The sequence below is a fragment of the Sphingobacterium sp. SGG-5 genome, assembly GCF_011043525.1.
Taxonomy (GTDB): Bacteria; Bacteroidota; Bacteroidia; order Sphingobacteriales; family Sphingobacteriaceae; genus Sphingobacterium.
Map to the genome: position 1 here is coordinate 57,672 of NZ_JAAKGO010000009.1, position 57,671 is coordinate 115,342.

The 57,671-nt window shown below is 43.9% G+C and carries 43 protein-coding genes and 2 tRNA genes (2 of these 45 cut by a window edge); 27 read left to right on the top strand and 18 right to left on the bottom strand.

Going from position 1 to position 57,671, the window contains the following annotated elements:
* The 11 genes from G5B30_RS14220 to G5B30_RS14270 form a co-directional block, all read right to left on the bottom strand.
* A protein-coding gene (locus G5B30_RS14220) for a type II toxin-antitoxin system VapC family toxin (RefSeq protein WP_165320666.1) crosses the window boundary here: on the bottom strand, nt 1-297 show its 5' portion. It extends 144 nt beyond the left edge of the window; only the first 297 of its 441 coding nucleotides appear in the window; its start codon is at nt 295-297; its stop codon lies off the left edge, out of view.
* 2 nt (nt 298-299) lie between these two features.
* Nucleotides 300-518 carry a hypothetical protein gene (locus G5B30_RS14225; RefSeq protein WP_165320667.1) on the bottom strand — a complete coding sequence of 73 codons (219 nt, stop codon included), beginning with the start codon at nt 516-518 and terminating at the stop codon, nt 300-302.
* Between the two features lie 161 nt (nt 519-679).
* Nucleotides 680-1,009: a metal-sulfur cluster assembly factor gene (locus tag G5B30_RS14230; RefSeq protein WP_165320668.1), complete on the bottom strand. Its 330-nt coding sequence runs from the start codon at nt 1,007-1,009 to the stop codon at nt 680-682.
* 262 nt (nt 1,010-1,271) lie between these two features.
* Nucleotides 1,272-2,195: an iron-sulfur cluster repair di-iron protein gene (gene ric, locus G5B30_RS14235; protein ID WP_165320669.1), complete on the bottom strand. Its 924-nt coding sequence runs from the start codon at nt 2,193-2,195 to the stop codon at nt 1,272-1,274.
* Between the two features lie 131 nt (nt 2,196-2,326).
* Nucleotides 2,327-3,097, bottom strand: a complete 771-nt coding sequence (locus tag G5B30_RS14240) for an ABC transporter permease subunit (RefSeq protein ID WP_165320670.1) — start codon at nt 3,095-3,097, stop codon at nt 2,327-2,329.
* Nucleotides 3,090-3,827 (bottom strand): ABC transporter ATP-binding protein, encoded by a 738-nt coding sequence (locus tag G5B30_RS14245; RefSeq protein WP_165320671.1) that lies wholly within the window; start codon nt 3,825-3,827, stop codon nt 3,090-3,092. The genes G5B30_RS14240 and G5B30_RS14245 overlap by 8 nt, the downstream gene beginning before the upstream one ends.
* On the bottom strand, nt 3,824-5,074 hold the full coding sequence (locus tag G5B30_RS14250) for a nitrous oxide reductase family maturation protein NosD (RefSeq protein WP_165320672.1): 1,251 nt from the start codon (nt 5,072-5,074) through the stop codon (nt 3,824-3,826). The genes G5B30_RS14245 and G5B30_RS14250 overlap by 4 nt, the downstream gene beginning before the upstream one ends.
* 11 nt (nt 5,075-5,085) lie before the next feature.
* A complete protein-coding gene (locus tag G5B30_RS14255; RefSeq protein ID WP_165320673.1) occupies nt 5,086-5,529 on the bottom strand; it encodes a nitrous oxide reductase accessory protein NosL in 444 nt (147 codons plus the stop codon).
* On the bottom strand, nt 5,526-6,128 hold the full coding sequence (locus tag G5B30_RS14260) for a hypothetical protein (protein WP_165320674.1): 603 nt from the start codon (nt 6,126-6,128) through the stop codon (nt 5,526-5,528). Before G5B30_RS14260 ends, G5B30_RS14255 begins: the two co-directional genes overlap by 4 nt.
* A gap of 22 nt (nt 6,129-6,150) precedes the next feature.
* Nucleotides 6,151-8,133 (bottom strand): Sec-dependent nitrous-oxide reductase, encoded by a 1,983-nt coding sequence (nosZ, locus tag G5B30_RS14265; protein ID WP_165320675.1) that lies wholly within the window; start codon nt 8,131-8,133, stop codon nt 6,151-6,153.
* Nucleotides 8,134-8,168: 35 nt separating this feature from the next.
* Nucleotides 8,169-8,636, bottom strand: a complete 468-nt coding sequence (locus tag G5B30_RS14270; RefSeq protein ID WP_165320676.1) for a c-type cytochrome — start codon at nt 8,634-8,636, stop codon at nt 8,169-8,171.
* A gap of 265 nt (nt 8,637-8,901) precedes the next feature.
* Between G5B30_RS14270 and G5B30_RS14275 the strand changes: the two genes are divergently transcribed.
* Both G5B30_RS14275 and G5B30_RS14280 read left to right on the top strand, forming a co-directional pair.
* The gene (locus tag G5B30_RS14275; RefSeq protein WP_165320677.1) at nt 8,902-9,522 is read left to right on the top strand and encodes a Crp/Fnr family transcriptional regulator; all 621 of its coding nucleotides are present in this window, start codon (nt 8,902-8,904) and stop codon (nt 9,520-9,522) included.
* 9 nt (nt 9,523-9,531) lie between these two features.
* Nucleotides 9,532-10,782, top strand: coding sequence for a hypothetical protein (locus G5B30_RS14280; protein ID WP_165320678.1), 1,251 nt, complete (start codon nt 9,532-9,534; stop codon nt 10,780-10,782).
* Nucleotides 10,783-10,820: 38 nt separating this feature from the next.
* Here the strand turns inward: G5B30_RS14280 and G5B30_RS14285 are convergent, their stop codons facing one another.
* Nucleotides 10,821-11,000 carry a spore protein gene (locus G5B30_RS14285; protein WP_165320679.1) on the bottom strand — a complete coding sequence of 60 codons (180 nt, stop codon included), beginning with the start codon at nt 10,998-11,000 and terminating at the stop codon, nt 10,821-10,823.
* A gap of 42 nt (nt 11,001-11,042) precedes the next feature.
* Nucleotides 11,043-11,113: transfer RNA gene (locus tag G5B30_RS14290), tRNA-Cys, on the bottom strand.
* Nucleotides 11,114-11,537: 424 nt separating this feature from the next.
* On the opposite strand from G5B30_RS14290, the gene G5B30_RS14300 reads away from it, so the two are divergent.
* The 3 genes from G5B30_RS14300 (at nt 11,538) to lipA (ending at nt 14,965) form a co-directional block, all read left to right on the top strand.
* Nucleotides 11,538-12,173, top strand: coding sequence for a porin family protein (locus G5B30_RS14300; RefSeq protein ID WP_165320681.1), 636 nt, complete (start codon nt 11,538-11,540; stop codon nt 12,171-12,173).
* An 83-nt stretch (nt 12,174-12,256) separates the two neighbouring features.
* Nucleotides 12,257-12,916: a porin family protein gene (locus tag G5B30_RS14305; RefSeq protein WP_165320682.1), complete on the top strand. Its 660-nt coding sequence runs from the start codon at nt 12,257-12,259 to the stop codon at nt 12,914-12,916.
* 1,167 nt (nt 12,917-14,083) lie between these two features.
* A complete protein-coding gene (gene lipA, locus G5B30_RS14310; RefSeq protein WP_165320683.1) occupies nt 14,084-14,965 on the top strand; it encodes a lipoyl synthase in 882 nt (293 codons plus the stop codon).
* 9 nt (nt 14,966-14,974) lie between these two features.
* On the opposite strand, the gene G5B30_RS14315 is transcribed toward lipA, so the two are convergent.
* The gene (locus G5B30_RS14315; RefSeq protein WP_165320684.1) at nt 14,975-15,676 is read right to left on the bottom strand and encodes a YjjG family noncanonical pyrimidine nucleotidase; all 702 of its coding nucleotides are present in this window, start codon (nt 15,674-15,676) and stop codon (nt 14,975-14,977) included.
* Between the two features lie 116 nt (nt 15,677-15,792).
* Here G5B30_RS14315 and G5B30_RS14320 point away from each other — a divergent pair, with 116 nt between their 5' ends.
* The 5 genes from G5B30_RS14320 (at nt 15,793) to hemJ (ending at nt 19,598) form a co-directional block, all read left to right on the top strand.
* Nucleotides 15,793-16,668: a sensor histidine kinase gene (locus tag G5B30_RS14320; protein WP_165320685.1), complete on the top strand. Its 876-nt coding sequence runs from the start codon at nt 15,793-15,795 to the stop codon at nt 16,666-16,668.
* Nucleotides 16,658-17,380: a response regulator transcription factor gene (locus G5B30_RS14325; RefSeq protein WP_165320686.1), complete on the top strand. Its 723-nt coding sequence runs from the start codon at nt 16,658-16,660 to the stop codon at nt 17,378-17,380. The genes G5B30_RS14320 and G5B30_RS14325 overlap by 11 nt, the downstream gene beginning before the upstream one ends.
* A 2-nt stretch (nt 17,381-17,382) precedes the next feature.
* On the top strand, nt 17,383-17,886 hold the full coding sequence (locus G5B30_RS14330; RefSeq protein WP_165320687.1) for a hypothetical protein: 504 nt from the start codon (nt 17,383-17,385) through the stop codon (nt 17,884-17,886).
* Nucleotides 17,887-17,915: 29 nt separating this feature from the next.
* Nucleotides 17,916-18,947: a uroporphyrinogen decarboxylase gene (gene hemE, locus G5B30_RS14335; protein ID WP_165320688.1), complete on the top strand. Its 1,032-nt coding sequence runs from the start codon at nt 17,916-17,918 to the stop codon at nt 18,945-18,947.
* 99 nt (nt 18,948-19,046) lie between these two features.
* Nucleotides 19,047-19,598 carry a protoporphyrinogen oxidase HemJ gene (gene hemJ, locus G5B30_RS14340; RefSeq protein ID WP_165320689.1) on the top strand — a complete coding sequence of 184 codons (552 nt, stop codon included), beginning with the start codon at nt 19,047-19,049 and terminating at the stop codon, nt 19,596-19,598.
* A 9-nt stretch (nt 19,599-19,607) separates the two neighbouring features.
* Here hemJ and G5B30_RS14345 read toward each other — a convergent pair whose 3' ends face one another.
* From G5B30_RS14345 to G5B30_RS14360, 4 genes are all read right to left on the bottom strand, one after another.
* Nucleotides 19,608-21,038: an NAD-dependent succinate-semialdehyde dehydrogenase gene (locus G5B30_RS14345; RefSeq protein ID WP_165320690.1), complete on the bottom strand. Its 1,431-nt coding sequence runs from the start codon at nt 21,036-21,038 to the stop codon at nt 19,608-19,610.
* A gap of 36 nt (nt 21,039-21,074) precedes the next feature.
* The gene (locus G5B30_RS14350) at nt 21,075-22,289 is read right to left on the bottom strand and encodes a bifunctional 3,4-dihydroxy-2-butanone-4-phosphate synthase/GTP cyclohydrolase II (protein ID WP_165320752.1); all 1,215 of its coding nucleotides are present in this window, start codon (nt 22,287-22,289) and stop codon (nt 21,075-21,077) included.
* Between the two features lie 80 nt (nt 22,290-22,369).
* Nucleotides 22,370-23,827, bottom strand: a complete 1,458-nt coding sequence (locus G5B30_RS14355; protein WP_165320691.1) for an LptF/LptG family permease — start codon at nt 23,825-23,827, stop codon at nt 22,370-22,372.
* An 87-nt stretch (nt 23,828-23,914) separates the two neighbouring features.
* Nucleotides 23,915-24,292: an START-like domain-containing protein gene (locus G5B30_RS14360; protein ID WP_165320692.1), complete on the bottom strand. Its 378-nt coding sequence runs from the start codon at nt 24,290-24,292 to the stop codon at nt 23,915-23,917.
* A gap of 245 nt (nt 24,293-24,537) precedes the next feature.
* On the opposite strand from G5B30_RS14360, the gene G5B30_RS14365 reads away from it, so the two are divergent.
* From G5B30_RS14365 to G5B30_RS14445, 17 genes are all read left to right on the top strand, one after another.
* Nucleotides 24,538-24,611, top strand: a tRNA-Met gene (locus G5B30_RS14365).
* 121 nt (nt 24,612-24,732) lie between these two features.
* A complete protein-coding gene (locus G5B30_RS14370; protein ID WP_165320693.1) occupies nt 24,733-26,034 on the top strand; it encodes a chloride channel protein in 1,302 nt (433 codons plus the stop codon).
* A 219-nt stretch (nt 26,035-26,253) separates the two neighbouring features.
* Nucleotides 26,254-29,391, top strand: a complete 3,138-nt coding sequence (locus tag G5B30_RS14375; RefSeq protein ID WP_165320694.1) for a SusC/RagA family TonB-linked outer membrane protein — start codon at nt 26,254-26,256, stop codon at nt 29,389-29,391.
* Between the two features lie 49 nt (nt 29,392-29,440).
* Entirely contained in the window at nt 29,441-30,991 is a 1,551-nt protein-coding gene (locus tag G5B30_RS14380; protein WP_165320695.1) for a RagB/SusD family nutrient uptake outer membrane protein, read from the top strand.
* 41 nt (nt 30,992-31,032) lie between these two features.
* Nucleotides 31,033-36,207, top strand: a complete 5,175-nt coding sequence (locus G5B30_RS14385) for a choice-of-anchor Q domain-containing protein (protein WP_165320696.1) — start codon at nt 31,033-31,035, stop codon at nt 36,205-36,207.
* A 15-nt stretch (nt 36,208-36,222) separates the two neighbouring features.
* Nucleotides 36,223-37,116, top strand: a complete 894-nt coding sequence (locus G5B30_RS14390) for a PorP/SprF family type IX secretion system membrane protein (protein ID WP_165320697.1) — start codon at nt 36,223-36,225, stop codon at nt 37,114-37,116.
* A 49-nt stretch (nt 37,117-37,165) separates the two neighbouring features.
* The gene (locus tag G5B30_RS14395) at nt 37,166-39,223 is read left to right on the top strand and encodes an FAD-dependent oxidoreductase (RefSeq protein WP_240903226.1); all 2,058 of its coding nucleotides are present in this window, start codon (nt 37,166-37,168) and stop codon (nt 39,221-39,223) included.
* A gap of 14 nt (nt 39,224-39,237) precedes the next feature.
* Nucleotides 39,238-41,121, top strand: coding sequence for a sulfatase (locus G5B30_RS14400; protein ID WP_165320698.1), 1,884 nt, complete (start codon nt 39,238-39,240; stop codon nt 41,119-41,121).
* Between the two features lie 76 nt (nt 41,122-41,197).
* Entirely contained in the window at nt 41,198-42,907 is a 1,710-nt protein-coding gene (locus tag G5B30_RS14405; RefSeq protein ID WP_165320699.1) for an FAD-dependent oxidoreductase, read from the top strand.
* A 131-nt stretch (nt 42,908-43,038) separates the two neighbouring features.
* Nucleotides 43,039-44,469, top strand: a complete 1,431-nt coding sequence (locus tag G5B30_RS14410; protein WP_206367139.1) for a Gfo/Idh/MocA family protein — start codon at nt 43,039-43,041, stop codon at nt 44,467-44,469.
* 41 nt (nt 44,470-44,510) lie between these two features.
* The gene (locus tag G5B30_RS14415) at nt 44,511-45,875 is read left to right on the top strand and encodes a sulfatase (RefSeq protein ID WP_165320700.1); all 1,365 of its coding nucleotides are present in this window, start codon (nt 44,511-44,513) and stop codon (nt 45,873-45,875) included.
* A 51-nt stretch (nt 45,876-45,926) separates the two neighbouring features.
* Nucleotides 45,927-47,393 (top strand): sulfatase, encoded by a 1,467-nt coding sequence (locus G5B30_RS14420; RefSeq protein ID WP_165320701.1) that lies wholly within the window; start codon nt 45,927-45,929, stop codon nt 47,391-47,393.
* Nucleotides 47,390-48,958, top strand: a complete 1,569-nt coding sequence (locus tag G5B30_RS14425) for a sulfatase (protein WP_165320702.1) — start codon at nt 47,390-47,392, stop codon at nt 48,956-48,958. The genes G5B30_RS14420 and G5B30_RS14425 overlap by 4 nt, the downstream gene beginning before the upstream one ends.
* A gap of 33 nt (nt 48,959-48,991) precedes the next feature.
* The gene (locus G5B30_RS14430; RefSeq protein ID WP_165320703.1) at nt 48,992-53,059 is read left to right on the top strand and encodes a hybrid sensor histidine kinase/response regulator transcription factor; all 4,068 of its coding nucleotides are present in this window, start codon (nt 48,992-48,994) and stop codon (nt 53,057-53,059) included.
* A 178-nt stretch (nt 53,060-53,237) separates the two neighbouring features.
* Complete coding sequence (locus G5B30_RS14435; protein WP_206367140.1) at nt 53,238-54,815, top strand: sulfatase; 1,578 nt, start codon at nt 53,238-53,240, stop codon at nt 54,813-54,815.
* Between the two features lie 17 nt (nt 54,816-54,832).
* On the top strand, nt 54,833-56,296 hold the full coding sequence (locus tag G5B30_RS14440; RefSeq protein ID WP_165320704.1) for a hypothetical protein: 1,464 nt from the start codon (nt 54,833-54,835) through the stop codon (nt 56,294-56,296).
* A gap of 23 nt (nt 56,297-56,319) precedes the next feature.
* Nucleotides 56,320-57,671, top strand: the 5' portion of a protein-coding gene (locus G5B30_RS14445) for a hypothetical protein (RefSeq protein WP_165320705.1). The gene runs 61 nt beyond the window's last position; only the first 1,352 of its 1,413 coding nucleotides appear in the window; it begins with the start codon at nt 56,320-56,322; its stop codon lies beyond the right edge, outside the window.

Genomic DNA, 57,671 nt, shown 5'->3' on the forward strand with positions numbered 1-57,671 from the left:
AGTAAAGGGGTAATGTGAAAATAATGGATTTCTGCGTTGAGAGTAGTTGTCTATCTGTGTATACGTGTCGACTAAATTTTCGTTTATCTCAATAATGACCGCTTCATCTAATATATTATGAATAACTTGCCATTTCTTTATACCCCAATTGTGTCGTAGAGCAAGTGATTTTAGCTCGGCTATAGAAACAATGGAAATAAAAATTTTCCTATTATCCGGATTAATTTCATCAATTAATTTTTGCTGATGATCCTTAGCTAATAGAATTAGAATATTAGTGTCAAATAGAAGGTTCACAGCTACTCCTTAAGTTGTTCAAGTGCGTCTGTTGCCTCTTTTCTGGTTAAAAAGGCATCTTTGGGTAGTTTTTTAAGATTTTCAGAAATGTTCTCTGGTTTTTTGCTCAAGCGATTGGCCAAAGCGGTAGTCCCTCCTGCAGCTATAATATCATTAATTGAATAAGATTTGTAGCCTGGAAATAATATGTTTTTAGATTCTGTTGTTGCTCTCTTGCCCATAAATTTACCCTCCTCTCTTCTACTTTGAAGTATGAATATTATACAAAAGTACAAAAAAATCTAAATGGAATCTTATTTGGATAGTGTCTTCTGCGTGATACATGCCAATAAAGCCATGATAGTCGAGAAAACACGGAAATTTTCACATTAAATAACGGTTATTAAAGCATATTCAACTGTTCTTTTCCGGCATCCGAGATCCTATCAAAATTCCATTCGGGTTCCCATACCAGCTGAATGGAAGCTGTTCGGTCAGGGAAGGCGTCGCTGAGGACATTCAGCACGCCTTGCTCGATAGCGTGGCCCATGGGACAATAGGGGGTGGAGAGGGTCATCTGTACGAGGATCTCCCCGGGAGTAGAAAAGATGACCTCATAAATAAGTCCCATATCCACGATATTGATATTGAGCTCAGGGTCCATGACTTGCATCAAGGCGACCTGAGCCTTTAATTGTTCCTGTGCATAGGGGTTATTTAGTTGTATTTCCATGGCCTAAATTTATTCCTATCATTCTTTTGATAACCAAGAGATGTAAAAAGGTCATCTCAATGTCATTTCGACCAGAGGGAGAAATCTATGGATAAAATTTAATTAACTAATTTTCAGAAAGTTGAAAAATTTCTTAACCATAGATTTATCTTTGATGAGCCCTCCGGGGTTCTCGTCGTGTCTCCTCGAAATGACGATGTAATTGACTTTTTTGGATTGTGCCCGGTCAGAGGCTGTCATACGTCGTCGTATAGCATGATTTTTAGTTTTGAGACAGTGCTATTGCTTTGGGGAACAGTACATTGTTTTCTAAATGAATATGTTGGAACAGATCATTCTCAAACTCTTTAATCTTTTCAAACAGATAGGTATACGAATTGCAGGCATTTGCCGGAAGTTTGTAATCCCGAGTCAACGCCCTGAACTGACGCAATTCGTTCCCTGCATCTTCATGTTCCTCTTCCATCGTAGCAATAGTTTCTTTGATATGGGAGGGCTGAAGTTGTCCGCCGGATACCAGCTGTTTAATCACGGGAAAGAGTTTTTCATCTTCGGTTTTTACGTGATTATAGAGATCAGCCATAAACGCGTGCATACCTTCTGCTAAGGCGAGTAACTCGCGGTGCTCCGAGCCGTGGCGCATGGCGACTTTATCGGCCAACTGTTCGATGATTGGTCCCTGTTCACGCACGTATTTGTGGTGTACATTGTGAATGTAGTCGGAAAGGAAAGCGAGATCCCAACTGTCAAAGTCATGTGCTATAGAACCGTGCGCCTGCTGTTCGGCGCGTGCGAGTTGATCCTTCAATTCTTGCTCGTTTAACCCTACGCTTTCTGCAGCTTCTTGGAGTGATTTCTTTCCGCCGCAGCAAAAGTCTATCCCCAGTTTCTTAAATACGTCGGCCTTGCGTATATCTTTCGCCGCAATGGATCCCACCGTATCTTCTTGTACAGCGGCAGGTTTGGTGATCCGTATGCGCCACCATTCCGGTCCGTTTTCGACATACTCCCACGTGAAAATGTTGCCTCGCTCACCGAGAAGTTGGTAGTAAAGCGGTTTAGGATCGTGATCGTTCAGGATTTCGAAAGCTTCGCCTTGCACGAGTGCATCAAAATGTTCGAAAATAGTAGGATGTTTCAATCGAGGTTCGATCTGTGTGACATTTAATTGTGCTGTTTTTATCATGACTTGCTGTTTTTATATTGTAATAACTTGACTTCCTTTTTGCGTACAGTACAAATTTACAGAGTATATAAAGCACGTTTTATGCGTCCGCGCATAATACGGAACAAGCCTGTCAAAATGATGTCAGTTTCCTACAGATCTTTTCGCTTAAAATACCGGACGGATAATCCTACCGGAATAGCAATCCAGAGTAACATGACGATTAGCGTTAGAGACATTCCTCCGCCGGTTCCAAAGAACTCCCGGAAGATGGCACCTGTATAACCCATCATGGCAGAGAGATCTATTTCCAATAGGATCAATATGCGTGTGATATCAATTGGATTAAGCATAGAAATGCCGATCATGATATTTTCGATGGGATAGTCGGCAAATTGAAAAAGCAGAAATAATAAGAGAGCGTCAAAGATCAATGCAAAATATAACCATAAAATAATGGCTAAGCCAATACCTTTTGACTTATCCCGTATGCGTACAGCGGTCCATAGGGCTATGGAGACAAAAATAAGCGATAAAAGTAACCCCCCGGCTATCAACATCAGCCCGGAGGGGCTACTGGCGTACAATAAAGTCGGAACGCCGACGCCGATGAAGAAGGAGAGTAACATAACGGCCCCAAGTCCCAGGAATATGCTGAACCAGATGCTTTGTCTTTTTAGCGGTTGACTGACGAGCAAGGCTATAAATTCCGCACTGTTGTAAAGGTATATCGTCGAAAAGATGATACTGACCAGCGGAACGACAAAGAGGACGACATGAAGTAAACTGGCTATACTTTTGTCCGCATTGTCTTCCATCATGAAGATGCCCAAGGATAAGGCAAGCAACAATACCGTATAGCCTACTATCGTACGGTTTCGAAGGAGGTCGGTGATGACATATTTGACGATTTTATTATTCATGGGAAATTACTGTTGGAACGGCTTGTTTGTTAGACATGATAGCTGCAATAGCCTTTGATAACTTATCTGTGGCTGTCTCTGTTTTTAAATCGATCAGTGATTTGTGAAAGATGACCTTGCCATCTTGCATGTAGATAATCTGGGAGACTAAATCATCCAGGTCGCTTAATATATGGGATGTGATGATAATAAGTTTGTTCTTCTCTCTTTCGCGTAGGATTTTCTCTTTCAGTATCTCGGTCGAGAGCGGATCGAGTCCTGCAGTAGGTTCATCCAGGATCAGCACTTTGGGGTTAAACATAAAAGCGAGGCAGGCACTTACTTTTTGGCGGGTACCACCAGACAGGGTACGCATACGCTTATTCCGTATTTGGCCGAGGGCAAATTTCTCGTAAAGTTCGGTATCCAACTGATTTTCGGGCACGCGACGGATATCCTTCATCATGTCCAGTACCTGACCAATCGTCATATTTTCAGGATATTCACCGATCTGTGGCATATACCCGATATCGTTGCGGTAGGCCCACTCCCGACCGATATCCTTACCTTGAAAATAGATGCTTCCCGCACTGGGAACGACCATGCCGAGGACCGACTTAATTAAGGTCGTCTTGCCACTGCCGTTGGGGCCTATCAGTGCTATACATTGCCCACCATCCAGAGAAAGGTTAATAGCCTCAAGCACCTGCAGCTTACCAAAACGCTTATATAATTGTTCGATTTTAATCATAGTATCACCGATTTCATAAGTGGCTTATCGTCTTTGAGCTTTTCTGGCGTAAGACTGGGGAACATTTTTTCACTGCGGTCAAACAAGGTGACCATAAAGCTTCTGAAAAGTAGCATAACCGTGGGATACCGTTCCACGAGCATGGAGAAAAGGCTGACCGGATGATGCGGCACATCGCCTATACCATTCTTATCCAGATCGTATCCCTCATATTTATCCCAATAGTTGCCATCAAATGTGTTGGCTATTCGACCGCCATTTGTAGCAATGTCGAATGTATTCTGCACAAAATTGTTTTTTGTGAGTGTATTATCCATGCAACTGGTCATGATCTTGATGGCCCACCCGTTGTTTTCAAATCGGTTTTCAAGTATCTGTACGCGATTGCTGCCTTCCATAAATATTGCTGTCGTATTCTTAACGAAGATATTGTGCTGGATATGGCTATCCGTAATATCTTTCAGTAGCAAGCCATAAGCGGCGTCTCCCCAGTTTTCTTCGAAGATGTTACGTTCCATGCGGACATGTTTGGTGTACATGACGGCAACACCTGCTCCGTTGGCCCTAAAGGTGTTGGAATAATAAGCATTGTTGTGCGAAAACATAAAATGCAGACCATACCGTAGATTATTGCTGGATAGATTATCCTCTACTTGTGTATGGGTAACAAATTCGAGGTAAATACCATCACGATGCCCAATGATTTCATTGCCCACGATGGTCAGGCTGTCGCTCTTCCAAGCGTGGATACCGTTTCCGATATACTGTTCAGCTTTTCCGTAAGCGCGGAGACGATTATTTTTGATCAGGCAATTTTTGGAGCCTTGGGAGTAAATACCAAAAAAATTGTTATCCAGGATATTGTCCTGAATAGTCACACGGCTACTGTTGTAGATTTTAATACCGGCCATGTCTACCATGGAGGATTGACCGGAATTCTTGATGGTAAAGCCCTGTACTGTAACGTCGGAAGCCCGTATAGAAATGGGTTCGTACTTATGCTGCCCGTCGATAACAGGGCCGTCCTTGCCGATTAAAACGATACCTTTGGTGATGTTGATATTACCTTCCTGATAAATACCCCCATGCACGATAAGGGTATCGCCGGGATTAGCCAGCGCCACAGCCGCCTGAATGGATTTGTTTGCTTGTCGCTGGCCCACTTCGATCGTCTTGGCGTGGACTGCACCGCTGATCACCCATAACCCGACGGATATACGCCATACAAACGACAGCCTGTTTCTCATATCAACGCCTTTTATTTCCAAAGACCATCCCACGTCATAACAGTTCCACCGATTTCATTTAAGGTTTGCTCCAGGGCATCCTTTGTCGAGAAAGCAGCAATGTCGCCACGCATAGGGCTTTTTAAGGCTTCACTTTTTAAGTAAAATAGATCTTTAGCCGGTAAAAGCTTTTTGGTATTAAAGTCCGGGACGTAGAATGCAGCAATGTCCTCAGGAGTTACCTGCTTTTCTTTGGCAAATGAAATCATACATTGGATGTCGTCAAAATTATAAGCGCGTCCCTTTTTGGTCAACAATTGTGTCCCAAATCGGGCATCACTAACCGTCATTTTGCAATAGGCACATTGGTCTTTACCATATCGAATAGGCTTAGGACCTGCACTCGTGGTGCAAGCTTGGACACAGATAAAGAGAAATAAGACAGACGCATATAAGATTAGTGTATACTTTTTCATGTTGTGCTGTTTTTGAGTTTTTTGTGCAATAAGAATTCTTTGCCTGTACAATAGGCTAAGAGTAAGCCGACGCCAATAAAGATCCAACCCCCGGTATCTGGTATGGAAAAAGCAAGGAAGTTGAGCAATTGCTTTGACCCGATTAACGGCGGCTGATAAGCCATACCCGGTACAATGATGGGCGCGTTTGGATCCAAGTTATGGCCATACTCATATAACCACCGGTAAAAGTCAACCATAGAGACGATTCCAAACAGTATAAAAGCGCCCATAAGTATATACACGAATTTGCGTCGCGCCAAAAGCCCCACTACTATAAAGAAAAAACCATATACCCCGATAATGTAGGGTAAGACTGTAAATTCGATAAAATCATCCGCATGCAGTACTTGCATACCGATGTAATGGTTCAGCCCGTTAATGATCTCAACCTGCCCGCCCAGCTTGTAGCTGTAAATATGCATTTCGAGGCCTTCCGGATATTGTGGAGCAATCAGCTCGATACGCCATATCGGCAGTACGATGACGGCAAAGAGTGCTATACCCCCTAAGAGGAGTATAGCACGGCTAAGCTTTGATATCTTTTGATAATTTTTCACATTATTCTGTTTCTGTTGCGATCTATTCTGCTGTCCGCGGTTCACCGGTATAGCTCATAAGTGGTACATTGCTTCCTTTCGGCGAAACCCGAACATACCCGGACATTTCCTGGTGCAATGCCGAACAGAAGTCAGTACAATAGAAGGGAAATATACCGGTACGATCGGGCACCCATTTCAATGTTGTTGTTTCGCCCGGCATGACGAGTAATTCCGAATTTCTTGCGCCCTTGATGGCAAATCCGTGTGGCATATCCCAGTCCTGCTCAATGTTGGTGACGTGGAAATGTACTTCATCGCCAAGCTGTATGCCTTCAATAACATCAGGGGTCAGGTGCGAACGGATAGCTGTCATATATACCCGTACAATATTACCGTCACGTTCTACCCGCGCATCGCCTTCACCGTTGGTTTTGTGCGGGTGGTTGTTGGCATTGATGTCATATATTTTCACGGATTTTTCCATCAGCATATCAGCCGGAATGGTTTGCGCGTAATGTGGCTCTCCAATGGTCGGGAAGTCAAGCAACAGCTCCATCTTTTCACCACTGATATCAAACAGCTGTGCGCTGTGGCAAAGCTCCGGTCCTGTTGGCAAGAAGCGGTCTTTGGTGATTTTGTTAAAAGCGACCAAATACTTGCCGTAAGGTTTTTTGGAATTTCCACCGGCTACCATCAGGTGACCGACAGAATAATAAGTCGGTTGCCTGTCTATGATTTCCAATGTCTTTACATTCCATTTCACCACTTCCGAAGAGACGAAGAAAGAGGTATATGCGTTTCCTTTCTCGTCAAATTCAGTGTGCAAAGGGCCTAACCCTGGCTTCTGTACTTCACCATGTAATGCCGATTCATATTTTACCACAGGAATACCGTCGTAACGTTCGCCTTCGAAATCTTTGTCCGCGATAGCTTTTTGTAATTTTTCAAAGCTGAATACCGGAACCAGCGCTGCTAATTTCCCACTACCCACGATATACTCGCCTGTCGGGTTCACATCGGCACCGTGTGGCGATTTCGGACAAGGGATAAGATAGGCCAGATCTTCAAAATCCGCAAGATCAAGCACGGTGACCTCGGTTTTTATTTCAGAAGTCGCCGCATGGGTATGTTCATCCCACTTGTTGTGGGCATAACGTACATTGGTTTGCTTGGTGCCCCGTCCAGCCTTAAAATATTCCTCTGCTTTTTTCCAGTTGATGGCCATGATGAAGTCTTTGTCGTTTTTAGACGCGTTGACTTCCAGTAAGGTATGGGCTTGCTCGGAATTGTAGCAGCTGATAAAGAGCCATCCGTTCGATACGCCTTTTCCGGCGCTGGACAAGTCGAAATTCAATCCCGGGGTTTTCAGCTGAAAAGCAATATCAAATTCACCGGTTTCCTTGTCAACACTGACGAAGCTGATGTGTCCTTTAAAGTTCTCTTTGTAGGAGCTGATCGGCACGTCGCCTCCGGGACCGTCTGGGGGTACGCTAAAGCGTGTGGCCGCAATAACATACTCTGAGTTTTCCGTCGTAAAAGGCGAACAGTGGTTACCGCCGGTATTCGGGATCTCGATGATTTCGTCGGTACGGAATGTCTGTAGATTGATACGTGCAAGACGCGGCGTATTGTTGGAGTTGGCAAACATCCACTTGCCGTCTGGCATACCATCGGTAAAAGAAGATTCAATGTGGTGTAAGTCATCCCATGGTACAAATCCATGAGAGGTCTCCAACATCGGTTTAGTTTCTTCACTAAATCCCCATCCTTTTTCGGGATCGACCGAGAAAACCGGAATGACGCGGAATAGACGCCCGCTCGGGAGACCATACACACTCATCTGACCACTGAAACCTCCAGAGACAAAGGTGTACAACTCGTCGTACTGCCCGGGAGGGATATACGTTCGCTGTGCAGCATCACCTGTAACGGTACTACCCGCTCCTTTGGGTCTGCATGCATGGAATGATGTGGTGACCACTGCGAGGGCCATGATCCACATAAGGTTTAGTCTTAAATTCATGGAATAAATCGTTTTAAAGGTTTTTTTATTTGATATTATTTTACACCATCATTTTGACGCATGAATTCGAGAATGCTGCGCGCATCATCATCCGATAGGTTCTGATTGGGCATGCGGACCAGACATATCTCCAACTGTGCCTGTAGTTCCGGATCTTTATCAATCATCGGATCGGGATTGGTAATAAAATTCATAATCCACTCCGGCTTATGTTTTTTAGAGACACCCGCCCAGCCTGGTCCTACTAATTTCTCTTCGGTGTATTTGTGGCAACTTGCACATTTTAAATCGGCTATCTTCTTTCCTTCCTCTGCCAAGGTTACATCCAGCTGCTCACCCACATCGACATGGTCAAACTTCCCTTCTCCACGGGTAGGGTCATAACTGTCGACAGATGGTGTCTCTTTTTCTGTCGTGGTAGCGGTGTTGTTGTTTTGTTGGTTGTTGGATGAGCAGGCGTAAACGATCATGCCTATTGCAAAAAAAACGATTAACTTCTTCATAATGGTTTTGTTTAATGAATATTCTCTCTTCTAATAAATGTTTCTTTTCTATATTCAACCTGATACAAAGGTATTTTTAAGTCACGCGATGATTTATGCGTTGAATCATAAACAAATATAAAAGCGTTTTGTTTTTAATGTATAATGTTGTTTATCAGTTATTTATGTTTTAATGATACTTGTCATGACGAATTGTGATACAGGTCAGTTTTGTATGCTGCTAAAAGAGGTAACTTTATATGATAATTAATAAATAGTCTTAACTATGAAGATTCCAATAGACTTACTTTTAGAAAGAGGAGCTACCTACCGTAAGGTGGAGACCGGGGATTTTATTTTTAATGAGGGTTCTCCGGCAACATTTTACTATCAGCTGACTTCCGGTCGGGTGCGATGGTGTAATATTATGGACGACGGTAGAGAAGTGTTGCATAAGGTGGTCTACCCTGGTGAAAGTTTTGGCGATTTTCCGCTTTTTGACGGTGGAAGTTATGCAGCGAGTGCGATTGCCGATTCCCCTTGTGTCATGTTGCGTTTGTCCGCTTCCACCTTTCGGGAACTTCTACGTCAATATCCTGAAATACATTTTAAGTTTACCGAATCGCTGGTGGCAGACTTACGCTTTAAATTTATGTTGACCAATTTGCTGCCTACCCACAGTCCCGAGGAAGTTATCGGTCACCTTATACAGTATTTCAATCAACAGGGAAAGTTGATCTGCCAAGATTGTAACCGGTTGATGATGACGAGGCAGCAGCTTGCTAATATGACCGGGATGCGGGTGGAAACAATTATCCGCACCATCAAACAGATGGAAAAGGATGAGAAGCTGAGTATCATAAAAGGAAAAGTATTTATTCCTTCGGATGGGATACAGGTAGATTAATAGATGTATATGGGACGATTTCTAGATAACCTCACCATAAGACGTTGGACGATTATAGGCCTACTGAATTTGGTACTGGTGTCCGGGTTTGGTCTGTTGATGCGTTTTAAAGTGTTGATGCCTCTTCCTTTTGTTGAGCAGAAACAAATCATGCATGCACATTCCCACTTTGCTTTTTCCGGGTGGTTGTCACACGTGCTGATGTTGTTATTTGTCATGGTTATAGGACGAAAAAGGGGAGGAGATGCATTACCTCGGAAATATCAGCTTATTCTGTTAGCTAACCTTGTTGTCTCCTATGGTATGCTGATTACTTTTACCTATCAGGGGTATGGGGGTTATTCGATTTTCTTTTCGACTTTATCTATTCTCCTCTCCTACGTTTTTGCCTACACAGCACGGCGGGATTTGCGAGTTTCGGATCTCAGCGGTGTTGTACGCAACTGGCTGAGTATGGCCCTCTTTTTTTTAGTGTTGTCTTCTTTGGGGACGTTTTACCTGGCGTATCTGGTGAAGACGGGAAATGTAGACTCCAGGCTTCAGCTTGCAGCGGTGTATTTTTTTCTGCATTTCCAATATAACGGTTGGTTTTTCTTTATGTGTATGGGGTTGGCCAACCATTGGCTGGACCAAGAAGGGGTGCAGCTACGCTATCGGAAAAGAGTTTTTCAGATATTTGCGTGGGCCTGTATCCCGGGGTACTTGTTGTCCGTCTTATGGTACAACCTGCCTATGTGGTTGTATGTAGGGTTAGTGATTGTGGTGATTTTTCAGTTATCGGCCTGGACGCTGTGGTTACATGCCATTCGACAACAACTGAAGAAAATAAGATCGCGTATCAGTGTATCCATCGTGGCTTGGCTATTTTGTGCCGTATTACTTGCGGCGAGTATTAAATTCCTCTTGCAGACATTATCCGTCATACCATCACTCAGCAGTTTAGCCTATAGCTTTCGTCCTATTGTCGTAGGATACCTTCATCTGGTATTATTAGGGATTATTACATTTTTTATCCTTGCATTTATATTTCAGACTCAGATTGTTGCTGCGAGCCGAAAAGTTAATATTGCCGTGATCGGTTTTATGCTTGGGGTGGTGTTCAATGAGCTCCTGTTATTACTACAGGGTGCGGGAGGTATTCTGGGGATCTTTATACCTCATATTCCTCTCGGATTGGGTGCCGTGGCCGTAGTTCTTTTTATTTCGCTACTTGGGCTGTGGTGGGCAGTAGTATACGAATCAAAAAAGGATCTGCAGTGATGCAAATCCTCTTATCATGTTTCGATCGAAGGACAAACTTATTTTGCTTCTGCAGCAAGCTGGCTTAGTACTTCGTTGTTTTTTACGATCTGACTTTTCTTAGATAGCTTCGAACGTGAACCTAATTCCACATTACGGCCTAACTTCAAAAACTGAACCTCAAGACGTGCAGTAGTCTTGTTTCTCCTATCTTTTCTTTTTAAACGTGTAACTCCCATTTTATTTCTAATATTTTATTTTAACGACCTTTAAATTAAACGAGGTCGGAAGCGGATTCGAACCGCTGTAGGAGGTTTTGCAGACCTCTGCCTAGCCACTCGGCCATCCGACCATTCTCCGTTGAGAGACTGCAAAAGTAATGGTTATTTTTAATAATTACAATTCTTTTTTCTTCTGTATTTTTGTTTTTTGTCCTCTTGCCGGACAGGGTTGTCCTCTTGCCGGACGGGCAGGCACTTGGTATCGGCCAAGTGCCCAAGCCTTGTCGCTGCACTGGTTCGCGACCGCGGATCTTCCTTCCTGCCATCCGCGACCCACTGAGGCGACATTTTCAGGATTTGTACGGATTCTGCTTTTCTTATTTTCACTATTCGTGGAACGCTGTAGCTTTATAACCTCATAACCCCGTAACCTTATAACCTAAATACAAAAAAACACTGTGTATTAGCATCTTATGTTTCGTTTAACATTTTTTGATACTTTTTGGTCTAAAACTTGCAAGCCTTGAAGTGAATAATTTATTTAAACAGATCAAGATGAAAAAGATTGTATTAACATTGAGCGCAGCTATCCTGCTGGCTGTAGGAGCGCAGGCGCAGGTAGGTTTGGGATTGAAAGCGGGGGTTAATTTTCCTTCTTACAGTTATGGTGGATCGGATGAGTTGTCCGATACAAAATCCACAGTGAATTTCCATGTGACGGGCTATGTGGATGCACAGGTTGCCCCGGGATTTTATATACAGCCAGGACTTTCCCTGCAAGGTAAAGGAGCAAAGTTTGCCGAGGCAACAATTGGAGGTACCACATATGATGTCTCTCAAAATACGATGTGGTTAGATGTGCCCGTGAATTTTGTTGGTAAATTTGGTGGTTTGTTTGTAGGTGCAGGTCCTTATGTTGGGTTTGGACTGAGCGGTAAAAACAAGCTCAATAGCCAAGATGGAGAGGGTGACTTCTCTTCCACGACGTTGGACGAATTTTCTTTCGGTAAAGATGAAACATTAAAGGGAACGGACTTTGGTTTGAACTTTTTGGCGGGCTTTAAGTTAGGCAATGGATTATTATTACATGCAAATTACGGTCTGGGACTTACCAATATCGCAGGTGCAAAGAGCCTTGCCGATGAAATCAAAAACAGAGGATTCGCTGTAGGTATTGGTGTTGAGTTTTAATTTTTTATTAATTTTTGTAAAACTCCTTGTATATATCAAAAATTATATGGAGTTTTATTAAATTTTAATAAAAAATAGAAGTTATGAAAAAAATTTTACTATCATTAGGAGCAGCCTGTTTATTGGCTGTTGGTGCTCAGGCACAAGTTAGTTATGGTATCAAAGCCGGTGTGAACTTAGGTAAGTATGCTACCAGCTCATCGGGTGACGAGGTGGAACTAGATGATGAAGGAGTTAAACTTAATCCATCTTTCTACGTGACTGGGTATGCGGACATCAATGTTGCCCCCAATTTTTCTATTCAACCCGGTATCTCATTACAGGGAAAGGGACAAAAAGCAAAAATTGAAGAAGAAGGCGCATCATTTACAAGTACGAGAAATGTAATGTCGATTGAAATTCCGGTAAATGCGGTTTATTACATCCCTACAGGAGATGCCGGATCTGTGTTTTTAGGTGCGGGACCCTATGTAGGCTATGCAATTAGTGGAAAGGACAAATGGAAAGGAACCTTTGAGGGTGAAACCGAAACTGAGGATGACAAAATTGATTTCTCCGGCGATGATAAAGATATGAAAGCGTTTGATGCCGGTGTAAACTTTTTAGCTGGTTACAAATTGGCTAATGGGTTTTTGATCAATGTAGGCTATGGATTAGGTCTGACTAATCTTGCGCCAGATAATGATTTTGATATTAAAAGTTCTAACCGTGTATTATCTTTCGGAGTTGGTTTCCAATTCTAAGTAAATACATTGTTGTATCAAAAAGCCTCTTGTACTCACAAGGGGCTTTTTTGATGACCGTCCCACTATACTGCCGCATGATTGGTATATCATTATACCTCATCTTACAATACGAATAGTTCAAGCTACATCACTCCTGATCCACCTGTATATTACTTTGCCTGCGCATGCATCACCGATGACTCATCTTCATATACGGGCGGGTAAATATAGATCACCAATGTCCCATTTTAATACATGGATAGGTCAACTCAGATCACCGATGACCCATCTTCATGCGAGGATGAGTCAATATAGATTGACAATGACTCACCTTAACATACGGATAGGCGAAAGTAGATCACTCGCGGCTCATCCGTACATATTTGTGACACAACAGTACATACTTTTGGCTCATCAGTGATGTACAATGACTCATCGTTGATGCACAACCGTGAGCGTTTACTCACTAAAAAATCAGCTTTTAATAAGGTGTAAAGGCTGTTTTTACCTTAAAAACAGCAGGAAGGGGGCTATTTGGGTCACAAAAAAACGGCGTTGCACGCAAAATTGACGCAAATAACCCCCCTCTTTTAAAATATTTTTTGTATGGTTCCCTCGGGCCGGGAGGACCCTTCATTTTTTCATATTGTGTTTGCTTTCAAGGGCATTCAAGAGCTCTTCGAGGTTTTTTCTTGACAAAAAAACGAAGCAAAAAAGTCAAGGCTTGGATACTGTTACGCTAAAAATAGTTCAAAGTCCGGAATGTATTTGAGCCGTTCCGCTTCGCTACACTTCTTACATACATTCTTATCGGACTTCTCCTATTTTTTACGCTACAGCATCCTAGGCAGCTTTTCTTTAGACGGGTTAGATGTTAGTATTTATATGTTAGATTTGGTGGTTGGTGGAATAAGAATAGAATAGCAGAAATAAAAGCAATAGCCATACAACCACGAAAAATGTCGCCTTGGCAGATCGGCAATAGCAGGAAGGAAGATCCTTTGTGCCGAGATGGCACAGCGACGAGGTTATGGATTAGTGTTTGTTTTCAATGGTATCCATGAGCTCACTTCGTTCGGTTTTTGTTACTTTTTTGACGGCCAAAAAAGTAAAAGAAAGCCCCATCGCTGCTCCAGCGATAAAAAATGACCTCTAAAGTATTTGAAATATGTTTACCTTTGTAACATGATAGAACTTCCAGTAATACCTGCTCATCAGACCGAACGGAAGCCCGATTGGTTGCGTGTAAAATTACCCGTGGGGAAAGAATATCGTCATGTGCGTAGTCTGGTAGACGAACATAAGCTGCATACCATTTGTGAAAGTGGGAATTGCCCGAATATGGGGGAGTGTTGGGGAGCCGGTACGGCTACGTTCATGATCCTCGGTAATATCTGTACACGCTCCTGTTCGTTTTGCGCAGTAGCTACCGGAAGACCTTTGCCAGTGGATATGGATGAACCCAATCGTGTGGCAGCTTCTGTTAAATTGATGCAGGTAAAACACTGCGTCATCACATCAGTCGATCGTGATGATCTGAAAGACGGAGGATCTACCATCTGGGCCGAGACTATTCTGGCGATACGCCGGGAGAGTCCGGAAACGACGCTGGAGACCTTGATCCCGGACTTCAAGGGACAGTGGGAAAATCTGGATCGCGTATTGGCCGTACGTCCGGAGGTGGTATCACATAACCTTGAAACTGTGCGACGGTTGACCCGTGAGGTGCGTATCCAAGCGAAATACGACCGTTCACTGGATTGCCTACGACGGATTTCAGCAGCAGGTCTGCGCACAAAGTCAGGTATTATGTTAGGTTTGGGAGAGACAGAAGAGGATGTGATCGAAGCTATGCAAGATCTCTATGATGTGGGGGTACATATCATTACATTAGGACAGTACTTGCAGCCCACAAAGGCACATCATCCGGTCATTGACTGGATATCACCCGCTCAGTTTGAAAAATATAAAGAGATAGGTTTAAAGATAGGCTTTAAATATGTGGAGTCCGGTCCTTTGGTACGTTCATCTTACCATGCGGAAAGACACTTATTCGATATGCAATAGCGGCTGACTCTAAAAAATACTTTGCAGTTCTTTCAACCCCAAGACCATGTGGTCTACGTCTGCTGGTTTTTCTTTGCCTGTGACGTTGAAAAAGATAGCGTCCATACCTGCACGTAATGCCCCGCGGACGTCGGCCTCGATGTTGTCACCGATCATGACGGCTGTTTCTTTCTTTGCCTTCCCATTTTGAATAGCATGTTCAAAAATCCGCGGGTCAGGCTTGTTGATCCCAAAGACCTCCGAAATAACAATCGTTTTGAAATAGGAGGTGAGATTGCTATGTGCCAATTTTTTTTCACAAGCCTCCTTAAAGCCGTTCGAAATCAAGTGTAGGTTATACCTGCCCTGTAAATATTGCAGGGTCTCGTGGGCATGGGGAAATAGATTTGTCTTCGTAGGGCATATACGAAGATAGTCTTCTTCAAATTGTGCGGGGAATAAGGTCGGATCAACACCGAGTTGCTCAAAAGTGTCTGAAAAACGAAGTTTCCGTAATGTCGGCTTTTCGATTTTACCATGGTGATAGAGATCCCATACCCGATGGTTGTTGGCGGTATAGGTTTCTATAAAGATATCGGGTGCTGTATGACCAAAAAGCTGATCGAAATTGTACTGAACATATAGATCTTTCAACGTCTCTTCTGCATTTTTATCGAAATCCCAAATCGTATGGTCTAAGTCAAAGAAAATATCTTTTTTGTAACTGAACATACACAAAGATACTACGCTTTCAGGTTTTATTATAAGTTGATTTTCTTATTTGTGTCATAAAATGTTGCATATTTTATTATGCAGGAGTATTTGTCTATTTTTGGGGAAATAGCATTATGAGACGGGCTCTTTTTTGGTTTTACTTACTGGCGTTTTATGCCTTGTGCCAACTTATCGGCTGGGGTTATATGTTCGTCAAATACGTCCCTGACCGTAAAGGAATGGTCATTGGTGAAGGGTTGATTTTTTTAGCAATTTTTATATTGGCTGTCATCAAGCTGAAAAATCATCTGGGGAGAGAGCGCTATTATCGACAGCAGCAACAGAACTTTTTATTGGCCGTAACGCACGAGCTGAAGTCACCACTGGCCTCGGTCAAACTCTATCTGCAAACTATTCTGAAGAGAGATCTGGATCGCGAGCAGCAGATGATGTTTTTAAGCAATTCGCTGAAAGATATTGAGCGGCTCGACTATCTGGTGGAGAATGTATTATTAGCAACCAAACTGGAGAATAGAAGTTTTAACCTCCCTAAGGAGGATTTTAATCTATCGGATCTGGTAGGGGATATTTTGGATAGGTTGCAGAAAAATGCCTGTAAGACGGAAGTGATCAACCCGCAGATTGAGGAAAATCTTATTTTATACGCAGATAAGTTTGCGATTACAAACGTCGTGACCAATCTGGTGGAGAACGCCATTAAATATTCACCACCTTGTGCACATGTTGATGTCGCTCTATATAAGCGAGATGATGCGGTCGTCTTTTCGGTATCGGATCATGGGGTGGGTATACCGGATGAAGAAAAGAAACTGATCTTCAATAAGTTTTATCGCATAGGAAATGAATCGACCCGTAAAACCAAGGGAACTGGTTTGGGGTTATATATCGTAAAATCAGTATTGCACAAACACAACGCCTCTATCGTGGTGAAAGATAACAAACCTTCGGGAAGCGTGTTTGAAGTAACATTTGAAAATTATGCAAACTAAACAAAGAATACTATTAGTCGAAGATGAAGAACATCTTTTGGAAGCGATCAAACTCAATCTGGAACTGGAAGGTTACCGGGTAACGACCGCTACAGATGGAAAAAAGGCACTTAAAGTGTTTAAAGAAGAACGTTTTAACCTGGTGATCTTAGATGTCATGATTCCCGAGATTGACGGTTTTCAGGTCGCAGAAACCATCCGCTTGCAGAATACAGAGGTTCCTATTATGTTTTTGACCGCAAAGAACAGCAGTGAAGATCGCATTACCGGATTGAAGAAAGGGGCCGATGATTATCTGGTAAAACCTTTCAACCTGGAAGAACTCATTCTCCGTGTCGGTAATCTGATTCGACGGGGTATGAAAGGGGATGACCTGAAAGAAATCAACTCTTACACGATCGGCGACAAAACCATTTATTTCAATTCTTATGAGTTGCATCATGCCGACGGTTCCGTGACCTCTTTGACCAAAAAAGAGACCATGTTATTAAAACTTTTGATCGAACGTCGGAATGAGGCGGTTTCCCGTGAACAAATTTTGGAAACGGTATGGAACTACGATGTCTATCCGTCGACGCGGACCATTGATAATTTTATATTGACGTTCCGTAAATATTTTGAGCCTGATCAAAAGCATCCGATTTATTTTCATTCGATCCGTGGTGTAGGGTATAAGTTTACGGACAACCCGGAAGCGCAGTCTGAACATTAAGAATGAATAGAAGATTCCGGTTTACGATTATTGTTCTTGCCGTTATTGCGTTAGCTTATTGTGTCGTGTTCGGCCATTATTCAGTTAGCGTATATGCACTCGGCATCATCGGTTATATGGTGTGGAGCGAATACCGGGAGGGAACTGTGTTTTTAGCCACACAGGCTTTTCATAAACAAGATTATGAAAAGACAAAGGAATTATTGGCACAGATCAAAAATCCCGATCATCTGCGGAAAGGACGCCGGAATTTTTATGAATTTATGCAGGGGAATATTGCGTTGAAGGAAGGCGAGATCGAGGAGGCTGAATATCATTTTCAATTGGCTTCGCGATTGCCCTGGAGGAGAGATCACGAGAAGGGGATGGTCTTGATAAACCTGGCGAATATCAATTTGCGTAAAAAGGATTATGAACGGGTGAATGCTTATCTGGAGGTCGCGGATAAACTGAAGCTTACCGAGCGCCAGAAGAGTATCGTTTCAAAAATCAGAAGCAATCTTTAATTTTTACCTTTTAATTTTTACTTTGTATAGTGACTACAGTTTTACAAAACGATTTATTGATTAGGGCTGCACTTTCGCAGCCTACAGAAAGACCACCGGTATGGATGATGCGTCAAGCAGGACGTTTTATGCCAGAGTATTGGGAAATCAAGAATAAATATAGCTTCTTGGAAATGTGTAAGACGCCCGAGATAGCCGCCGATGTAACGATGTTGCCGGTGGACTTATTAGGTATTGATGCGGCCATTTTATTCTCGGATATTTTAGTTACTGCGGAAGCTATGGGAGGGGATCTGTCTTTCGAACAAGGTGTAGGCCCTCGGTTTTCAAACCCCATCCGGTCACTTGCCGACGTGGAACAGTTGTCTGTGGATTGTTTGGATAAACTACAGTATGTCGCGGAAGCGATCAAAGTGATACAGCAACGTTTGGACGGGCGTATTCCGTTAATCGGCTTTGCCGGTGCACCTTTTACGATATTAAGTTATCTGGTGGAAGGAGGTTCTTCTAAAGATTTTAAGCAGACAAAACTGCTGCTGAACAATGAACCTGCAATGGCCCACTTGATTTTGCAAAAAATTGCCGACGTCACCGTGGAATATCTGAATATGCAGGTCGATGCGGGGGTCAATGCATTACAGCTTTTCGATAGTTGGGCACTGGCACTGTCGTGGAATGATTACCGTGAATTTGCACACCGCTATAATCACTATATTCTCTCCAAAATCAAAAGATCCGTTCCGGTGATTTCGTTCTGTAAGGGATCCTCTGTTTTTGCGCCTATCATGGCGGAGGCTAATCCGGATGTTATTTCCGTAGACTGGAATGCAGATCTTAAAAATATCAAACAGTCTTTGCCTGAGGGTATAGCGGTACAGGGAAATTTAGATCCCTTTGTTCTGTATGCGGATAAAAAGGTTATTAAAACCAAGATATTAGACTTATTTGAAAGGATGCGTGGCGAGAACGGTTTTATCTTTAATTTAGGACATGGTATCATGCCGGATATTCCATTTGATAACGTGAAATATGCCGTTGACGTCATCAAAGAATATAGATAATAGGAATTACGAATGAGGAATTATGAATTACGAATTAGACCACAATTCGTAATTCTACATTCGTAATTCGTAATTTACTCGTAATTCGTAATTAAAAAAATGTTATACCTATACGCCAAGGCTGTTCATATTATTTTTGTTATCTGTTGGATGGCGGGACTGTTTTATATGCCTCGCCTCTTTATTTACCATACGGAGGCAAAAGCTAAAGGAGCAGTGGCGTATGAGGTTTTGCACAAGCAGTTTAAGATCATGGAGAAGCGGTTGTGGTGGGTCATTACGACACCCGCAATGTACATCACTGTCGCCTCGGCACTGGTCATGCTATATATGAATCCAGCTCTTTTAAAGACGGGATGGATGCAGGTGAAATTGTTGTTTGTTGCCGGGATGGTGATTTACCATTTTATTAGTCAACGTATGATGTATCGGCTTCGCGATGAACGGTCAACCTGGACGTCGGGTCATTTGCGCATATGGAATGAAGTCTCCACCATTTTGCTATTTGCTATCGTTTTTGTCGTCGTGCTGAAGTCAGCGCTAAACTGGATATACGGCGTTTTAGGCTTAGTTATCTTGGCGATTATATTGATGTTATTGATTAAGAGCTATAAAAAGTATAGGAAGCGGCGGGGAGAAGAAGTAGATTGACGATCTTTCTTACTCGCCGTAGCAGAGGTATTTGATTTCAAGATATTCATCTATACCGTACCGGGAACCTTCGCGGCCTATGCCCGATTGTTTGATTCCGCCGAACGGAGCAGAAGCGTTCGACACCATACCGGTGTTGATGCCTACCATGCCCGCCTCCAATGCCTCGGCAACACGGCGACAACGATGGATATTTTCACTGTAAAAATAGGCGGCTAATCCGAATGGTGTATCATTGGCCAAACGTATAGCCTCCTCTTCCGTAGAGAAGGAGAATAGGGCACATACAGGGCCGAAAGTTTCCTCCTGCGCCAACAGGCTGTTAGGAGCCACATCCGTCAACACAGTAGGTTCATAGAAATTTCCTTTCAGCGCTTTACCGCCTGTTTTCACAACAGCTCCTTTATCGACAGCATCCTGAACGTGTTCCTGTACCTTCTCCAGTCCTGCCGGGTTGATGAGGGGGCCTACCTGAACTCCTTTTTTAAGACCATCACCTACTTTTAGCTTTTTTACAGCTGCGGTAAGTTTATCCGCAAATGCGGAATAGATTCCCTCCTGTACATAGAAGCGGTTGACAGCTACACAGGTTTGTCCGGAATTTCTGAATTTACCGGCGATCGCCCCTGCAATCGCCTTATCGATATCGGCATCGTCAAAAACGAGAAAGGGAGCATTGCCTCCCAGTTCGAAGGAGACACGTTTGATCGTGCCCGCGGCTTGTTCCATTAATGATCGGCCGACACTTGTCGAACCTGTAAAAGAGATCTTCCGAACCAGTGGATGGGTGCTCAGCTCTTTGCCTATACCTTGGCTGTCTTTGGAGGTTATGACTTGGAAGACACCTTTTGGAATGCCGGCTTCATCAACCAGTCGGGCCAAGGCGATAGCGGTAAAAGGTGTCTGGGAAGCGGGCTTCAAAATAAACGTACACCCAGCAGCCAGGGCAGGGGCCAACTTCCGGGTAATCATCGCCAAAGGGAAGTTCCAAGGCGTAATCGCCGCCACGACACCGACGCTCTGCTTGATTGTCGACAGATGTATGCCCGATTTTAAAGCCGGTATGGTTTCACCGTATGTCCGTTTTCCCTCTTCGGAAAACCATTCTACGAAAGAATTACCGTAGTCTACTTCCACCAACGATTCCGTCAGCGGTTTGCCACTCTCTAACGTCATTATTCTGGCGAGCTCGTCCTTATGCTTCCGGATGAGCTCGTACAGGTTCCGGACAAGAGTACAACGCTCGCCAACAGGTAGACTATTCCACGGCTTCCAAGCTTTGTCTGCCGCTATAATCGCTTTTTTTGTATCCGCAACTGTCAGATCCGGTATTTGCCCGATCGATTTGCCCGTTGCCGGATTAATGACCTGAAAGGTGTGTTTCGAACCGACGAATTTACCGTCGATATACGCTTGCTCGATGAAAAGTGGCTGGTGCATAATCTTGCTACAAGAACATTTTAGCAGACAATTTGTTTACAGGTTTTTTAATATCGAATGTCCCATCCTGTCCCGTTTTGTTTTAAGATACTCCTCGTTATAAGGATTGGGTGTTATTTCAATGGGTACATTCTCGACTATTTCAAGACCATATCCGACTAGGCCAGCCCTTTTGGTGGGATTATTGGACATCAACCGCATTTTGGTTACACCAAGCTGGCGGAGGATCTGCGCACCGACACCATAGTCCCGCAGATCGGCCTTGAAGCCCAATTGAATGTTAGCATCAACGGTATCGATACCCTCTTCTTGCAATTTATAGGCATGTAATTTATTGATGAGCCCAATGCCGCGACCTTCTTGATTCATGTATACAATGACACCTTTACCTTCTTTTTGGATCATTTCCATGGCTTTGTGAAGCTGCGGCCCGCAATCACAGCGGCAGGAACCAAAAATATCGCCGGTAAGGCAAGAACTGTGTACCCGGACGAGCACAGGCTCGTCTTCTTCCCACTCTCCTTTATATAGAGCGAGATGTTGTTCGCCCGTATTTTTTTGCGTAAAGGCCTTCAATTGGAAATCACCAAATTCGGTTGGCATTTTTACCATCACCTCTTCCTTGATTAAGGTGTCGTGCTTCAGACGGTACTCGATAAGGTCTTCAATACTGATGATTTTCAGATCGAAGCGTTTCGCTACCTCGATTAAATCCGGCAGCCGGGCCATTTCTCCATCATCCTTTAGTATTTCAACCAATACCCCTGCCGGTTCAAACCCAGCTAACCGTGCCAAATCTACCGATGCTTCGGTATGTCCCGTACGGCGCAACACACCGCCATCCATCGCAATTAAAGGAAAAATGTGTCCCGGTCGTCCCAGCTCCTCCGGTTTAATGTTGGGGTCGATAAGTGCTTTTATTGTTTTGGAACGGTCCGATGCTGATATACCCGTTGTACACCCATATCCTTGTAAATCCACAGACACCGTAAAATTTGTTTCATAAACAGCCGTATTCTGTCCCACCATGGGTTCCAACTTCAGCTCTTTACAACGCTGCTCGGTAAGGGGAGCGCACACCAGGCCTCTACCGTGTGTCGCCATAAAGTTAATAACTTCGGGTGTTGCATTTCTAGCTGCCGTTACAAAATCGCCTTCATTCTCCCGGTCTTCGTCATCGACGACGATAATAACCTTTCCCGATTTGATATCTTCGATCGCTTCTTCTATCGTGTTCAATTTGATACCCATGGATTCATCTATCATTTTCTAATCAATACAAAAGTAAATCTGTTTTTTATTCTTTCTATAATAATGAAGTCATAAAGCTGTTATGACACTTTTTTGCTGATGGGTAACTTCTCTTTTATCCATTCCAGCACCAGTCGTGCTTTGATTTTGTATTGATCCAGATCAAACAAAGCCGAGTCCGTCGTCGATTTGTATGTTAAGAATACAGCCAAAGGAGTCAGGATAAATATAGCGGACCACATACCCCAAAAGGGAGTAATAGCACCGTCTTTCGCTGATTTTTCGGCGACGGTGGAAATGATGTGATAGGTTAAGAAAAAGATAATAGATAATACTACCGGTGCGCCCAGGCCTCCCTTCCGGATAATCGCCCCAAGCGGGGCCCCGATACCAAACAATAGGAGACAGGAGACTGCTAATGTGAATTTACGGTGGAATTCTATGCGGTATCGAATATCCGAATCAACCATACGCTGGAATTCCGCGAGCCGGTTGCTGTTCATATCGGTCAGCTGTTGCACCTGCATTAATGCGTTGCTCAGTACCGAAGTCTTCGATGACCTCGGGATGTAGTCTATCATGTTTTTTGCAGGGCTGATCTGAGCAGGAGGTGCATTTTCTTTCCGATAATAAGAGGAATTGAATTGTATGTACGATCGGCTTTCCCTGGCGTAAAGCACCTTTAAACTATCAATCAATAGTTTATTGGAATCGGTCTTGAGCTTAAGCTGGCGAAGGTTCAGCATCTGATGGTGTGATTTAAACAGATTTTCATCCGTTCGTTTCATCTGAAAAGCTTCCATACTGAATTTCTGCTCCGTCTCTTTAAAATAGAAGCGGGTAAACTGTTGGCGTGGATCGTATCTTTTCGCGTCTTTTGCCCGGCTGTCTTCATACCTCACACCATCATTCAATTTGAGGATCATAAAACTCTGGTCACGGGAGTTGTACATATAACCTTCCTTTGCGACCAATACATTGCTGCCCGCACTTCCTTTCGTATTGTCGTAGATCGTCAGATCATACAGTTTTGTGCCATCTTTGCTTTTATTTTTGGCCCGTATGGAATATCCGGGGATGGTGTTATTGAACACGCCGGCTTTGATAAAAAAGTCAGCTTTCTTATTTCGGACATCATAGAGCAGTGATCCCATTTTGAGGTTGACCACAGGCAGAATGTAGTCGGAGAATAAAAAAGAGCCGCCGGCGAATATAGCAATCAGAAAAAACAAAGGTGTCATTGCTTTGCGTAAGGAAAAGCCCGCCGCTTTGATAGCCACCAATTCGTAACTTTCACCTAAGTTGCCAAAAGTCATGATCGATGACAAGAGCATAGATAACGGCAGTGCCATTGTTAGTTGCACGGCACATTGGTAGGCGAGCAGCTCCATAATGACATACCATTCAAAACCTTTACCGATCAGATCATCGATGTATTTAAACAGGAAAAGCATCAAAAGGACAAACATCACAATACAAAACGTGACGAAAAACGGTCTTATAAATGCTTGAAGTATGAGTAAATGTACCTTTTTCATTATTTTAACTACCTTTCAAAGGCATACCATTTCCTCTGCAATCAACAGGTCAAGTAGAGGCAAATAGCATACAAAGATAGTCTTTTTTTAAGCACCAATTACACTTTGTAGATAGCTTATTGAATTGTCCCATATTTTGGTTCTGTCCTCCACGTTTTCATCCTTAGCATAATCGATAATAGAAAGCGCTACGTCATTGGTGAGCTCATCCTGAATGATTTCCATTTCAAAATAATGCGGTTCATCATCAATCCACTTGAATTTCGCATATTTATTATCTTTTGAGGAGGCTAATCTGGCTCGAAACGACTCGTTATCCCACATGAATACATAGATGCCATCATGGAAGGTTACATCATCAGCAAACCATTGTGCCAATTCGTTGGGCTCAACTAAATAAGGGTATAATATCCTTGGTGATGAATTGATGATGTATTCAAGTTCTATTTTGGTTTTTTCTGCCATAATCTATTTTTACTTTATTTTAATTATTATGTACCTGATGCCCGTAAGTATACAGTTTTTTGTTTGAATTTGTACGACTCTATTCATAAAATTTTATTCACAACATATACTTTTCAACAAAAGAGGTGTTTTTATTTTAACAATTTATCAACGTGTCCCGATTGGAGTAGACAGCTGTTCTTTTTTTTGTGCAAAAATCACTTTGAAAATCCATTCATGATTACTAAGTTTGCATACCGAAAAACGGCGGGGTAGCTCAGATGGTTAGAGCGCAGGATTCATAACCCTGAGGTCGGCAGTTCGATCCTGCTCCCCGCTACTAAACTTCAAGACTTCTTGAAGTTTTTTTTTGAAGTTTTGAGACATATCATCAAACAAAGAAAAATTGGAGGCCTACCCAGAAGGTTATTTCCAGTGTTTATATTAAAATTCTGCAAGTAATGGAACGTAAAAAAATTATCATACATAATTATTTTAAGTTGGCCGAGGTGTCTGTTGTGGTCAGTGTGGTCTGTGTTGTACTTGCCTTCTCCATCAAGCATTTTACGGAACATCTGGAATCGGAAATATTTACCTGGGTTAAATCCCATAACCCCGTTTTTTTTATTGTACTTCCGACGATTGGAATTACGATGATCTACTTTTTGCGGAAGTACGCCTTTCGGAATCGAAAAAATAAAGGAATTACCGAGATTTATAAAACTTTAGATCATAGGAAAGATCACTTACCCTTATTTAAGGTGCCTTCGCATTATATCAATGGTTTCTTGACCGTTATTTTTGGCGGGTCTACGGGAGTAGAAGTATCGACAGTTGTGGCTACGGCTACGTTGGGGAATCTGGCCTATAAAACAAATTTTTCGGCCAAGCAATATAAACGTGAACTGATCTGTGCCGGTGTGGCGGCAGGTATAGCTATCTTATTCAATAGTCCTATTGGAGGATGGTTATTTGCTGTTGAGGTGATTGCCCGCAAGGTCGATCGATCGATCTTACTCAGTTGTACTATTGCGGCAATTGTGGCGTGGACATTCATTTACTTTGTGGATTCGAAGCCCTTGTTTCCTTTTACGACAACGGGGTGGGAGTGGGCTGCATTACCTTATTTTTTGGTGGTAAGCTTATTGGGTGGTGTATTATCGGTTTATTTCACCCGCCTTGTTATGTTTGTGAAGCAGTTCTTTTCCGGTATTTCCAATAACTTTATCCGGGTTAATTTGGGTGCTCTCATCGTCGGTGGTATGTTGTTTCTCTATCCGGCACTCTATGGTGATAGCTATCATGGGTTTAAGGTGATCATGGAACAATCCATGACGGGGATGAATGTATCATGGTTCGCATCGCTCCTTCTATTGGCCTGTCTTAAGCCGCTTGCCGCTTCATTGACATTAGGTGCCGGTGGTGATGGAGGTGTGTTTGCCCCTAGCATCGTTTCCGGAGCATTTTTAGGTCTACTCGTTGCCGGTATATGCAATATGTATCTGGGGACGGATCTTATCCTTCTTAATTTTGCCCTTGCGGGCATGGCTGCAACGCTGTCGGCTTCTATTCACGCCCCCTTGACGGCCCTGTTTTTAATATGTGCTATTATTCCGAATGGCTTTGTGCTTTTTCTGCCTATACTCCTTGTCAGCTTTGCGGCAAAGCTGTTTGCGCAATATCTACTGCCATATAATGTCTATACCTATGATTTCTTTATACAAGGGAAGACAACGGGAGGTAAAGACAGATCACGATTATAATCCCTGAATCCCACTAAAGATTCCTGTTCAAGAAAGAGGTAATCTCATCAATCTTCTGCCTTGCAATATGTGAGTTTAGGGCGTGATATCCTATTTTCAAGGAAATTGAGATAAATATATCCGTTTTTTGAGACATAATTTTACTAGAGTTGTGTCAGTTTTGTAAGAAGCAAAACCAAATATTACCGGTTGATTTTGGAAAGACTAATTTTAAACTAAATGAATAAGTTATTTATTAAAGCTATTGTTTCACCTCCTGTTTATTTTATCAGTGCTTGTTTCATCTGTCTGGCAATAGTGGTGCTACCTGCAGTTCAAATTTTGGGAATGGAGCTTAATCATATGGCCAACGAAAGTCAAATACCTGTATTCTCGGGTAAGGTGACAGACAGTGAAGGTCAACCTTTACCTTCTATAAGCGTACAGCGAAAAGGAGTCATTGGAGGGACCTTTACCGATGCCGACGGAATGTATAAAATCAGAGCGAAAAAAGGTGAGGTTTTAGTGTTTTCGAGAGTAGGGTACATGTCCCAGGAGATTCGACTTGGCGATAGCAGAACAGTCAATGTGCAGATGAGTGTCAGTATGGAGTCTTTAGAGGAGGTTGTAGTTGTAGGATACGGTACGCAGAAGCGTTCGGATGTGACTAATGCGATTGCTACGGTCGATGTGGAAGATATCGAAAATGCCCCACAATCTAGTGTCGTGGATATGTTGGCAGGTCGGGTTGCGGGATTGACGGTTATAGAGGGTAGTGGTATGCCAGGGGGAGATGATGAAGGAAGTGAGGTTACAATACGCGGGACCGGTACATTAAATGATGCTGCTCCATTGGTTGTCATAGACGGTGTGCAGTCTACACTTGAAGACCTATCTGTCCTCGGTGTACACGAAATTGCTTCCATTTCTGTGCTTAAAGATGCTTCTTCTACAGCGATATATGGCGCTAGAGGTGCTAACGGCGTCATATTAGTTACAACAAAAGCACCGGTCGAGGGAAATTTTAGATTTACGCTGAACAGTTGGGCGGGCGTTCAGGATGCAACGGTGAAGCCAAAATTTGTCAATGCGTGGCAATGGATGACGTTGCATAATGAAGCGTCAGCAGGGACGCTATTCCCGGATTGGGCGATTGAAAATGTAAAGAATGGAATCTATACGGATCAGTTTTCTGACTACAATCCTGTCCCGGATGTATTTCACAAAGCGTTGCATCATAGTCATAGCCTCTCCGTATCGGGAGGAACAAAGGTAATTAAGTTTACGGGCTCCTTAGGCTTTCAGGATCAAGGTGGGATCATCGTGAATAACACGAGCAATCGTGTGAACTACCGATCATCTATGGCGGTACACATTTCTCCAAAGGTAAGGTTGGGATTCACCGTTTCGGGAAGCAAACAGGGAAAACATGGGGGAGTAGGAGGGGTACGTATGGTCATGAATCGCCTGTATAGAACATATCCCATTACGCCTCTTCATTATGCTAATGGCGATTGGGGAGTATACAACCCCTACACGGAAGTCACTATTCTACCAGCGCGCCTAATGGCGGAGATCGGGAGAACCGACGAATACTTTATCCAAGATAATTTTGCCCCTTCTTTAGAGCTTAAGCCTATCAAAAATCTGCTCTTGCGATCGCAGGTTTCTATTCGGAATAATACACGGGAGATGGAAACATTCAATCCTACCTATGCTTTCCATGCACCGAATGGAGATGTTGCGGCAGGAGCAGCTTATAAAAACACCAATACTTTAACGATCCGGGAAGTTAGAAACAGACAGGTACAAGTGTCGCAGACCGCTAATTACAACTATTCGCCCAATAGACAGAACCGTTTTACTTTTTTATTGGGGTATGAATTTGTGCAAAATAACATAGACAGGCGTATAACCTCTGGTTCTGGCTTTCCAAATAATGAACAGCAAGTGTTGGATAGGGCGACCTCCAATATCAGTGCTAGGGGGCTCTTGAATGTTGTAAGGCTACAGTCATTCTTTGGACGCGTCAACTATGCATTCAAAAACCGATACTTCTTCGAGTCTAATGTACGTGCAGATGGATCGTCTCGATTTCCTCCCACGAAGCAGTACGCTATACTTCCTTCGGTTTCGGCAGGTTGGATGCTGTCACGGGAAAAATTCTTCTCGAACTGGGGGCTTAATGATTTTGTCCAGGAACTGAAATTCAGGGGAGGATGGGGTAAAGTGGCCAATGATAAGATGGAACGTACGCAGACCCGGGTGGACCCTACCGGAAATTATGTACATCAGCAAACGTTGGATTTGGAAAACTACTATTATTTTGGTGGAGAGGTAGTGCCGGGAGCAGCTATTACAGCCTTTGCCAACGAAAATATTTCATGGGAAGAAACCGCGACGACTGGAGCCGGACTGGATATGATGCTATTTAAGAAAAGAATAGAACTCACGGTTGACTGGTACGATCGTCTTACGGATGGAATATTATATCGGGTGCCATTACCGCCGTCTTTTGGGACACCGCGTCCGGCTGTGCAGAATGTGGCCAAGGTTTCTAATCGCGGCTGGGAATTTACAGCGTTGTATCGTCACAGCCCCAAAAGATCTGCGGTAAATTTCCATATAGGTGGTAATTTGTCGCTTAATAAAAACAAAATCTTGTCCTTAAATGGTGAGGAAACAATATCTGATCCATTTATCCTGAGGGAGGGAGAAGAGTTCAATTCCTTCTTTGGTTATGTTGTAGATGGCATAGCCAAAACGGAAGAAGACAAGCAATACACATTCAACGGAAACGGGGGAATCGGCCACTTGATGTTCAAAGATATTAATCACGACGGCCTTATTGATGAAAAGGATCGTGCTGTTTTAGGGTCATCCAATATTCCCTGGACTTACGGTATCAGGGGAGGATTCAATTATAAAGGACTCAGCTTTAACTTTTTGTTACAGGGTGTACAGGACAAGGTAATTTACATTCGAGATTGGGGAAACAGACCGGGTGATGCAGTGGCCTTGAACTTTTGGCGAGAGTGGTGGGACAATCGCTATCATGCTGTAGATAATCCGGAAGGAACATGGCCGAAAATGGACCGAGGTGGTGCTCGTTCCGGTGCAAACCTTACCTCTACTTTTTGGATCCATGATGCATCCTACCTGCGACTTAGAAATGTAGAATTGGGTTATTCTTTTCCTACTGCTCTGGTCAACAGGTATAAACTTTCGAAATTTCGTGTGTTTTTTTCGGGCAAGAACTTGCTGACCTTTACGGACCTGATTGATCAGATCGATCCCGAAAGGAGATCCAATGAGGCGGCAAACACAGCATTCCCGCAGACGAAAGTTGTAACGGTCGGTGTAAATGTTGGATTTTAATAGACATATTTTTATGAGGGTATCTTTATTACATAATACGATGAAAGAAATGAAAAGGATATTTTTAGGCTGCTGCATCTGGATGATGATTTTGCTTACCGTTTCCTGTGATCTGTATCTTGAAGACCCTAATAATATGGGGGAGAAAAACTTCTGGAAGACCGAGCAAGACGCCCTTTATGGTCTTGCGGGTGTGTTTAGTGCCTATCAGGTCAATGCTTTGATGGGTAAGAAATACCGTGAGTTTGACCATGTAACGGATAATGCGCAGACCAGTCAAAATCAGGGATGGTTAGATTTTGAGCTGGAAGCTCACCATGCACAAACTGGTCAGGTGCGTAATTTTTGGCAGAATTACTACAACGTGGTACACAGAGCCAACGAAGTCATCCGTAATGTCGATATCATGCCGGTAGAAGCCATTTCTGACGAGTCACGGAAAAGGATTGTAGCCGAAGCCATGTTTTTGAAAGCGTATGCCTACCATGATCTAACGGCACTTTGGGGCGACGTGCCGCTTTATATGGAGCCTATAGGTCCATTTGATACGCCTGTTGGGCCGATGCGTCAGGTCGACCTTGTCGCACACTTTGTCACAGAACTGAAAGCCGATATCATTCCGAATCTTCCTCCTCTGGTGCCATTATCGGAAAGAGGACGAATCCCGCGGGGCGCTGCGCAAGCTTTATTGGGTAAATTCTACTTGTTGGAGGACGATTATCAGCATGCGGCGGATGCTTTTGGTGATATTATTGCTGAAAAGATTTACACCCTCCATCCGGATTATGGCAAATTGTTTACCCCGGACGGAGAGTTTTCTTCCGAAAGCCTTTTTGAGATCAATTTTGAAGGTGATGTATTTGATCAGGGAGAAAGTTTTTCAGTACAGGTCGATACATTACTGGCGCCTCGGATTCCTTCCAACTTCTGGAGACCATCCCGTGATCTGGCGGACTCTTACCTTTTTGTCGATGGACGTCCAGCGATATCGGGGACGATTTACGGAGATGCCCACCCACAAGGAAGCACCAATGATCGGTTTAAAGATCGTGATCCACGTTTGAGGGCAACGCTTTATACCAGAGAAGATGTCAAATCCAATGGTGACGTGTATTGGAACATCAATACCAATAATATGAATACGAGTTTTGCGGCCAAGAAGTATTCTTGGATATCTAGCCAACAATATGATTATGGGGGACCTCAGAATTATTATGTAATCCGCTACGCGGATGTCTTGCTCATGTATGCTGAAGCACAGAATGAAGTGTTGGGGGCTCCGGATCAAAGTATATATGATGCTGTCAATGCGATCCGAGACAGGCTGGACATGCCACATTATCCCGAAGGACTCACACAGGATGAAATGCGCCTGCGTATTCAAGATGAGCGACGTTGGGAGTTTGCACTGGAGCACCAACGCTTTTTCGACCTGAAACGCTGGGATATTCTTGTCGAAAAAGTATATCCGATGTACCCACCCGCCAACACACGTAAGAAATATACACGTCCTAAGGTGTATACTTGGCCGTATCCATTGGATGAGATGGATAGAAATCCGGGGTTGAAGAAGCATGGACAGAATGACGGCTATCATTAATATTAAAAAACTAACTGAATTATAAATTTATAATAACAATTATGTTGTATGTCTATTCTATACAGAACCGATTGATTCACCGGTGGTTGATAACAACGGCAAGACGATCTATACAGGGTAAGTCCCTGAAATTGCTGATAGTTTTCTTATTGATGTCCCTATTCGGAGCGTCAGACCTATTTGGACAATACATACCGACGGCGAATGTGCTTTACGTCGATGCTAATGTTACGGGAGGAAATAGTTCAGGTGACAGTTGGACGAATGCTTCTACAGATCTTGCCGGAGTGCTGCAATGGGCAAAAGATAATTGGGATGCGGGAACCAATGGCTCGCTGCAGATATGGGTCGCAATGGGAATGTATAACCCTACTACTGTACCAACGGATTATGCGAACCTTTCGGAGGAAAACCGTCTCGTGTATCGAGAAGCAACATTTCAATTGGTGAATGACGTAGAGATTTACGGTGGATTCAGTGGTACGGGTGCGGAGACTACGTTAGCGCAAAGAAACTGGAGGAAGAATCCTACTATCCTGTCTGGTGATATTGACAAAAATGATATGGAAAGTATTATCTCTAATCCACTTACACAGATTCAGGGGTTCAATAGCTATACCGTAGTAACCGCTTGGAATGCTGTTGAGCCTTATCTCAATAATACGGCGAAATTGGATGGCTTCATTGTTACTGGCGGACAGTCCGACCATTCGCAGAATCAACCACTGTCGAATAGACGTAGTGGTGGTGGAATGTATATCCGGAATGGTAGTCCGGTATTAACCAACCTTGTTATTCAAGGTAATGTCGCGACCAACCACGGCGGTGGAGTATGGATACACACGAGTACACCGACATTCACCAATGTAACTATCTGCGCCAATAGTGCTGGAGGAGGGGGAGCTGTGTATAACCGTACCGATAGTGACCCTGTACTGGATAACGTATTGATCAGTGGTAATCAATCCAGCAATGGTGCAGGAGGATTTCACGTGGCAGGTGCGGCTACCGGCACCTTACGTAATGTGACCATTACAGGCAATCGTCGGACTACTATCGATGGACAAGGTAATCCCAATCCCGGAGCTGGGATCTTCATTGAAAATGGAGAAATTAGTCTCTATAACAGCATAGTATGGAGTAATGGTCCCGGTGACGATGTGAATGATGTTAATAGGATAGCCTCCAACAGCAGCCATAATTTAATAAATGGAGGCCGGTCTGAGGTAAATATAGCAGGTGATTTTTCGGGACTTACAGCTTCAATACTTTTCGAATCTCCGAAAAATTCATCTGAAACCCCTACAGGGGCAGGTGATTACAGATTGCGCGAAAATAGTCCTGCCATCAACGCCGGAAACAATGCGTTTGTGGAAAAGAGTACAGACATCGATGATAAACTTCGGATAATTGATGATAATGTAGATTTAGGAGCCTACGAGGTACAGCATGCTCCGGTCATTGATGACGTCCTCTTTGTGCGTGGAAATGTCAGTGGTGGAAATGAATCCGGAGACAGTTGGAACAATGCCATACCAGAACTGTCTACAGCGTTGCAATGGGCAAAGGATAATTGGAATGTTGCGGCCAACGGCTCCCTGCAGATCTGGGTAGCAGAAGGTATTTACAAACCCACAAGTGATCCATCAGACCGTGATGCGACTTTTCAGTTGGCCAATGGTGTAGAGATCTATGGAGGGTTTACAGGTACAGAGACTACGTTGACCCAACGGAACTGGCAGACAAACGCGACGATCCTGTCTGGCGATATCGACAACAACGATACCGGGGTGGATGGGGTGATCACGAATAGAGATCAGATAGAAGGGGAAAACAGCTATACGATCGTGAATGGTTCGGGTGTGAATGCAACGGCTGTATTAGATGGGTTTATCCTCACAGGGGGACTATCCAACGGCAGCGGACAACCGAGATTGCCGAGCCGGAGTGGCGGTGGTATTTATAATGATGCCGGCAATGCGACCTTTTCGAACCTGCTTGTTTCGGGACATGCTACGGCCAACTGGGCAGGGGGGGTACTTAATTTTAATGGAAGTTCACCGACCTATACGAATGTGATCATACAGGGCTGCAATGGCCTTGTCGGCGGCGGAATGTTGAACCATACGGATAGCCACCCTATATTGACGAATGTGCTGATCCGGGGTAATCGCAGTAATGCTGCAGGGGGTATGGCCAATATCGCAAGCAGCCCGATACTGGTCAACGTTACGATCACCGGTAATGAGCGGGTCAATGGCGCCGGTAGCGGTTTAGAAAACAGAGATGCGGAGAGTTTACCGACATTATACAACAGTATTATCTGGGGCAATGGATCGGGAGCGGATGTGAATGATATCGCTACGATTAATGCCAATAGCAGTCACAATCTAATTAAGGGAGCAGATGCCGGTGTGAATATCCCGGGAGACTTCTCATCGCTCACAGCTGAAGATCTCTTTGTGTCACCGTTGACACCAGGAGATGCTCCTAATGGTGATGGTGATTATCGCTTACGGGCGGGCAGCCCAGCCATTAACGCCGGTAGCAATGCCATTGTTAATCTACCGAACGATATACTAAGCAACGCTCGTATACGTGATGGGATAGTTGACTTAGGAGTATATGAGGTGCAGGAAGGCAATACCGTACCCATTATTGTGCCAAATAACAATACCGTCTACGTAAAACAGAGCAGTACAGGGACTGGAATGGGGAATAGCTGGGATAATGCTGTTCCGGAGTTGCGTGATGCACTAAGTTGGACAAAGGATAACTGGGATGTTGCGGCCAATGGCTCCCTGCAGATCTGGGTAGCAGAAGGTATTTACAAACCCACAAGTGATCCATCAGACCGTGACGCGACTTTTCAGTTGGCCAATGGTGTAGAAATCTATGGAGGGTTTGCAGGTACAGAGACTACACTGACCCAGCGTGACTGGCAGACAAACGCGACGATCCTGTCGGGTGATATCGACAATAACGACACCGGCGTAGACGGGGTGATTACGAATAGAGATCAGATAGAGGGGGAAAACAGCTATACGATCGTGAATGGTTCGGGTGTGGATGCAACGGCTGTATTGGATGGGTTTATCCTCACAGGGGGACTATCCAACGGCAGCGGACAACCGAGATTGCCGAGCCGGAGTGGCGGTGGTATTTATAATGATGCCGGCAATGCGACCTTTTCGAACCTAATTGTTTCGGGCCATGCTACGGCCAACTGGGCTGGGGGGGTACTTAATTATAACGGAAGTTCTCCGACCTATACGAATGTCATTATACAGGGAAGCAATGGCCCTGTCGGTGGCGGGATGCTGAACCATACGGATAGCCATCCGACATTGACAAATGTGCTGATCCGGGGTAATCAATCCAATAATGCTGCAGGGGGTATGGCTAATATCAAAAGCAGCCCGATACTGGTCAATGTTACGATCACAGGTAATAAGCGGATTACCAACGCCGGTAGCGGTTTAGAAAACCGAGATGCGGAGAGTTTACCGACATTATACAACAGTATTATCTGGGGCAATGGATCGGGAGCGGATGTGAATGATATCGCTACGATTAATGCCAATAGCAGTCACAATCTAATTAAGGGAGCAGATGCCGGTGTGAATATCCCGGGAGACTTCTCATCGCTTACAGCTGAAGATCTCTTTGTGTCACCGTTGACACCAGGTGATGCCCCTAATGGTGGCGGTGATTACCGCTTACGGGCGGGCAGTCCAGCCATTAACGCCGGTAGTAATGTGTCGAATACAGTGGCTATGGATTTGGATGACAATAATCGTATGCAAGGTGGAATTATCGATATAGGTGCTTTTGAAACCAGCTTCCAAGATGTTGAGTCTATCGAACAGTTAACGAAGGTCGTTCCTGTTGGTACGGACTTGGCCGATATACCTCATGTCGCTCCGGCTTTTGTGGCCAAGGCAATGACGCGGGACAATACCATCATGAATGTACCATTGGATCCAAATACAGATAATTGGATACAGCTATCCGGCGGAACATACGATTCGTCCATATTAGGCAATGAATATGTATTCCGAGTACCAGTATTGGTGCCGGATCCAGCAGGTCAGCTCTGGTTTACCAATACCGATCCGGATAATGCCGCTGTAGACGTACATGTCCGGATAGGTAAGACTTTAGTCGATATGCATGCATCCTGGAATGGTGCCGCCATTGATCTAAACACGGGATTGAATCTCACGTACGGTGATATCGGAAATCTGCAAATTACACACAACAACACGGACACCGAGTCTGTGATAACTGCTAGCTTTACAGCGGGAGATGAGGTATTGGATGTGGCCGATCTTTCGGCTGTCACGACGCGTATGGCAGGTGTAGGATACGTTACGTTTACCATGGCCGAAACGGAGAATTTTGAATCGACTACTGTTGTATTTGAGGTGAGTGTCGCTAAAAAGGATGTTGTTGTTGTCGTAAATCCCGGCCAGAGCAAGACGTACGGCAGTGAAGATCCCGAACTGACTTTTGCTGTGGTCGATGGATTAGTGAACAATGATGGTGTAGAGGCCTTTTCAGGCGCCTTAGAACGAACGGCTGGAGAGGAGATAGGGATATATCCTATCGGCCAAGGCACCCTTTCTTCTGCTAATTATGAAATTATATCGTTCACGGGAGCAAATTTTGAGATTGGTAAAGGCCTTCAAGTGATTAATTTCACCGTATCCGAACGCTTGCCACTCAATGCAATATCCTTACCTATTTCGGCTACATCGGATAGCGGTCTTCCGGTGACTTTGACAGTGGAAGATACCCAGCTGGGAGAAATTCGCGAAGATGGCAATTTATACCTGTATCGGCTGGGAACAATGACAATTACTGCTTCTCAAGAGGGGAACAACAACTACGAGGCTGCTGAAACAGTTGTACGCACCATTCGTATATTTAATGATGCAAAACTTCAAGTGGCGGTGCACCCTGCTCTCTCTCCAAATGGTGATGGGATCAATGACTTCCTACATATCGAAAATATCGCGGATTATCCAGACAATAAGGTCACTATTTTCGATAGACAGGGGCATGTGGTCACCGAAATACAGGGCTATGATAATGGACAGCATGTATTCACTGGCCAAAAGGTGCAAGATGATACGTACTTCTATATCATAGAAGCCAATATCAGGAATAGAACGGAGCGGGTGAAAGGTTATTTCGTGGTGAAGAGGAATTAGTAAAAACAGAAGACAATGAAAAGATACTTTAATATTCTATTATATATAGCTGTATTGTTACCTTTTCCTTATTTTGGGAAAGCTCAGCATGGTCTCAGTTACAATCAGTTTGGACAATTGCGTAATTCGTTTAACGGATCATTGAGTCTGATGGATCCGGATGGTGGAGCAGCCTTATTGAGTCGTTGGCAATGGGCTGAATTGGATGGTGCTCCAAAAGCTTATTGGGCGAGTGGTCATGTTGGCATTCAACGTCTTGGAATAACGGTAGGGGCGGACGTGAAGCAAGTGAATATCGGCGTGGTGCGTGATCGTGAATTAAGCGGTTATATAGCCTCTGCGGTACGCTTAGGTGAGGACGAGTATATCGGCCTTTCTGTGGGGGGGGGCATTCTGATGCATGCGGGAAATTATTCGAAATTGGATCCGAGCGACCCCTCTTTTGCACAAGATATTCAACAGAGCCAAGGCATTGTAAGTTTAGGAACCTCTTATTTCCGGGAAAATAAATACTATGTCGGTATTTCAGTACCTCGCTTTATGTTGTCGAGGAACAAAAATGATTTGGATTATGACTTCCGTCAAGTCTACTATATTACGGCAGGGGCTTTATTCCAAGTTGACGAAGGATTCCATATCCGCCCGTCGTGTATCGTCAGCCAAATGGAAAGTATCGGTCCTCGTTTTGACGCCAATGTATTGGCCTTTTTTGCCCGTAAGTTTGGCTTAGGCGTGGGCATACAGAGTCAGGGAGATGTCTCGGGCCTGCTGCAGTTCAATGTTGGCAACTTTGGTGTCGGCTACAGCTATCAGATAAACCCTGGAGCCACAACGTCAAATAGGCGTATTTCTAACAATACCCACGAAATCGGATTGAAGTACCGTGTTGGGGGAATGAAAATGCTTTGAGAAAAATGGGATTGACGAAATGATAAAGAAACGATAAGATTAATATATTATGATGAAAACAGTAAGATTAAAATGTGGTGTGACGAATAATATTTTTAATGCCCTGATTTTGTTGCTCCTGCTACCCATGTGGAGTTTGGGTCAGAAAGTGCGGGATATTTCTACAGACCTTTGTATCTATGGAGGTACATCGGCAGGCGTCATTGCGGCGTATACTGCGGCCAATGCCGGCAAGAAGGTGATTATCATTGAACCTGGGGGAAGACTGGGGGGACTTAGTTCCGGAGGTTTAGGACAAACAGATATTGGTAATAAGTACGTGGTTACAGGAGTGGCTTTGGATTTTTACCGAAAGTTAGGAATCCACTATGGAAATTTTGAAAACTGGACTTTTGAGCCAAAAGCTGCATTGGCCCTATTTCACGACTATATAAAAAAAGCGAAGATAGAAGTTGTTTATCAACATCAGTTAGTTAATGTCAAAAAAGACCTACGTAGCATCCGGGAAATTACCGTCACTAATCTGGATCAAAAGAACAGCAAGGAAATGAGAATACGGGCGAAGATATTCCTGGATTGTACGTATGAAGGCGATTTGATGGCTAAGGCAGGCGTGTCTTATACCGTTGGACGAGAGTCGAACGAACAATATGGCGAAACCTATAACGGGGTTTATATGGCAAAATACTATGCGGAACGTTCCGGTAAACACCAGTTTCCCGATAATGTTAGTCCGTATGTTGTCCCGGGAGACCCCGGTAGTGGATTGGTCTTCGGCGTACAGGAAGGCACGCTTAAAGAGAGAGGATCCGGTGACAAGCTGGTTCAGGCTTATAATTTCAGGCTTACGCTGACAGATAGTGTAGAAAACCAGATTCCGATCAGCAGGCCGGCAGATTACGATTCGACGAAATATGAACTCCTTGCCCGATTATTTGAGGCACAACCTAAGAAGCGTAGTTTTACCAATTATTTTATCTGGAGCCGTATGCCCAATCGTAAAACCGACGTAAATAATCGAGGAGCGTTTTCTACAGATTATATCGGAGGTAGTCATGCTTATCCTGAAGCATCTTACCATGAAAGAAAAAAAATATATGATGATCAGGTAAGTTATACCAAAGGGTTGTTATACTTCTATACATCTGATCCCAGAGTGCCAGGAAATTTGAGGAACTTTGTTCGTAAATGGGGTTATCCGAAAGATGAATTTGAGGAAAATGGTCATTTCACTCCCCAACTTTATGTTCGGGAAGCCCGCCGGATGGTCAGTGACTATGTAATGACCGAGCGGAATTGTGTGGGGAAGGAAGTGGTGCCGGACGCTATTGCCTATGCAGCATACTCCATGGATAGCCATAATACGCAACGAATAGTTGTAAATGGTATGGTTAAGAACGAAGGGAATGTGGAAGTTGGCGGATTTCCTCCTTTCCCGATTTCTTATCGGTCTATCGTGCCAAAGCGAAGTGAAGTCGATAATTTGATGGTACCTGTATGTCTTTCGGCGTCACATATTGCATTTGGATCTATCCGAATGGAACCGGTTTTTATGGTCATGGGACAGTCTGCTGCCGTAGCGGCTTGTTTAGCTATAGACAAAGGTGTTGCCGTGCAGGATGTACGGGTGGAAGATATTCATAATGTTTTGAAAGATAACCCTAAGGCTGACTTCCGCAAACCAGATATTCTGGTTCAGGTATCAGACAAAGACCAGATCGAAGTCAACGGAAATTGGCCCAAAGCCAAGCAAAGAGGATACGGGGAATATTTTATGTTAAATACTTCTACCCGTGCAGGTGAATATGTAAAATTCAATTTTGGCAAGCATGCCGCACCTGGTAAATATGTCGCGTACTATTATTATCCAAGGAGAAAGGGTGTCACAGCTAAAGAGATTGCCTTAGAACTGTTTGATGGAAAAGAAAGCAGAACTGTATCACTGCGATTCAACAATGTTAAGATCGTGGGTCAGAGTAGCAGTACATGGGTGAAAATCGGTGAGTTTGATGTACAGCCCTCAGGGAGCCCTTATGTAAAAGTGTTAGGTAAAGGTGACGGTGAAGGTGTAGCTGCAAATGCCATATTATTGGTTCCTCAAGAATAAGACGTTGAATTTTTATGAAACAATTAAGACTTATCACCCCGCTTCTGATCGTATTTTTAGGTTTGGCTTGTACATTATGCAACGCACAATCAAAACCCAATGTCCTTTGGATTACCATCGAAGACACCTCTCCACAGTTTATCGGGTGCTACGGCAATCAACATGCAAGTACGCCCAATATAGATCGGCTGGCAGCGGAGGGTGTGCGTTTTACCCAGGCATATTCGACTAACACCGTATGTTCCCCAAGCCGTACTACCATTATTACCGGTGTGCGGACCTTCGAGGCAGGGACGGGACACCACCGCAGTAAGAATCCGGTGCCTGATTTTATGCATGGCTTTCCGTATTACTTACAACAAAAGGGATACCACACCAGCAACAATAGCAAGACCGATTACAACATTGTAAACACTAGAAAATACACAAATAATGCATGGAATGAAAGTAGCGATACAGCAGGCTGGTGGAACCGCAACCCTGGTCAACCGTTTTTTGCTGTTTTCAATTTTAACGATAGCCACCAGTCGCGTACGATGTCCATGTCGTACCGATTCTACAAAAAAAATGTATGGGACCAGCTGCCGGATAGCGACCGCATTGCTGACGATGCCTTTCCTATGCCACCGATCTATCGGGATAGTCCTGAGATGCGTAGGGAATTTGCACGGGTGTACAATTCTATTAAACTGACGGATAATAGAATCGGTGAACTGTTGAAACGGCTGGAAGCGGACAAGCTTATGGACAGTACGATCATTTTCTTCTATGCAGATCACGGTGAAGGTATGCCCCGGGGGAAAACAAACGGTATTGGGTTGGGTTACCGTGTCCCATTTATTGTTTGGTTTCCACCTATGTATGAACACTTATCGCCTTGGGGAGCAGGTCTGATTACCGATGAGTTGGTCTCTTTTGAAGACCTTGCACCGACATTAATCAACTTGGTGGGGGGAGAAGTGCCAGAGTATATGAAAGGGCGGATATTATTAGGAAGCGAACGTTCTAAACCCGCTGCATTCCTCGAACTTTCTTCGGATCGCTCCGGAAATGGAATAGATATGGTGCGGACGATTGTGGATGGCCGATATTTGTATTCCCGAAATTATATGCCCTTTATGCCGGAGGTCCGATATATCCGTTATATGGAGATTGGTAAAATCAAGAAAATCATGCGACATGACTTCGCGGCAGATAAGTTGACCGGTATCCAAAAACAGATTTTCGCCCCTCGGCCTGCCGAATTTCTTTTTGATATTCAGGCCGATCCTTGGGAGTTGGAAAACTTGGCGTACAATTCGGACTATGATGCCATTATGAAGACTATGCGTACACGGCTTGATTCCTGTGTCATCCAATCGCGTGATGTCATGTTTCTGCCTGAATATGAATTGGCTGCAATTGCGGATAACCATACAAACGCATATCAGTATCGGCTGGATTTGGATAAGTACCCGCTAAAGGAAATCTATGCTGCGGCGTCACTATCCGGGAAACGGGGCAATGAGATTGCCGAACAACAGGTGAAACTGCTCCGCAGCGATAATAAAATTGTGCGCTATTGGGCAGCTTTGGGGCTAAAGTCCCAAGATGCGGCAACTCTTATGACATATAAAGAAGCAATTATTCAGGCTGTGCAAGATACCTATCTACCGGCACGTATCACAGCTGCAGCTGTGGCCTATGACGTGTTTGCCGATCCGGAAAGTGAAATAGTGCTTAAAAAGGCTATTTCGTCAACGAATATTCATGCTTCACTGATGGCTATTAACTACCTGCTGTATACGGTAAATAAAACACCTTTTACCCAGGTCGTTCAAGGGGTTTTGGATGGATCAAATAATCCAGGCTATTTGAAAATGGCAGCCGAGGATTTTTTATCTTTGGTAGACCAATAACGAAAGCGAACGCAACACGGAAGTATTTAAGCCATAATGAAAGGAAAACAGTTCGTGAATCATTTAAATTAGTTTTATGCGTTATTATATCTTAGTAAGTAGTTTTATTTTTATGTTGCAAAGCGCATTCGCGCAAGCAAAAGATTACGATATCTGCGTTTACGGGGGAACTTCCGCCGGTATTACAGCGGCTATTGAAGCTTCCCGACTTGGGAAATCGGTCGTCCTCATAGAACCGACGAAACATTTGGGTGGACTAACCACGGGAGGTCTGGGGGCCACAGACATTGGCAACAAACAGGCGATAGGAGGTATAGCCCGCGAGTTTTACCAACGGATAAAAGCATATTATAGAAAACCATCGAGCTGGAAGTGGCAGACACCTGATGAATACATGAGTAAGAAGACTAATAATTGGCGCAACAAGCCCGGGGAAGACGCGATGTGGACCTTTGAACCATCGGTTGCGTTAAAAATCTATCAGGATATGATCAACGAAGCGCAGATTGTCCTCCGTATGGGTGAGCGGCTTGACAGAAAACAGGGTGTCAGGAAAGCAGGAAATGTGATCACTGAAATTACGACATTGGAAGGGGGGACGTATAAAGCCAAAATGTTTATAGACGCTACGTATGAAGGTGATCTGATGGCCGCTGCAGGTGTATCTTATACCTACGGCCGGGAATCCAACGGAAAATACGGCGAGACGCTCAACGGCGTACAGGCTAATAAGACCAATCTATCGCTCACCGGCCTGGTATCGCGTAATGCCCGCTTTCATAATTTTGTGGATGGTGTGGATCCTTATGTGGTAAAGGGGGACCCTTCGAGTGGTCTTCTGCCGATGATCAATCCCGACGGTCCGGGTGTGGAGGGGCAAGGCGACAAAAAAATCCAGGCCTATTGCTTTCGGATGACGCTGACTGATGTGCCTGAAAACAGGATTCCGTTCGAAAAACCGAAAACCTATAATGAACAATATTACGAGCTGTTATTCAGGAACTATGAAGCAGCACCAGACGGAAGAATTGATAAAATGTATGGTTATGGGGATCCCATCATCCCCTGGATCAATACCCCTATGCCCAACAGGAAGACGGATATCAATAATCAAAAAGGGCTGTCTACGAATTTTATCGGTCAGAATTATGCTTATCCGGAGGCAGATTACAAAGAGCGGGAGCGGATTATAGCAGCACACCGGGAATATCAAAAAGGACTGATGTGGACACTTGCTTACCACCCTCGTATACCCAAGCAAGTCAGGGATGAGGTTTCACGTTGGGGAACGTGCAAAGATGAGTACGAACGCGAGGACGGGTGGCAGGAACAATTGTATATCCGCGAAGCTCGGCGCATGGTAAGTGACTATGTCATCACCCAACATGATTGTGAAAGACTGCGGGTGGCAGATGATCCGATCGGTATGGCGGCTTATACGATGGATTCCCATATGGTACAGCGTTATGTTGATGCCGACGGCTTCGTTCGGAATGAGGGCAACGTAGCTTGTCGGATCAAGAAGCCTTATCCCATCAGCTATCGGGCTATCATCCCCAAACAGGAAGAATGTAGTAATTTATTGGTCCCCGTCTGTGTCTCTTCCAGCCATATTGCATTCGGTTCGATCCGGATGGAACCCGTCTTTATGGTTCTCGGCCAGAGCGCGGCCGTCGCAGCAGTGCATGCCATTAATGAACGGAAGCCGGTGCAGGAGATCAGTTATGCCGACCTGAAGATCCGGTTGGAAGCGAATGGCCAGGTATTGAGGCAGGAAAAGGACTAACTGTATTTTACATTGTTCAACATAGTTGAAAAAAAATGAATAAAGCGTGTGAAAGCGAAGGAAACACAGGTGTATTTGGCTCAGAAAGAAAAAAATAAGGATTAAAAAACATAATTTATCAGTATCAAGTCATGAATAAACGCGAATTTTTAAAAACAAGTGCTATAGGTGCTTTGGGGTTCATGCTTGCCCCGTCTTTGTTGAAAGCTTCCCTAAAGGGAGGACGTTTACGAACTGCCCATATCGGTGTGGGGAACATGGGGAGACAGGATCTGAAGGCTATCGCTTCTCATCCGAGTGTTGATGTCGTGGCCCTTTGCGACGTGGATGCCCTGAATTTATCCGCCGCGCACAAACGCCATCCCCGGGCACGCGTATTTTTTGATTACCGTGTTATGTTGGAGGAAATGGGGAATGAAATTGACGCGGTCATCGTATCCACACCTGATCATACCCACGCCCCGGCTTCCATGTTGGCCATGCAGCTAAACAAACCCGTCTACTGCCAGAAACCGCTCACCCACTATGTCTCTGAATCGCGGGCGATGAAAAAACTGGCTGCCGAAAAAGGGTTGGTTACCCAGATGGGTATTCAGGTACACTCTTTTTATGACTACAGGCTGGCCACCCTTTTGATCCAATCCGGCATCATCGGGAAAGTACATACTGTACACGCATGGTCGCCGAAGAACCATGGGTATGACGGGGCTCCGCCGAAAGGTGAGGATCCAGTACCCGAACAGCTGGACTGGAACCTGTGGGCGGGAACTTCACCCAAACCGCCCTACAAGGAGGGGGTGTATCACCCAGGGGCCTGGCGGAAACTGTTAGACTATGGCTGCGGTACGCTGGGTGATATGGGTGTGCATATTTTTGATACGCCCTACAATGCCCTACAGTTGGATGTGCCGCGGACTATCACCAACGCGTGCAGGCCTGCCAATGGGTTCAGTTTTCCCGAGCATAACACCGTAACCTATGAGTTCCCGGGCACGAAATACACCACTAGGTCGCTAAAATGGGTCTGGTATGATGGGCCGGGTGCACCGCCCCTGCACGAAGAATTGGTGTTACCCGGTATGGATACTAGCACAGACCGAAAGCAGTCAACTGCGAAAGCGCATACCCCGGGGAAAGTGTCGCTGGATCCGATGGTAGCGGCCGACAATGAACTGCCGGAACAAGGCGCCATGTTTGTGGGTAAGAAGGGGCGCTTATTGCTGCCGCATTTTATGCAGCTTCCCCGGAAAATTGTCGGAGGCAAGTACGTTGACATTTCTGAAGAAATAGAAAAGGTAAGTAAAGCACATGGTTTGGGTATGCCCGTCCGAAACTACCGGACTGAAGGTCCCAAGCATTACCATCAGTTTGTGGATGCCTGTTTGGGAAAAGGGGAATGTTCGGCGCCGTTTGATTATGCCTCACGGCTCACGGAGACTATTCTGTTGGGTACCATTGCGGGACGTTTCCCGGGCGAAACCTTGCATTGGGATGCCGAAACGGCCAAATTCAAGGAAGAAAAGGCGAATGAATATTTGACCGGCGAATATCGGGTATTTTGAAGCAGATTCTTCGGACACCACTTTTCTTAACTATGTTGCAAATGATACACAAGAGTCTGTTTTTATTATTTCTGCTGTTTTTTAGCGAGGCTCATGCACAGAATCCAGCTGTCGGAGCCCGTGTTAAATCTCCACACGGCAGTCATCCAAATATCATTATCTTTTTTACCGATGACCAAGGTTTCGGTGACGTAGGCTGTTATCCGGGATCCCAATATAAGACACCTAATTTGGATGCATTGGCGGCCGACGGTATTCGATTTTCTAATTTTTACGTACCCGCAACGGTGTGTACGCCTTCACGGGCTGGGCTGTTGACCGGTAAATATCCCAAACGGGTTGGTTTGCATAATGCGGTGTTGTTTCCCTATTCAGATGGGGGACTGTCACCGAAGGAATATACCATGGCAAAAATGTTGAAAGAGAGCGGTTACCGAACCGCCTGCATAGGGAAATGGCATTTGGGACATTTGGAAAAATATATGCCTAATAATCATGGGTTTGATTATTTTTTTGGCGTTCCGTATTCCAACGATATGAACAACAACTATTATGCGCGTAATGGTTTTCAATCACCCCCACTTCCCGTGTACCGAAATCGGGAAAAAATAGAATCGGATCCTGATCAGCGCTATCTGACACGTCGTTATACCGAAGAGGCCGTTCGGATAATTAAGGAAACAAGCAGCGCACCATTTTTCATTTACCTGGCACATAATATGCCGCACACTCCCTTACATGTCTCTAGTGCTTTTGAAGGGAAAAGTGGATTAGGGCTTTACGGTGATGTTATTCTTGAGCTTGACTGGAGTGTAGGTGAATTGGTAAGGGTATTGAAGGAGAAGGGAATTTATCACAATACACTGTTTATTTTTACCTCAGACAACGGTCCGGTTTTACGTGCGGGCGGGTCTTCGGGCCCATTGAGAGGGCAAAAGGCTCAAACGTGGGAAGGAGGACAGCGTGTACCCGCAGTGATCACTTGGCCCGATTATATCCCGCCAAATAGTGTTTCGGATGACGTAGTGACTACATTGGACTTGCTTCCCACCTTTGCAAGCATAGCAGGAAGTAAATTGCCGGATCAGGCCATGTTAGATGGCAGAGATGTTACTGAATTGTTAATTAAACCGAACCAATATAAGCTCGAAAAGGTTCCTTTCTATTATTATGGTCGGACTGGACAGCTTGAGGCGGTTCGCTTGGGCGACTGGAAATTGCATCTTTCTAAAAATAATGGCTGGAATGCTAAAAGGAAGGGGCCGTTTCCGGTATCATTATTCAATTTGAAAAGTGACATCGGAGAATTAAACGATTTATCAGCAAAGTATCCTAACAAAGTAAGAGAATTGACGGACACTATCCTAGCTTTCGATGAAAAGTTGGAAGCGTTACATTTGCAATAGCTGGGGCAGGAAATAGCCGTAAAGATAACCAATAACGAAAGTGAAATCAAAATGAAACAATTAGGTATTCTCGTTCTATTCATAATTTCCTTAATAGCGTTAAACTGCACACCGTGTCATGCGCAGCGTAATTACAACGTATTGTTTATCATTGCTGATGACTTGACAACCACCGCCTTGTCGTGTTATGAAAACCAATCGTCTCATACTCCGCATATCGACAGGTTAGCGACTGAAGGCGTACGTTTTACCCGAGGCTATAGCCAATTTCCTGTCTGCGGCCCTTCACGAGCATCCTTACTTTTCGGCTACTATCCGCATGCCACTAAAGCGTTCGGTTATACGAGTGGGAGGGAACGGGTTGGCACTGGTCGCAAATCCCTGCCTCAACTGTTTAAAGAAAGTGGTTATTACACAGCGCGGGTGAGTAAAATCTTTCATATGGGGATACCTCGGGATATTGAAAAAGGAACGGATGGTAAAGATGATCCTGCTTCCTGGACAGAAACCTTCAACAGCCAAGCTGCGGAGTGGCAGGCATCTGGAGAAGCTGAATTGGTACAGAACAATCCCGATGGACTCATCGAGCGCAAAGGCGGAAATGTCATGACAATTGTCAAAGCAGATGATGACGACTTAGCGCATGCCGATGGTAAGACTGCTGAAAAGGCAAGTGAACTTATCCGGAGACATAAGCATGAGCCGTTTTTTTTGGCGGTGGGGTTTGTAAGGCCTCATGTGCCTTTTGTCGCGCCGAAGGGGTATTTTGCCCCTTATCCTTATGAGCAAATCGTGTTGCCGCCACGGGTAGTAAACGATTGGGGTGATATTCCCGCTCCGGGTATCAACTATGTAAACAGCGTGAACGCACAGATGTCGGAGGAGCAAGAACAAAAGGCCATAGCTGGTTACTATGCCGCTGTTGCCTTCATGGATGCACAAGTTGGGAAGGTCCTCCGGACATTACGTGATGAAGGTCTCGAAGAAAACACGATCGTTGTTTTTACCTCCGATCACGGTTTCCACTTGGGGGAACATCGCTTCTGGATGAAAGTGAGCCTTAAGGAAGAATCGGTCCGGGTGCCTTTGGTTATTAAGGTGCCGGGAAAAGCACCAGCAGTGTGTAATTCATTGGTAGAATTACTGGATTTGTATCCCACCGTTGCCGAACTGGCGGGATTGAAACCCTCACCCCATATACAAGGAAAAAGTTTGGTCAATGTGCTTGATAGTCCAAAGCAGGAAGTACGTCCTTATGCGTTTTCTGTTTCAAAAAAGGGAAATACATTTTCCTTTCTTGTCCGATCACATAAATGGGCATTTATTCAATATGGTGAGGATGGATCGAAGGGATTGGAATTGTTTGATATGGAATACGATGAGAAGCAGTTTAATAACCTCGCCCATAATCCCCATTACCAACCCGTTGTCGACCGCTTTAGGCAGGTGGTAGCAGAGAAGCTTAAGGAGATACGGACAAACGATCTATCTATCAACTATAAAACTACAGACAGATGAAAATAAAACGAATCCGACCATTGTTACTATTTAGTGTATCATTCTGGTTTGTCGGATTGAATGCCTCCGCGCAGCATCAGGAGAAAAAAAGACCTAATATCGTTTTTATTATGAGCGATGACCACGCCTATCAGGCCATTGGTGCTTATGGTTTCGGTTTGAATGAGACACCCAATATTGACCGACTTGCCCAGGAGGGTGCTTTGTTTACTAGAGCTACTGTCACAAACTCGCTGTGTGCGCCGAGTAGGGCTGTGCTGCTTACGGGTAAACATAGTTTCGTTAACGGCAAAGTGGATAACAGACGACGATTTGACTGGAATCAGGATAATTTTCCGAAACTGCTGCAACAAGCAGGTTATCAAACAGCTATGGTAGGCAAGATTCATATACCAGGACTACCCCAAGGATTCGATTATTCGGCAGTATTGCCGGGGCAGGGCCAGTATTACAATCCTGATTTTATCGTTAACGGTAAAAAGGAACGGATTCATGGTTATGTGACAGAAATTACTACAGATCTGGCCATAGAATGGTTGGATAAGAAGCGTGATAAAGATAAGCCTTTTTGCCTGTTATATCACCAGAAGGCTCCGCATCGGAATTGGCAACCTGCTCCACGGTATTTAACGCTATATGATGACACAACGTTTACTCCCCCGGAGACTTATTTTGATGATTATACCGGTCGGGGAACGGCAGCCAGAACACAGGAGATGGAATTAGCCACGCATGCGAAATGGGGTATAGATTTTAAATTGCTAACCGATCCTGATGGAAATCCGACCGGTTTTGCGAAGGCATTAAACCGTATGGACGAAACACAGCGTAAAATGTGGATGGAAGCTTATGAGCCAAAGAACCAGGAGTTTCTCAGATCGGGGCTGACCGGAAAGGAGCTCGCGTTATGGAAATATAATCGGTACATTAAGGATTACCTGCGTACCGTCCGCTCGGTGGATGACGGTGTGGGGGAGTTGTTGGACTATCTGGAAAAAAACGGGCTTGCTGATAATACCATCGTGGTGTATACCTCGGATCAGGGATTCTACTTGGGCGAGCATGGCTGGTTCGACAAACGGTTCATGTATGAAGAATCGTTACGAACACCTCTTTTGATTCGCTACCCGAAGGAGATAAAGGCAGGGACGGTGACAGATGCATTGGTGCAGAACCTGGATTTTGCTCCTACGTTCTTGAATTATGCAGGCGTTGACATCCCGGCAGATATGCAGGGCAAATCGTTTCGACAGCTTGTTTCGGGTAAGGATTCCCATTGGCGGGATGCGATTTACTATACGTATTACGAATACCCGTCCGTCCATATGGTCAAACGGCATTATGGCATACGAACGACACGCTACAAACTTATTCATTTCTACTATGATATTGATGAATGGGAATTGTATGATTTGGAGAAGGATCCTAAAGAAATGAGAAATGTGTACGATGACCCCGAGTACCACAAAGTCAGGAAAGATATGCATAAAAGGTTAGAGGAAATTCGAAAAAAATATGGGGATACCGATGAAAAAAACCAACGTTTTATAAGCGGTAACAATTAAAATAAATGCCTATGATGATTAAAGGAGAAAGAAATGAACATAGCTAACATGAAATCGATGCTGTTGGTTCTTGCTTTTCTATTTATTCTTATAGGGAGAGATGTTTATGCCACACAGTTCCCAGATATCTTTTATGGTAACTCGATAGAGCAAAAATGGTTACCCAACTACTCGATAAGAGATGTCATACAAACCAAAGACAATAATATTTGGGTGGCCACCAGCACGGGGCTATATCGGTACGATATTAATCGTGTCATCCATTACGATATTACCCGTTATACTGCCGATAAGTATTTGAACAATGAAATTTCCTGTATCGTTGAAGATACTAAAGGCAATATTCTCGTGGGTACACAGAGTGGATTGGGGCTTTTTGACCTTAGATCTCAAAAGATAACACTCATCAGTGGACGCGATCAGAACATTGCCAATGTGGCCTTTGGCAGGGACAACGACATTTTATATATTCTCCAGAACGGAGACATCTACCGGCTTATTTTTGACTCCAAAAAAGATTCTTACGAGCGCAAGCGGATTTTTCGTGCAGGTCGTCACAAAAAGAATATGGTGAAGGCAGTGATAGCATTTGATAATAAATCCTATTTTATCGGTGCTTCAGATGGATTGTGGTTGCTGAAAGATGGTGTATTGTCTGCCACGTCCATTGTTGGCCCGGTCAACAGTCTTTATAAAGAAGGGAATACCCTATGGGTAGCAACAGCATTTCACGGTCTCTACAAATGTATCGTCGACTATGGTCATGTGACGGCACAGGGAAGCTATACCCCCAGGAACCAGATTGGCCAAACCGAAAGTATTCAAGAGATCAAGTATTTTAATGAAGAGGAACTCTTATTTGCTACGAATAATAAATTGTATTTGGTCAATAAACAAGCCTTTCCAGAACGTGTATCAATAGAAGAAAAAGCCGTTTTTAGTAAAAATACTATTCGAAAAGTGTCTGTTGACCGCACCATGAATATATGGATTGGGAGTAGAAATGGTTTGTTCACTCTCAACCCTTTAACGTTGTTTACGCAGTTCAACAGCTTTGATAACAGTATTTATCAAAATGTGTTTGTTAATGAACTGATGGCTATTGGTAATGAAAATATACTGCTGGCAACCAATTCATTAGGGCTGCAGCGATTGAACACGAAGACCAACAGCATAGAAAATACACCTGCAAATTTCAAAAGCGTAAAACTATTGAGGAAAACCGCTAGTGGCGATTTGTTTGTTCTCGCAGACAACAGATTTTATAAGACCAGTCTTGACAGTCTGTGGAACCTGTCGGATACTGGAACATTTGTCTCCCAAGGAGGGATAAATGACGTCGTTGAAGTAGCGTCGGGAGAATTTTGGTTTGCTCACTGGTACCAAAAGATTATCAGAGTGGATTCAGGAATACCCAACCCCAGACTGGATAGAATACATCAACATATTCTTAAGTTATTTTCCTCCAATGTGCATATCTACGTGATGGAAATCGACTCCAGAAACAATCTTTGGATCGGAACAAGGGGCGAAGGGTTATTGCGGATAAATCTCAAGGATCAATCTTTGAAAAAGTTCGAAAGAATGGACGGTTTTCCCGATCAGATATTATGTATTAAAGAGGACAGACAGAACAGATTATGGGTAGGGACGCGTGATAAAGGGTTATTGCTCTATCAGCCGGACTTGGATAATTTTAAGGTTTTCGATTCGCACGATGGCCTGCCGTCTAACACCATTTGTGCGATTCAGGAAAGTAGTATGGGAGAGATATGGTTGTCCACACTAAACGGTATTTCCAAGCTCAATGAAGGAAAGTTACTCTCCTTTAGGTCTTATAATAAAGAATCTGGGGTTTATAATGCAGAATTTTCTTTCAATATCTCGGAAGCAGGAGAAGATGGATCAGTTTATTTTGGAGCGGAAAACGGTATTTACCGTTTCTCAAAGAGTGTATTCAACCGTCAAGCGATACCATTGGTATGGACGAATATAGACATCATAAAAGGAAATCCCCAGAATGTAGAACATGTCACCAACGGTAGCTTTTCCATGAAAATGCTGGACAAAGTCGAAGAATCGGGAACCATTGTCTTAGATCGCGACCAGAATAGTCTGCAGATAGGTTTTGCAAAATTGGATTATACGCAACCGCAGCAAAACTTCTATATGTATAGGCTTTTAGGTCGAGATACGTCATGGTCGGTCTTGCAAGGTGAGAAAAGTGTAGTACGGTATTTCAATCTTCCTCCGGGAGAATATGTTTTTCAGGCGATGTCCGCCGGATCAGACGGCACTTGGGACACGGAACCGAAATCCTTTGCTATTATTATTAGGGCCTCATTTTGGCAGACCGGGTACGCATTTTTATTATATGTGTTTATAGGTATTACATTGATATTTTTGATTTATAAACTTATTACCAGATGGAAGCGCGTCCATAAAAGGTTGGAGGAAGAGATGGAAAGTTCGAGAGTACGTGGGCAGCAAATGGTGTACTATGCTGACCTTTCACATGAAATCAAAAACAGATTAACATTGATTATGGGACCCTTGGAAGAAGCCTTGAAAAATAAAAAAGTCAACTTTCAGATGCTGAACCGAATATACGAACAGGGACAGCGCTTAAAGCGTTTCTCTGATCAGATTATGAATATAAGGCGGAGTGAATTGGGCAATTTCCTCTTGACCGTCAGCCTTGAAAAGGATATTATAGCCCTTATTTCCAAAATAGTTGATGATACTCGCCCCCTCGCTATGGTCAAGGATATCGATGTAACTTTTGAATCTGCCCGACAACAGGTCGCTGGTTGGTGTGACGCGGAGATTTTGGAAATCATTCTCATGAATGTGTTGAATAATGCCATTAAATATTGCAAGCCCAGCGGTGCTGTAAAGGTTACTGTGGACACAGAATATTTGGATGATGCCCAGAAGCTAGATATAAGACGAGGAAATTACTTGGTCTGCGCTGTTTCGGATACAGGGATAGGTATAGCTGAAAAGGATATTTCCAAGATACTTCTTCCGTTTTATAGGGCGTCTGGAAAGTTTGATAAAAAGGATATCCCTGGAAAAGGCATTGGTCTGGACTTGGTAGGAAGACTGATACGGAAGCACCACGGAACCATAGAAATCAGGAGTGAGGAAAACGAATATACGATCATCACCTTCTATCTGCCGATTGATAAGACTGCGTTTTCCATGGACGAATTGCAACCCGACATCAAGACGCAGCCAATTGTGATTGCGGAAAAAAACTTCAATGAAAGCGATTCCCTAATCTTTCCGGATACGTCTTTTGAAGAGCAGAAATTGCCTGCTGAAAAGAAGGAAAGCCAGTATAAGCTGTTATTTGTGGATGATGACGAAGAGATGTTATCCTATTTAGGGGAGGTTTTTCACGATGAATTTGCCGTAAATCTGGCAAATAATGGTGAGCAGGCATTAGCATTATTGCGTAAAGAGGAAGTCCATCTTGTTGTTTGTGACCTGGATATGCCGGAAATGAACGGACTTACGGTGTGTAATATATTGAAAGGTGATGATGACCTCGCCCATATTCCCTTTTTATTGCTTACCGGGAAAGATTCGGAAGAACAGAAGCTAATTGCTTTTGAATATGGAGTAGATGACTTCGTTGAAAAGCCTTTTCGTTCTGAACTACTTTCATGGCGGATAAAGAGTCTGTTAAGAAACAAATATCAGTCGATTAAGTTGAGGACTGTAATGGTGTCTGAGCCGAAAGAAACCATCAAAGAGACTAAAACTGAAAAATTTATACAAAATGTCATAGACATTATAGAAGAGAATATGGATAAGAACTTTCTCAGCGTGGATTTTTTGGCCGATGCGATGAATATAACCAGGGCGTCATTTTACCGTAAGATGGAAGAGGTCTTTGGCGAGTCTCCCGCGACTTTTATAAAGAAATACCGTTTAAAAAAAGCGGTACTTTATCTGCAGACGGGAGACTTTTCAATTAAGGAATTGAGTTATAGAGTAGGCTTTAATAATCCTAAATATTTTGCAAAATGCTTTAAGGAAGAGTATGGGGTTTTGCCATCGCAATATTTTGCGTCTGAAGGAGACGATGAATAGTTTCTATGCTGAGCGAGTGGACGAAGTTGGAATAAAATTATCCTTTATTTGAGATGTTTTTTTACCAGGTTATCATTTCTTTTGGTGAAGGATTTTCTTTTATTCATCGGCGATAATACGTAAGATACCGTTTGGCTGATGTGATTCGGAAGCCTTATACAAGTTTAATAATTTAAAAATGAAAATAAAAAAAGTCGTTTTGTTCCTCGTAATGAGTACGGGGATGGTCGTAACGCCTTCTTTTGCTCAGAGTAATCTGACGAAAAGACCAAATATTATCCTCTTTTTTGTAGATGATATGGGGTGGACCGACACATCGGTACCTTTTGGAGAATCTCCCGTTCCCAATAATAGAAAATATGAAACACCCAATATGCAACGACTGGCAGACATAGGGGTTCGTTTTTCTAATGCATACTCACATTCATTGTGTACAGCATCTAGGGTGAGCCTGATGACTGGAATGAGCTCGTCCCGCCATCGCGTTACGAACTGGACGAACAGTACGGTAGATAGGCCTACCGATGCACCTTATTCGGGAATGAAATGGCCGGAGTGGAACTACAATGGTATGTCGACCAAGAAAGAGTATAAAAATAGCGTAATAGCTACGCCATTGCCGGAACTATTGCGTCAGAGCGGATACTATACTGTAATCGTTGGCAAAGGGCACTTTGCCCCCTTTGGCATGCTAGCCAGTAATCCGGAATACATCGGCTTTACAGAAGCAATAGCAAGTGATGCTACAGGACGGCCACGTAGTTATTTCGGTACCGATAATTTCGGAAATAATAAACCTTATCGGTATGATAGGGGAGTCAAAGGACTCGAAGCCTATCATGGGAAGGATATCTTCCTCACGGAAGCGCTGACATTGGAGGCAAAGCGGTCTATGGATAAAGCGCTGAATCTGAATACACCTTTTTTCTTATATATGTCACACTATGCCGTACATACACCGATTATGGAGGATAAGCGGTTTTATCAGAAATACCTGGATAGCGGGTTGGATACTGTGGAAGCCAAATATGCTTCTTTGGTGGAAGGTATGGACAAAAGCTTGGGGGACATTATGGATTACGTACAGGAGAAAGGAATAGCAAATAATACCATCATTCTGTTTATGTCCGATAATGGGGGGCTTGCACTTAATCCACCTCGCGGAGGCGAACTTTTTCAACAAAATTATCCCTTACGATCGGGTAAAGGCTCCCTCTATGAGGGGGGCATCAGAGAACCGATGATTGCCTATTGGCCAGGAGTGACGGAAGCTGGGGTCGTTTCGAATCAAAATGTTATTATAGAAGATTTTTTCCCTACCATATTAGAGATGGCCGGTGTACACGATCCCGAAACTGTTCAGGATATAGATGGAGTCAGTTTTGTCGGAAACCTAAGGAATAATAAACTTGATGACACCAGCCGTTCGCTCGTTTGGCATTTCCCAAGCAACTGGGGACAAGGAGAAGGTACGTTGCGTAAGCATTATAAAAATATGAAAGTCGAGGAACTTGGAATGGGGCCGGCGAGTGCTATTAAGCAAGGGGACTGGAAGCTGGTTTATTTCTATGGTCCGCGGAAAGTGGAGTTATATCATGTTAAGAACGACATAAAAGAACAGAAAGACCTATCGAAATCAAACCCAACAAAGGCCAGAGAACTGTTTCTTCTTTTAACGAATATGCTAAAAGATAGGGAAGCACAGTTTCCCTTTGATGAGAAAACCGGTCAGGAATTACGTCCGGTATGGGAATAATTAATTCTTCACATGACATGATGAAAACGAAATCAACAAGGAATGTTTTTGCTGTTCTGACGGTATTGGTCATAAGTCTGTTTTTTTCCGGATGTGGACGAAAATCTGATCCTATAGTTGTCGACGAAAATCCGACAACAGGTACAGGTGACAAGATAGAAGATGATACGGACGATGGTTACTTGGTGGTTGTGGTATCGGATCAACAAAAACAACAGTTACGTTTTGGAGTTGATGCCGAGCGACTGTGGTTTTGGCGCAGTGGCAATAAAGATGAGTTGGCTAAGGCAGCAGTGGGAGACATGCAGTCAGATTATGTCCGAGTGGCCATCAATGCAGCTTATGAACGGGAGTATGGTAATAAGAACGAATCCGCTTATCATGAGATTCTTGAAATGATGACGGCAATGCGAGCGGCGAATCCAAACATTAAGTTTTTTGCTAGCCCAAGACCTCTTCATGAAGCGTATAATTCACAGGAAGCAGCAGATGTCTGGGGTCCGGGAAATACTCCTTGGTCGCCTTTTCCAGCATGGATCCAACAGTGGCGCCAGGATGGAACTGCTGTTCGTGATGGTATAACCGTACCCAAATGGGTTAAATCCTATTTTGATAGCGATGCTTGGGTACAGTACTATGCGGATTACCTGAATTTCATGCACGATAAAGGATTTGATATTGCTTATATGGATGTGACTAACGAGCAGACGATCATTACTCCTGCCTTAACGAAGTATCTGTATGAAAACATGCCGGCCAAATTGAATATCGGTGTCCAGATGCCGTTGTTAGTTACTCCTTCGTCTTGGAACACACAAGGGGGGATTAATTGGTTGGATGCGGTAGATCAGTCAAAAGGTGAACATCTGGTATTTGCTGTTGCTGCCTCGCACAACACCGGAGAGGGCGGAAGCCTTGAGGAGTTTGTAGCGAAAGCTACACAATTAGGGGCTGAACCTTGGAATTCAGAGTTGCACGGGTGGGTCGGAACAGACGATCTTAAACAAGAAATTATGACTTCGACCGTATTCTGGGAGCATCTGAGAGCGGGGTATTCCGGTATAGATACCTGGCTGTTTTTTGGTTCGCTAGCTGGCAGGCCACACTCTATGATTAATTCGAATGGTGTGATTATCGAGAAAGCAGGTAAATATGAGATATTTAAACAGGTGGTCAATAACGCAAATAGGGGGTATTATGTGGATATACCTTGCCCGACAGAAGAATCGATTACTGCGGCTTTCATCAAGGATAAGGTATTGTCCATATGGATACTGAATAGGGGACAGGATAAAATTGAATCGGTCAAATTTAGAATGCCGGGCCATGGTGATTTTGAAAGTAAGGTAGAGGTGATAAAGTGGCAAGAAGATCTGCCGAAATCCGGTGATGAATATGACGTAAATATGGCTACTTCTACTAGTTTCGTCACGGATATTGAAGGTGAATCATTGTATTTTTTTAAGCTGAATATAAAATAACATTTAAAGTACTTATATAGACTATGGGAAAAACTAAATTGATTGCAGGTGTTATACTGTCCCTTTTTTTACTTGGTTTTAAAATAGGGTTTGCTAATCCTGAACAGCAAAAAAATGACGAGATAACTATCACGGTGTCACCTCAAAATAGCCAACGTGTATTATTTGGTATAGATGCCGAGCGGCTGTGGTTTTGGCGAAGTAGTCTTAAAGACCAATTGGCAGACTTAGCGGTAGGGCAAATGCATACCTCATATGTTCGTGTTGGGATTAATGGGGCATACGAACGAGAAAAGGGGATAAAGAATGAAGCTGCTTATGATAAGATATTGGAGGTAATGACCGCGATGCGGAAGGCTAATCCTAAAATTCATTTTTTTGCTAGCCCGCGACCCATTCATGAGGCATATACACGTGAGGAAAAAGCAGAAATTTGGGGACATCGTGACAATGGTGTGTTTTCTCCTTTCCCTATATGGATACAAGAATGGAAAAAAACGATCAAAACACGAAAAATGAAAGATGGGACCGTCGTCAATAGGTGGGTAAAAGGGGAGTTCGATGTCGATGCTTGGGTACAGTATTATGCAGATTATTTGAATCTGATGCATAAGAAAGGGTTCGACATCACCTATATGGATGCAACGAATGAGCAGAGTATAGTTCAACCTAAACACACAAAATACCTATCCGAAGAGTTGCCCAAAAAACTGAATAAGGGAGTGAAAATGCCTAAGATTATTGCTCCTTCTTCTTGGAGTACTTTGGGAGCAACGAAATGGCTTAAGTCGGTAGATATTTCAAAAGGTGAAGATAAAGGTTTTGCTATTGTAGCATCCCATAATACCGGAAAAGAAGGAGAGCTTGTCGACTTTGTAAACGAAGTCAGGAAGTTGGGTAAAGAAGCGTGGAACTCGGAATTGCATCAGTGGGTAGGCAGTATGAAAGAACTGAAAAGAGAAATACTAACTTCAGAAATATTCTGGGAACACATGAGAGCTGGTTACACAGGCATAGATACCTGGCTGTTTTATGGACCCTTAAATGGTCAGGGCCATACAATGATCAATTCGAGTTGGAAAAAGATAAACCGTTCAGGTAAATACGAAATATTCAGACAGATTGTCAATCATGCCAATGAAGGTAATTATGTAGCGATCAGCCGGCCATCAGACGAGGTGCAGACCGGGGCTTTCATTAAGGATGGTATACTATCGGTTTGGGTACTGAATACTTCCGTTACACCGCTTAAATCTGTTAAATTTGAGATACCCGGAAGGGGCAAACTTAATCGTAAGATTGAGGTGGTAAAATGGCATGATAGCCTGCCGAGGGCTGGAAGCCAGAGTATTACAAAAATTTCTGGAGATACACA

What these genes read in the sequence shown, in the direction of transcription:
- G5B30_RS14275 (WP_165320677.1), top strand. Translation starts at nt 8,902, where the DNA reads ATGAAGATTCCAATAGACTTACTTTTAGAAAGAGGAGCTACCTACCGT.
- G5B30_RS14370 (WP_165320693.1), top strand. Translation starts at nt 24,733, where the DNA reads ATGGAACGTAAAAAAATTATCATACATAATTATTTTAAGTTGGCCGAG.
- G5B30_RS14300 (WP_165320681.1), top strand. Translation starts at nt 11,538, where the DNA reads ATGAAAAAGATTGTATTAACATTGAGCGCAGCTATCCTGCTGGCTGTA.
- G5B30_RS14230 (WP_165320668.1), bottom strand. Translation starts at nt 1,009, where the DNA reads ATGGAAATACAACTAAATAACCCCTATGCACAGGAACAATTAAAGGCT.
- nosZ (WP_165320675.1), bottom strand. Translation starts at nt 8,133, where the DNA reads ATGAATTTAAGACTAAACCTTATGTGGATCATGGCCCTCGCAGTGGTC.
- G5B30_RS14245 (WP_165320671.1), bottom strand. Translation starts at nt 3,827, where the DNA reads ATGATTAAAATCGAACAATTATATAAGCGTTTTGGTAAGCTGCAGGTG.
- G5B30_RS14255 (WP_165320673.1), bottom strand. Translation starts at nt 5,529, where the DNA reads ATGAAAAAGTATACACTAATCTTATATGCGTCTGTCTTATTTCTCTTT.
- G5B30_RS14405 (WP_165320699.1), top strand. Translation starts at nt 41,198, where the DNA reads ATGCGTTATTATATCTTAGTAAGTAGTTTTATTTTTATGTTGCAAAGC.
- G5B30_RS14415 (WP_165320700.1), top strand. Translation starts at nt 44,511, where the DNA reads ATGATACACAAGAGTCTGTTTTTATTATTTCTGCTGTTTTTTAGCGAG.
- G5B30_RS14395 (WP_240903226.1), top strand. Translation starts at nt 37,166, where the DNA reads ATGATGAAAACAGTAAGATTAAAATGTGGTGTGACGAATAATATTTTT.
- G5B30_RS14225 (WP_165320667.1), bottom strand. Translation starts at nt 518, where the DNA reads ATGGGCAAGAGAGCAACAACAGAATCTAAAAACATATTATTTCCAGGC.
- G5B30_RS14425 (WP_165320702.1), top strand. Translation starts at nt 47,390, where the DNA reads ATGAAAATAAAACGAATCCGACCATTGTTACTATTTAGTGTATCATTC.
- G5B30_RS14440 (WP_165320704.1), top strand. Translation starts at nt 54,833, where the DNA reads ATGATGAAAACGAAATCAACAAGGAATGTTTTTGCTGTTCTGACGGTA.
- G5B30_RS14250 (WP_165320672.1), bottom strand. Translation starts at nt 5,074, where the DNA reads ATGAGAAACAGGCTGTCGTTTGTATGGCGTATATCCGTCGGGTTATGG.
- G5B30_RS14270 (WP_165320676.1), bottom strand. Translation starts at nt 8,636, where the DNA reads ATGAAGAAGTTAATCGTTTTTTTTGCAATAGGCATGATCGTTTACGCC.
- lipA (WP_165320683.1), top strand. Translation starts at nt 14,084, where the DNA reads ATGATAGAACTTCCAGTAATACCTGCTCATCAGACCGAACGGAAGCCC.
- G5B30_RS14325 (WP_165320686.1), top strand. Translation starts at nt 16,658, where the DNA reads ATGCAAACTAAACAAAGAATACTATTAGTCGAAGATGAAGAACATCTT.
- G5B30_RS14400 (WP_165320698.1), top strand. Translation starts at nt 39,238, where the DNA reads ATGAAACAATTAAGACTTATCACCCCGCTTCTGATCGTATTTTTAGGT.
- G5B30_RS14330 (WP_165320687.1), top strand. Translation starts at nt 17,383, where the DNA reads ATGAATAGAAGATTCCGGTTTACGATTATTGTTCTTGCCGTTATTGCG.
- G5B30_RS14420 (WP_165320701.1), top strand. Translation starts at nt 45,927, where the DNA reads ATGAAACAATTAGGTATTCTCGTTCTATTCATAATTTCCTTAATAGCG.
- G5B30_RS14305 (WP_165320682.1), top strand. Translation starts at nt 12,257, where the DNA reads ATGAAAAAAATTTTACTATCATTAGGAGCAGCCTGTTTATTGGCTGTT.
- G5B30_RS14385 (WP_165320696.1), top strand. Translation starts at nt 31,033, where the DNA reads ATGTTGTATGTCTATTCTATACAGAACCGATTGATTCACCGGTGGTTG.
- G5B30_RS14380 (WP_165320695.1), top strand. Translation starts at nt 29,441, where the DNA reads ATGAAAAGGATATTTTTAGGCTGCTGCATCTGGATGATGATTTTGCTT.
- G5B30_RS14375 (WP_165320694.1), top strand. Translation starts at nt 26,254, where the DNA reads ATGAATAAGTTATTTATTAAAGCTATTGTTTCACCTCCTGTTTATTTT.
- G5B30_RS14285 (WP_165320679.1), bottom strand. Translation starts at nt 11,000, where the DNA reads ATGGGAGTTACACGTTTAAAAAGAAAAGATAGGAGAAACAAGACTACT.
- ric (WP_165320669.1), bottom strand. Translation starts at nt 2,195, where the DNA reads ATGATAAAAACAGCACAATTAAATGTCACACAGATCGAACCTCGATTG.
- G5B30_RS14350 (WP_165320752.1), bottom strand. Translation starts at nt 22,289, where the DNA reads ATGGGTATCAAATTGAACACGATAGAAGAAGCGATCGAAGATATCAAA.
- G5B30_RS14280 (WP_165320678.1), top strand. Translation starts at nt 9,532, where the DNA reads ATGGGACGATTTCTAGATAACCTCACCATAAGACGTTGGACGATTATA.
- G5B30_RS14240 (WP_165320670.1), bottom strand. Translation starts at nt 3,097, where the DNA reads ATGAATAATAAAATCGTCAAATATGTCATCACCGACCTCCTTCGAAAC.
- G5B30_RS14430 (WP_165320703.1), top strand. Translation starts at nt 48,992, where the DNA reads ATGAACATAGCTAACATGAAATCGATGCTGTTGGTTCTTGCTTTTCTA.
- G5B30_RS14435 (WP_206367140.1), top strand. Translation starts at nt 53,238, where the DNA reads ATGAAAATAAAAAAAGTCGTTTTGTTCCTCGTAATGAGTACGGGGATG.
- G5B30_RS14360 (WP_165320692.1), bottom strand. Translation starts at nt 24,292, where the DNA reads ATGGCAGAAAAAACCAAAATAGAACTTGAATACATCATCAATTCATCA.
- G5B30_RS14320 (WP_165320685.1), top strand. Translation starts at nt 15,793, where the DNA reads ATGAGACGGGCTCTTTTTTGGTTTTACTTACTGGCGTTTTATGCCTTG.
- G5B30_RS14390 (WP_165320697.1), top strand. Translation starts at nt 36,223, where the DNA reads ATGAAAAGATACTTTAATATTCTATTATATATAGCTGTATTGTTACCT.
- G5B30_RS14410 (WP_206367139.1), top strand. Translation starts at nt 43,039, where the DNA reads ATGAATAAACGCGAATTTTTAAAAACAAGTGCTATAGGTGCTTTGGGG.
- G5B30_RS14355 (WP_165320691.1), bottom strand. Translation starts at nt 23,827, where the DNA reads ATGAAAAAGGTACATTTACTCATACTTCAAGCATTTATAAGACCGTTT.
- hemJ (WP_165320689.1), top strand. Translation starts at nt 19,047, where the DNA reads ATGTTATACCTATACGCCAAGGCTGTTCATATTATTTTTGTTATCTGT.
- G5B30_RS14345 (WP_165320690.1), bottom strand. Translation starts at nt 21,038, where the DNA reads ATGCACCAGCCACTTTTCATCGAGCAAGCGTATATCGACGGTAAATTC.
- G5B30_RS14315 (WP_165320684.1), bottom strand. Translation starts at nt 15,676, where the DNA reads ATGTTCAGTTACAAAAAAGATATTTTCTTTGACTTAGACCATACGATT.